We start from the raw sequence: 56017 nt of genomic DNA on the forward strand, positions 1-56017 counted from the left end.
CGCGCTTCGCCGGCGGGTAGTAGCCGGCGGCGTCGAGTTCCGCTTCCAGGCTCTCGAACAGCGAGATCAGGGCCCCCCGCGGCGCCGGTCCCGAGCGCATCTCCCCGGAGAACGGCAGCACGGCCTGTCCCGCCGCCCGCCGCCACTCGTAGCCCACGAGGAGCACGCTCTGGGCGAGATTGAGCGAGGCATGCTCCGGATCGACCGGGAAGGTGACGATGGCATCGGCCAGCGAGACCTCGTCGTTCGACAGCCCGACCCGCTCGCGCCCGAACAGGATACCGACCCGCTCCCCCGCCGCGAGCCGGCCGGCCGCCTCCGCCATCCCCGCGTCGGGCCCGAAGACCCGCTTCATCTGGCCCCGTTCCCGGGCCGTGGTGGCGAGCACGTAATGCAGGTCGGCCAGGGCCTCGGGAACCGTGGGAAAGACGGTCGTGCCGTCGAGGACGTGGGTGGCGCTCGAGGCCGTCTCGCGCACGCCCTTCATCGGCCAGCCGCCCTTCGGGTTGACGATGCGCAGGGCGTCGAGCCCGAAATTCCCCATCGCGCGGGCGGTCATGCCGATATTCTCCGCGAGCTGCGGCTCGACCAGGATGATGACGGGGCGGTTCGGCAAGGAAGCGGTCATGAAATGCGATCGGTCATGGACGTGATCGGACGGGAGGAGTTGCCGGCACATAAGGCCTTCCGCCCGGATCGCGAAGGGGCGTCGCGCCTGCCCGGGAACCCACCGGCCCCGATCCGTGTTGTTAGGGCGGACCTCCTTGCAGCCCCGGTGCCCCCGCGCCGGGGCTTTTTTCGTGACACCGGAGAAAAACCATTCCGTCCCGGCGCTTCCCCCTGTTTGTGCAGCGCGCTATGACCGCGCCACGGCCGGCCGCGTGCCTTACGCGGGCATGTGGGCGGCCCCCGGATCACGGAAGGCTGGATCAGACATGGCGAAGATCAAGGTGGCGAACCCCGTCGTCGAGCTCGACGGCGACGAGATGACCCGGATCATCTGGCAGTCCATCAAGGACAAGCTGATCCACCCCTACCTCGACGTTCCGCTGGAATACTACGACCTCGGGGTCGAGCACCGCGACGCCACCAACGATAAGGTGACGATCGAGGCCGCCGAGGCGATCAAGAAGCACGGCGTCGGCGTCAAGTGCGCCACCATCACCCCGGACGAGGCCCGGGTGAAGGAGTTCAACCTCAAGGAGATGTGGAAGTCGCCGAACGGCACGATCCGCAACATCCTCGGCGGCGTGATCTTCCGCGAGCCGATCATCTGCAAGAACGTGCCGCGCCTCGTGCCGGGCTGGACCCAGCCGATCGTGGTCGGCCGTCACGCCTATGGCGACCAGTACCGCGCCACCGACTTCAAGGTGCCGGGCAAGGGCCGCATGACGGTCAAGTTCGAGGGTGACGACGGCACCGTCATCGAGCGCGAGGTGTTCAAGTTCCCGGGCGCCGGCGTCGCCCTATCGATGTACAACCTCGACGAGTCGATTCGCGACTTCGCCCGCGCCTCGATGAACTATGGCCTGGCCCGCAAGTTCCCGGTCTACCTCTCGACCAAGAACACCATCCTGAAGGCCTATGACGGCCGGTTCAAGGACATCTTCGAGGAGGTGTACGAGGCCGAGTTCAAGTCGCGGTTCCAGTCGGCCGGCATCACCTACGAGCACCGCCTGATCGACGACATGGTCGCCTCGGCCCTGAAGTGGTCCGGCGGCTACGTCTGGGCGTGCAAGAACTACGACGGCGACGTGCAGTCGGACACCGTGGCGCAGGGCTTCGGCTCGCTCGGCCTGATGACCTCGGTGCTGCTCACCCCCGACGGCCAGACCGTCGAGGCCGAGGCCGCCCACGGCACGGTGACCCGCCACTACCGCGAGCACCAGAAGGGCAAGGAGACCTCGACCAACTCGATCGCGTCGATCTTCGCCTGGACCCGCGGCCTGTCGCACCGCGCCAAGCTCGACTCGAACGCCGATCTCGCCAAGTTCGCCGAGACCCTGGAGAAGGTCTGCGTCGACACCGTCGAGGCCGGCTTCATGACCAAGGACCTCGCGCTGCTCGTCGGCCCCGACCAGAAGTGGCTCTCGACCACCGGCTTCCTCGACAAGATCGACGAGAACCTGAAGACCGCGATGACGGCATAAGGCCCGAGGCGGCCGGGCTCCCGGCCGCCTTTCCATCTTCCAATCGAAGACGATGTCGCGTGTCTCCCGAGTGGGCGGGACAAGTGCGTCCGAGATGGCCTTGGGTCGATCTGCCCTGAACGCGAGTTCAGAGAGCGGCCTCTCCGACCAGGGAGGCCGCGCGATGAATGCCGTTCCGGCCATCTTCCGCGAGGTGCGCGCCCCCCATGCTCGCCATCCTCTTGCGACCATCCCGATGCTGGCGAGCCTGGATCTGACCGGCTGCGTCGTCACCGCCGATGCCCCACACCGCCACCCGGCGATGGCCCGCATCGTGCACCCCGTTGTGTCGTGTATCGTGTCGCACCGTGATCGGGTGCTGCTCTAACCCCCGGTCGTGCTCATGTGCCGCGGCACCGCGGGCTTGGCCGCGCGGGCGATGACGAAGTCGTGGCCCTTCGGCTTGCGGGTGATGGCTTCTCGGATGGCCTCGGCCACCACGGCGTCGTCGGGGGAGGCGCGGAGCGCCGCCCGCAGGTCGGCGGCGTCCTCCTGGCCGAGGCATAGGTAGAGCTGGCCGGTGCAGGTCAGGCGCACCCGGTTGCAGCTCTCGCAGAAATTGTGGGTGAGCGGCGTGATGAAGCCGAGCCGTCCGCCGGTCTCCTCCACCCGCACGTAGCGGGCCGGGCCCCCGGTGCGGTCGGGCAGCGGGGTGAGGGTAAGGCGCTCGGACAGCCGCTCGCGCACCACCGAGAGCGGCAGGAACTGGTCGACCCGGTCGGGCTCGATGTCGCCGAGCGGCATCACCTCGATCAGCGTCATCTCCATGCCGAGCCCATGGGCCCAGGCGAGCATGCCTGAAATCTCGTCCTCGTTGACGCCCTTCAGCGCCACGGCGTTGATCTTGACCTTCAGGCCGGCCTCGCGCGCCGCCGCGATGCCGTCGAGCACCGTGTCGAGGTCGCCGCGCCGCGTGATCGCCCGGAATTTCTGGGGGTCGAGGGTGTCGAGGGAGACGTTGATCCGGCGCATGCCGAGATCCGCCAGCTCGGCGGCGTGCTGGCGCAGGCGGGTGCCGTTGGTGGTGAGCGTCATCTCCTCCAGCGCCCCGGAGGCGAGATGGCGCGAGAGGTTGCGGAACAGCCGCATGATGTCCCGGCGCACCAGCGGCTCGCCGCCGGTGATGCGCAGCTTCCTCACGCCGCGCTCCACGAAGACCGAGCAGACCCGGTCCAGCTCCTCCAGCGTGAGCAGGTCGCGCTTGGGCAGGAAGGCCATGTCCTCGGACATGCAGTAGACGCAACGCAGGTCGCAGCGATCGGTCACCGAGACACGCAGGTAGGTGATCGCGCGCTGGAACGGATCGATCAGCGGCGCCGGCCGGGGCGGCACGGACACCGCCGGCATCGGATCGTCGGTACGGGGACCCCACATGCGCTTCAACTTCCTCGGCGGGACTCAAGGCTCTGGCGGCCGGGTGTCGGCCTGCATATGAGCGCTCGTGAGACCGCCGGCAAGTTGTGCCAGAGGCGTAAGGAGAGACGCAAGCCATGACCGACGAGGCTGACTGGCCGACCGAGATCCGGCTGTCGCGCGACAAGCGCACGCTTCATGTCGCTTACGCCAGCGGCGCGGCCTACGCCCTGCCGGCAGAGTACCTGCGGGTCGAGAGCCCCTCGGCCGAGGTCCAGGGCCATGCGCCCTCCGAGCGCCAGTGGATTCCCGGCAAGCGCGAGGTCCAGATCCTGGCGGTGGCACCGGTCGGCAACTACGCCGTCAAGCTCACCTTCGACGACATGCACGATACCGGGATCTACGCCTTCGACTTCCTGCGCCGCCTGGGCGAAGAGCAGGCGACGCGCTTTGCCCGCTACGAGGAGGAACTGGCGGCCCGTTCCTTGAGCCGCGAGCCGGCGCGGCGGCGGTGATCAGACCGCCGCCGGGGCCGGCCGCGACGCCGCCGCGACGGTGAGCGCCGCGACCGCCACCGCGAGCGGGCCGAACGACACCCACAGGACCACGTCCCAGCCGTAATGGGCCAGCAGCCCGCCGGAGGAGAACGAGCCGACCGCCATCGTGCCGAACACCACGAAGTCGTTGAGCGACTGCACCCGGGTGCGCTCCTCCGGCCGGTGGCAGTCGAGCACCATGGCGGAGGCGCCGACGAAGCCGAAATTCCAGCCGAGGCCAAGCAGGACCAGGAAGGCCCAGAAATGGGCGAGATCCAGGCCCGACAGCCCGACGACCGCCGCGGTCGCGGTGAGCGCGAGCCCGGCCGCCACCACGGCGGGAGCCCCGAACCGGGCGATCAGCCGCCCGGTGAAGAAGCTCGGCGCATACATGGCGATCACGTGCCATTGCAGGCCGAGATTGGCGTCGGCTTGCGTGAACCCGCACAGGTGCATCGCCAGCGGCGCGGCGGTCATCAGGAAGTTCATCAGAAGGTAGGACACCACCCCGCACAGGACCGCGGTGATGAAGCGCGGCTGGCGGGCGATCAGGCTGAGCGGGCGTCCGCCGGAGCGGTCGGCTTGCGTCGGCCCTGGCAGCCGCACGCCCATCAGCACCACGGCCGAGAGCGCCGCCACCGCGGCTTGCGCGAGGAACGTCGCGGCGAAGGCGTGGGCGGGCCACAGGTCCATCGTGTGGCTGACGAGCTGCGGCCCGATGATCCCGGCGAACACGCCGCCTGCCATGACGGCCGACAGCGCCCGCGGCCGACGCTCCGGCGCGACGCAATCGGCGGCGGCGAAGCGGAACGACAGCACCACCGCCGCGTAGGCGCCGCCGAAGAAGGTCGCCAGGCAGAAGATCCAGAACGACGACAGCACCAGGGCGAGCGCCGACAAGAGCCCGACGAGCACGCCGCACCCGGTTCCGGCCAGGAATGCCGCGCGGCGGCCATGGGCCCGGGCGATGCGCCCGGCCGGCAGGGTGCAGGCGGCCATGCCGACGACGAAGATCGAGATCGGCAGGGTGGCGAGCGCCGGATCGGGTGCCAGCCGGCTGCCGATGACGGCGCCGGTGGCGTAGACCACGACCGAGTTGGCGCCGGCCAGGGCCTGGGCGAGCGCGAGGCGCAGCACGTTGCCGGTGCCGGTCGCGGCGGGAAGGGGGAGCCCGGCGATCGGGGCGGCGGGGTTCGACATCGATGACTCTCCAGGATTCGAGATGGGCGAGCGGGCGCGCCAGGGCCGGCCCCGACCGGCCGTCGATCGCCAGCGACAGGACCACGACATGGCTGCGCTCGCGCTCGGTCCCGGCGCGCGCCACACAGGCGGCGGCTCGGGTGATGCGATCTTGCGCCGCCGCCGATTCCGCCCGCATCGCGTGCAGGCGCGCCCGAGCGGCGTAGGGGAGGGCGAAATCCGGATCGGCCGCGATCGCGGCGTCGAGCGCCTCGGCGGCGCCCGGCCAAGCGGCGAGCAGGAGATCGATGCCCGCGCGGTCATGCGCGGCGGCGGCGTCGGAGCGGGTCGTGACCGGCAGGCCGCGGCGATCATGGTGGGCCATGAGGGTCTTCTTCTCCGATTCCCGCCTGGAACAGCAAGAGTCTTCTCCTGCATGGCGGAGCACCGGCCGTCCGCATTTCGACGGGGTGCCAAGCTGTGGAGAATTTCCGCCGAACTGGAGCCCCGCATGCGGTGGGTGACGATCGAGACGCCGCATGGTGTGAGGTCGCCGCAGCCGCTCACGGTGCGGGCGCAGGGCATCCCGGCGTACCACGCCTTTCCTGAGCACGCGCATGACTGGCATCAGGTCGTCTACGCCATCTCCGGCGTGCTGACCGTGGCGGTGGCCGGCCGCTCCTTCGTGATCTCACCGGAACAGGCGGTGTGGCGACCGACCGGGCATCGGGTCGGCTCGCTGCTCGGGGCCGCGTTCCGCGGCCTGTGGATCGCCGACGCGGTCGGTGCGAGGCTGCCGGGGGAGCCGACGGTGTCCGGCGTCTCGGCCCTGCTCCAGGCCCTCATCGTCGAGGCGGCGGCGATCGACGGGCAGGACGACGCCGACGGCTATGCCGGGCGCGTCGCCGGCCTGATTCTCGACCAGCTCCGCCGCGCCACTCCCCTGCCGGGAGCCTTGCCCCGGCCGCGCGGAGGCCCGCTCGTGGGGCTCTGCGAAGCGCTCTACGCCGAGCCGGCCGATGCCCGGGCCCCCGAGGCGTGGGGCCGGGCGCTCGGCCTGTCGGACCGCACCCTCGCCCGCCGCTTCGAGGCCGAGCTCGGCATGAGCCTGCGCGACTGGCGCCGGTGCCTGCGGCTGTTCAAGGCGATCGAACCGATGGGCGGCGGGCTCGACGTGACGCGGACGGCGATGACGCCGGGCTACGGCTCGACCTCGGTCTTCGTCTACGGGTTCCGGCACGACCTGGGCTGCGCGCCGCAGGCCTCCATGCGGGGGAGGCCGGCGGGGCTGAGGCGGCGAGGGGGACTAAGCCGTTGGGAAGACTGGCGCTTTCCCCTCCCCCTTGTGGGGAGGGGTTAGGGGTGGGGGTGGTGCAGGATTAAGCGTCGAGCTCCACGCGGCACCATCCCCACTTCCGGCTCCCCCCAACCTGCAGCGATACCGGGCAAGCCCGGGATCGCCGGGGGGAGGAGAGGCGTGCTATTCTCAAATGGCGAAGCGCTCAGACCGAGATGTGTGAATGCGATAGCCTGCTCGGGAAAGAGGGCCCCACGCCATACAACCGAGAATATCAGACGCATGAACACGAAAAAGGCCGGCACGAGGCCGGCCTTTTTCCATCGATTGAACCCTGCGCGCCGATCAGCGCTGCACGATCACCTTCGTCCCCACCTTGGCGCGGGTATACAGGTCCATCACGTCGTCGTTGGTCATCCGGATGCAGCCGGAGGAGACGGCGGTGCCGATGGTCTCGGGCTCGTTCGAGCCGTGGATGCGGTAGAGCGAGCCGCCGAGATACATCGCGCGGGCGCCGAGCGGGTTCTCCGGGCCGCCCTTCATGTAGCGCGGCAGGTCGGGCCGGCGGCGGATCATCTGGGCCGGCGGGCGCCAATCGGGCCATTCGCGCTTCATCGAGATGGACTGCACGCCGTTCCAGGCGAAGCCCGGGCGGCCGACGCCGACGCCGTAGCGCAGGGCCTGGCCGTTGCCGAGGACGTAGTACAGGCGGCGCTCGGCGGTGGAGACCACGATGGTGCCGGCGCCGTAGGGGCCGGAATAGGCCACCGTCTCGCGCGGGATCGGGCTCAGCTTCGGCACCGAGGCGTCGAGGGGATCGGCAGCGGCCGCCGGAGCGGCGGAGCGCACCGTGACGGCGAGCGGCTGGTCGAGGGGCTGGCGGGTGAGCGGGTCGATCTCGTAGGCGGCGGCGGGCGCCGCCCAGGCGGTGACGGCGCAGACCAGCCCGGCCAGGGCGGGAACGAAGCGGCGCATGAAAGCCTCTTGGCAAGGACAGCTTGGACGGGGACGCGCGGAGCGAGGACGGTGCGAACGCGACCAGCACCGTACGGCGGAACCAATAGCCAAGCCGTAAACGCCCACGTCTCAAAGCCAAGCTTAAATCCGGCCAAGCTTCGCGGTTGCGAAGGCGGCGTTGTGCCCGCGCCACACCGTGGCGGCGCGGGCACGTTTCCGGTGTGTTACTGAAGCGCCGCGAGGGTGCGCCGCGCCCGCTCGGTGATGGCGGAGAAATTCCCGGCGCGAATCTCGGCCTCCGGCGCCAGCCACGAGCCGCCCACCGCCGCGACGTTCGGGAGCGCCAGCCAGGCCTTCGCATCGGCCTCGCCGATCCCGCCGGTCGGACAGAACCGGGCCTGCGGGAACGGGCCGCCGAGGGCCTTGAGCGCCGCCATGCCGCCCGCCGGCACGGCGGGGAAGAACTTCGCCACCGTGAAGCCGGCGGCGAGCACCTGCATCAGGTCGGAGGGCGTGGCGATGCCGGGCATGAACACCATGTCGCTGGCGGCCGCCGCCCGCAGGAGGTCCGGCGTCGCCCCGGGGCTGAGCGCGAAGCGGGCGCCGAGGGCATGGGCGGTCTCGAGGTCGGCCGGCGTGAGCACCGTGCCGAGGCCGACCACGGCCTCGGGCACCTCCGCCATGATCGCCTTCGCGGCGTCCCGCGCCACCGGGGTGCGCAGGGTGATCTCCAGCGTGGTGATGCCGCCGGCCACCAGGGCGCGGGCGAGCGGCACCGCATGGGCGAGTTCCGGTACGGTAATGACCGGGATCACCGGCGAGGCGGCGAGCAGCGCGTCGAGGCGCTGGCTGCGGGATTCGGTGGTCATGGACGTCCCTGTCCTTTCAAGCGAGCGGCAGGTCGGGCATCGCCGACCGGGGGATCACGGCGCCGCGATGGCCGATCACGGTGCCGGCGAGGCGGTGGCCGCACGCGGCGGCCTCGGCGGGAGCGCGACCGGCGAGCCGCGCCGCCATGTAGGCCGCCGCGAAGCTGTCGCCCGCCGCGGTGGTGTCGACGACCGCGTCCACGGCCAGGGCCGGAACCGTGACGTCCTCGGTTCCGCTCAGCACCCGCACGCTCGGCGGCGAGCCGCCGCCCTTCAGCACGATCTCGCAGCGGCCGTGATGGCGCAAAACCTCCTCCTCAGCGTCCGGCCCGTAGAGCCAGTCGAGGTCTTCCGCGGAGGCGAAGATCAGGTCGGCCGCCGCCATCGCCTCGCGGAAGGCGGCTTGCGCCTTCGCCTTGTCGGGCCAGCCGCGGGGCCGGTAATTGGTGTCGAAGGCCACCCGCCCGCCTCGGGCCTGCACGGCTCGGCAGGTCTCGGCAAGGGCCTCCCGCCCGGCCTCGCCGTAGAGCGACAGGCTGATGCCCGACACGTAGACGAGGTCGTAGCCCGCCAGGGCGGCACGCGTCTCGGCGGCACCGGGGCCGGAAAACAGGTCGCGGGCGGCGGCGCTGTCGCGCCAGTAATGGAAGCTGCGCTCGCCCGATGCGTCGGTGCGGATGATGTAGAGCCCCGGCATCCGCCCGGGCAGGCGCCGCACCTGGCCCGTGCCGACCCCTTCGGCGGCCCAGGCCGCCAGCATCTCCTCGCTCCACGGATCGTCGCCGAGCGCCGTCACGTAATCGACCGCGACGCCGAGGCGAGCGAGGTAGAGGGCGGTGTTGAGCGTATCGCCGCCGTAGCCGCGCAGCAGGCTGCCGTCGGGTCGCTCCGACAGCTCCATCATGCACTCGCCGATGCAGGCGACCCTGGTTGCCATCGTGTTCGTTCCTCTCCCGTCGTGCCGGCGGATCGACGCTCCGTCTCGAGATCAAGGCCGGGATCAAGGCATCGACGATGCGGGCGTCGTCCTCTCCCCGGCGATCCCGGGCCTGCCCGGTATCGCTGCAAGCTGCGGGATGGGGCCGTGCAACGCGCGAGCTTTCTCCGGCACCCCCCACCTCCGGCTCCTCCCCACAAGGCGGAGGAGAGGTGCCGTGTCAACGGCCTCTCCTCCGCCGCGCAACGTGCTGCCCTTGGGTGATATGTCCTGAGTTAACTCTTGAACGGTCCGGGGACGGGGTTAAAAGCGTTGACCCAGCGTCGCCTTTGGGCGAACGCAGCGAAGGAGCCCGCGACGGTCTGAACCCGCCGCGGAGGACGGTTCGACACCAAAAAAGGCAGCCGCCGATCACGTCAGACACCCGGGATCGCCAGACCCCCGCCGTCTTCCGGAGTTCGCTCGCCATGCCCCTCTATCGCCTGCTCTCCACCTCACGCGACCGAAGCGGGGCCCATCCGCTTCACGATCTGCCGATCGTGGCGCCGAGCGTGCGCCACGCCGCCGCCCGTGTGCTCGGACGGGCCGACGAGGTCTTCGGCGACCGGACCGGCGAGGCCTGGCTCGTGACCGAGGACGGCGCCCGGGTCTGGAGCCTGAGCCTCGAGGCCGAGGAGGCCGAGGGCGGGGCCCTGTCCTGACCCATTCGCCTTCTTGCGCCTTGCTGACGCCGCATGCGCCGCGCATCGGGACGGCCCCGAGACCCGTTCCGAGATCCCCGATTCGATGAGAATCCCGCTTCAGAGCGCTGCGTTACCGAAGCTCGTGTTCCTGGGCGCCGCGACCGGACTCGCCCTGGCCGCCACCCCGGCCGCCGCCGATTGGCGCTACTGTCTCGCCCGCGGGCCCTCCCGCACGGTCTACCTGTCGGCGCCGTTCTCGACCGTCGCCGCGATGCCGTCCCTCGACGCCGCTTTCGGGCGCATGCTCGACCGGACCCACCGCGCCCACGACCCCGTCCAGTGTCCCCGCGCCGAGGATGCCGCGTCCTTGCGGGCGATGCGGCACACCGCCCTGCGCTACAACCGCCAGGACGGCGTGACCGTGGTCGAGATCGACTGGACCCCCGACCGCGACGCCGCCGCCAAGCTTTAGCACGTCGCTCCCGTGCAGGGTCGCCCCTGCGCTTCCGCGCCGACAATCGACCACGCGCGTCCGCGCGGATGGCGACCACGCGCGTCCGCGCGCATGACCGATCACGCGCTTCCACGCGCATGGCCGTCCCGCGCCGGCCGCGCTTCCAGCCGAATCGTTAGCATCCTATCTATGAGGCCGATCAATCATCGGTTTGGCCGAACGCGACGGCGATGCGACGCGACCTTCTGCAATCCCTCACCCTCACCCTGCTCCAGGCCGGGCGCGTCTGGCGGCGGGCCGCCGACGAGGTCGTGACCGCCTACGGGCTGACCGAGGCGACGGCCCTGCCGCTCCTGCTGATCGGGCGGCTCGGCGGCGACCTGCGCCAGACCACGCTCGCCGACGCGCTGGGCGTCGAGGGCCCGAGCCTGGTGCGGCTCCTCGACCAGCTCTGCGAGGCCGGCCTCGTCACCCGCCGGGAGGACCCGACCGATCGCCGCGCCAAGGTCCTGCACCTGACGGAGGAGGGCCGCGCCCGCGCCGCCGCCATCGAGGCGCGGTTCGACACGTTGCGCGCGGCGGTCTTCACCCATGTCGGCGACGACGACCTGCGGGCGGCGTTGACGGTGTTGCGCGCGCTCCAGGCCGAGGGCCCGCGCGGGGCGAGCCTCGCCTGCGGCTCGGACGCCTCACCGCATCCGGTCACCGGAGGACGCCCGTGATCCTGCCCGGCTGGCGCCAATGGCTCTTCGCCCTCAAGGTCAGCGGGGCGGCGCTGCTTGCCCTCGGGATCGCCCTGTGGGTCGACCTGCCGCGGCCGTACTGGGCGATGGCGACCGTCTACATCACCATGCAGCCGCTCTCCGGCGCCACCCGCTCCAAGGCCCTCTACCGGGTCGTCGGCACGCTGATCGGCGTCTCGGCCGCGGTCGCGATGGTGCCGCCCCTCGTCAACGCCCCGGAGGTGCTGACCCTGGCGCTCGCCCTCTGGACCGCCGGCTGCCTCTATCTCTCGCTCCTCGACCGCACGCCGCGGGCCTACCTGTTCATGCTCGCCGGCTACACCGCCGCGCTGATCGGCTTCCCGGCGGTCACGAACCCCGAGACCATCTTCGACACCGCGGTGTCGCGGGCCGAGGAGATCACGCTCGGCATCCTCTGCGCCTCCCTGGTGGCGAGCCTCGTCGTCCCCGAGCCGGTCGGTCCGGTACTGGCGGCCCGGGTCGGGGCCTGGCTGGGGGAGGCCGGGCGCTGGACCGGCGACGTGCTCTCAGGCGTCGGCGAGGCGCCCGCCCTCCGGGCCCGGCGCCTGCGGCTGGCCGCGGAGGCCGCGGAGATCGACGCTCTCTCGACCCATCTCGCCTACGACACCTCGGCCCAGAGCCGAGCGGTGCCGCTGGTGCAGCTCCTGCGCGGCCGGATGCTGATGCTGCTGCCGGTCCTCTCCTCCCTCGCCGATCGGATCGCGGCGCTCAAGAGCCTGTCGGGCCTCACGCCGGAGCTGCGCCACCTGCTCGCCGATGTCGAGGCGTGGTCGGCGGAAGGAGCGCCGGCCGCCGGGGCGGACGCGCTCACGGCCCGCATCGAGGCCTCCGACCGCGCGCTCTCCACTCATCCATCCTGGAGCGCCCTGGTGCGGGCGAGCCTGATCGAGCGCCTGCGCGAGCTGGTGGCGATCGGCCGGGATTGCCGGGCGTTGCAGGACGGCGTTGCCCGCGGCGACGGTTCGTTGCGCGAGCCCCTGGCCTATGCGGGCGAGTTCGGCGGCCGGGCGCCGCGCCACCGCGACCACGGCATGGCGTTCCGCTCCGCCCTCGGGGCGTTCTTCGGCATCGTCGCCTGCGTGGTGGTGTGGATCGCCACCGCCTGGCCCGACGGCGCCACCGCGGCGATGATGGGCGCGGTGCTGTGCTGCATGTTCGCGACCCAGGACGATCCGGTCCCGGCGATCCTGAGCTTCGCCACCTGGACCGGGGTGGCCGCTCTGGCGATCGGCGTGCTGCTGTTCGGCGTGATGCCGCTGGTGCACGATTTCGTCAGCCTCGCCCTGGTGCTGGCGCCGCCCCTGATCCTGTGCGGCCTGCTGATGACGAATCCCAAAACCCTGCCGGTGGGGCTGGCGCTCGGCGTCAACGGCAACGCGCTGCTGGCGATCCAGGACCGCTACGCGTCGGAATTCGGAGCTTACGTCAATTCGGGCATCGCGCTGGTCGGCGGCATCTGGCTCGCCGCCCTGGTGACCCGGCTGGTGCGCTCGGTCGGGGCGGAGCACGGCGCCCGCCGGCTGGTCGCGGCGAGCCGCGCCGATCTCGCCCGGGCGGCGCGGCGGCGCGGGCACGGCGACCGCACCGCCTTCGCCCACCTGATGCTCGACCGCCTCGGCCTCCTGGTGCCGCGGCTGGCCGCCGCCGGGCCCGACAGCGACCTGTCCCGGATCGACACCCTGGCGGCCCTGCGGGTCGGCATGAACCTCGTCTCGCTGCGGCGCGCCCGCCACGGCCTGCCGCGCGAGGCCGTCGCCGCGCTCGATGCCGCCCTCGACGCGGTGGCCGGCCATTACGAGGGGCCGCGCGGGCCGGCCCCCGAAACCTTGCTCCGCCGCATCGACGCGGCGCTCGCGCGGATCGAGGCGGAACCCGTCGGCGCGTCGGGACACGACGCCCGGCGCGACGCGCTCCTCGGCCTCGTGGGCCTGCGCCGGGCGCTGTTTCCCGCGGCGGCGCCTCCCGGCGCCGCCCTGCTCGCGAGGGAGGCCGCCTGATGGCCGATATCGACCTCTACGGCGTCTTCGTGCCGGCCCTGCTGGTCTGGGCCCTCGCCGCCTTCCTGATCAACCTCGTGGTGCGCCGCCTGATCGGTGCCCTCGGGCTCTACCGGCTGGTCTGGCACCGGCCGCTCTTCGACCTCTGCCTCTACCTCGTGTGCCTCGGCGGCGTCGTCTCGCTCGCCGGCCGCCTGACCTGAAGAACCACCATGACCCGCGCGCTCGCCTTCCTCGGCCGCTTCGCCGTCACCGCCGCCATGCTGGCGCTCGCCGTCATCGTCGGGACGGCCCTCTGGGACTATTACCTCGAAGCTCCCTGGACCCGCGACGGACGGGTGCGGGCCGAGGTCATCGGTGTCGCCCCCGACGTGTCGGGGCTGGTGCGCGACGTCGAGGTGCGCGACAACCAGCGCGTCAAGCGCGGCGACGTGCTGTTCCGCATCGATCCGGACCGCTTCGGCCTCGCGCTTCGCCAGGCCGAGGCCGTGGTGGCCGGCCGCAAGGCGAACCTCGTCCAGGCCGAGGCCGATCTCGCCCGCTACCGCCAGCTCAGCGACAACGTCGTGTCGCAGCAGAAGCTCGAGGCGACGCTCGCCGCCGATCAGAGTGCCCGGGCCGCCTACGACCAGGCGGTCGCCGACCGCGACCTCGCCAGGCTCAACCTCGACCGCTCCGAGGTGCGCGCCTCGGTCAACGGCCGGATCAGCAACCTCGAACTGCGCCCCGGCGCCTATGTCGGGGTCGGCAAGGCCGTGATGGCGCTCGTCGACAGCGACACCCTGCACGTCCAGGGCTATTTCGAGGAGACGAAGCTCGACCGCATCCATCCCGGCGACCCGGTCACCGTGCGGCTGATGGGCGAGGACCGCGACGTCACCGGCACGGTCGAGAGCGTCGCCGCCGGCATCGAGGACCGGGAGCGCAGCGCCGGCGCGTCGCTCCTCGCCAACGTCAACCCGACCTTCGCCTGGGTGCGCCTCGCCCAGCGCGTCCCGGTGCGGATCGCCCTCGATCCCGCCATCGACCGCGACCGACTCACCGTCGGGCGCACCGCCACCGTGGTGGTGCACCCGCGCGGCGAGCGGCCGGAGATCCGTCCCTTCGACAATCTCAGGAATTTGGGTTTGCGCCATCTCGGCCTGCGCGACGGCTGGGAAGCGCTGAAGGCCGCACTGCCGGCGACCAAGGGCTAACGCCCGGCAGGTCACGCCTCGCTTGTGTGGTACCGATATCACTTCCGCCCCGCACGAGGCCGGATTAAGGAGCGCCGACAAGACGCAATATCCAGCGCGGCCGGGAGGAGGCCCCCATGGCAGACCAGAACAGGGCAGCCCAGAACAGGGCGGACCCGCAGCAGGACGCCCTCGGCGCCCGCACCATCGCGACGATCACCTGGCGGCTGATGCCGCTGCTCGGCCTGATGTACCTGATCGCCTACATCGACCGGCAGAACGTCTCCTATGCCAAGCTCCAGATGGTGGGCGATCTCGGCTTGAGCGAGGCGGCCTACGGCTTCGGCGCCTCGCTGTTCTTCCTCGCCTACTTCCTGTTCGAGGTCCCCTCGAACGTGATCCTGGAGCGGGTCGGCGCCCGGGTGTGGTTCACCCGCATCATGGCGACCTGGGGGATCATCACGATCCTGCTCGGCTTCTCGACCGGGCCGGTGATGTTCTACGTGCTGCGCTTCCTCCTCGGCGCGGCGGAGGCCGGGTTCTTCCCCGGCGTGCTCTACGCGCTGACCCTGTGGTTCCCGCAGGTCTTCCGCGGCCGGATGGTCGGCTGGTTCATGATCGCGAGCGCGGTGGCCAACGCCGTCGGCGCGGCGATCGGCGGCGCGCTCCTCGACCTCGACGGGGCGCTCGGCTACCGCGGCTGGCAATGGGTGTTCATCGCCACCGGCGTGCCGGCGGTGCTGCTCGCCTTCGTGGTGTTCTTCATCCTGCCCGACCGGCCCGAGAAGGCGCCCTGGCTGGGGGCCGACGAGAAGAGGTGGCTCGCCGACACCCTGGCGCGCGAGGCGGCGACCACCCCGCACACCGACCACAGCAACCCGTTCCGGGTGCTCGCCGACACCCGCGTCGTGCTGCTCGCGCTGCTCTACGTCGCCTTCCCGCTCGCGGCCTACGGCCTGAGCTACTGGCTGCCCACGGTGGTGAAGGGCTTCGGCGTCTCGAACACCATGAACGGCGTCATCAACATCATCCCGTGGATCTGCGTCGGCTTCGCCCTGTGGTGGGTGCCCCGGCACGCGGCGCGCACCGGAGAGACCACCTGGCACATCGCCGGCCCGGCCCTCGTCGGGGCGCTCGGCCTCGTCCTCAGCGTCGTGCTGCCCGGCGACGCGGTGAAGTTCGCCTGCCTGTGCGTGGCCGCCGCCGGCATCTTCTCGGGCCAGCCGGTCTTCTGGTCGCTGCCCCCGACCTTCCTGCGCGGCGCCACCGCGGCGGCCGGCATCGCGATGATCAACTCGGTCGGCAATCTCGGCGGCTTCATCGCCCAGAACGTCGTGCCGTGGATCGGCGACGTCAGCGGCAGCAAGCTCGTGCCGATGCTCTTCCTCGCCGCCTGCCTCGTCGTCGGCGCGGCGATGGTGTTCGTGGTCCAGGGCATCCTGAAGCGCCGCAACGCGGCCGAGGCCGCGGGGCTCGCGCCGGCGCGGCGCTGAGGACGGAATTATCCCTTTTCGGATCGGTTTCGGTCCGGAAAGGGATAACGTCTTTGATATCAATGGTCTGAGGGGGCGGAGCGGTGTAGGATCGGGCGACAGGCAGCCCGATCCGATCCGCGATGGCCGATTTCACCGACTGGACGCACGAGCAGGTTCGCCAGTTCGTCGATGCCGAGCAGGTCTTTTCCGCCTACCAGGCGGCGCGGACCGAACTGGGCCAGCGCTTCGCCGGCTCGATGGCCTGGAAGACGGTGCGCGGGCGCCAGTATCTCTACCGCAAGCGGAAGGCCGCATGGTCCTCCCTCGGGCTCCGCTGCCCCGAGACCGAGGCCGCCCATGCGGCGTTCCATGACGGCCGTGCGCGGGTGAAGCAGCGCCTCGCCGACCTCGCCCGGCGACTGGACGCGATGGCGCCGGTGAACCGCGCCCTCGGGCTCGGGCGGATGCCGGTCGTCGCGGCGCGAGCCCTGCGGGCGCTCGCGGCGGCGCGGCTCCTTGGCACCGGCATCCGGGTCGTCGGCACCCACGCGCTCTTCGCCTATGAACGCCTGGCCGGCCTGCGCATCGCCAGCGGCCACCTCGCCACCGGCGATATCGATCTCCTGTTCGACGCCCGTGCCCGCCTGAGCCTCGTCGCCGAGGCACTGCCGGGGGTCGACCTGGAGCGGGAAGGCCTGATCGGGCTCCTGCGCAGCGTCGACAGGTCGTTCGAGCCGATGGGGGCCGGAAGCTTCCGGGCGGTCAACCGGGACGGCTTCATGGTCGACCTGATCCAGCCGCTGCCGCCGGACCGGATGGCACGCAGTCCCCGCAGCCGGATCGGCACCTCGTCCGACGATCTCAGCGCCGTCGAGATCGAGGGTCTCGCCTGGCTCGTCAACAGCCCGAAGGTGAGCGCGGTCACGCTCGATGCCCGCGGCTACCCGGTCGGCCTGGTGGTGCCCGATCCGCGGGCCTTCGCGCTCCACAAGGCCTGGCTCGCCGCCCGCGACGACCGCGATCCGTTGAAGCGCGGGCGCGACGCGGGCCAGGCCCGACTCGTCGCCGGCCTCGTCGCGGAGCGCCTGCCGCACCTGTCCTTCGAGGATCCGGCCCTCGGGGCGATCCCACGCGCCTTGCGCGACCGCGCCGCCGAGATCCTGCCCGCGCCGGGCGTGGCCGACGAATCCATCGAGCCGGACTGGTGAAGGCTCACACCGCCAGCGCGATACCGGCGAGCCCCGCCGCCAGCCCCCACAGCAACCCGCAGGCCCGCCGGTACAGCACCAGCGCCCGGACGATGTCGGCACTCGTCGCCTCCGCCCGGCCCGACCCCATCCAGGCATCCTCGACCCGCGTCGCGCCGTAGACCCGCGGGCCGGCGAGCCGCAGGCCGAGCGCCCCGGCCATCGCGGCTTCCGGCCAGCCGGCATTGGGCGAGCGGTGGTGCCCGGCATCGCGCCGGATCGCCGCGAGCGCGTCCCGGGCCGAGGCCCCCGGGGTCAGGGCGGCGGCGGCCACGAGGAGCCCGGCGGTGAGGCGCGAGGCCGGCAGGTTGACGAGGTCGTCGAGGCGGGCGGCGGCCCAGCCGAAGGCCTCGTGCCGGGGCGTGCGGTGGCCGATCATGCTGTCGGCGGTGTTGATCGCCTTGTAGAGCGCGCCGCCTGCCAGGCCGCCGGCACCGAGCCAGACGGCCGGCGCCACGATGCCGTCGGAAAAATTCTCCGCCAGGCTCTCGATCGCGGCGCGGCAGAGCGCGGCCTCGTCGAGGGTCTCGGGGTTGCGCCCGACGATCATCGAGACCGCCCGGCGCCCGCCGGGAAGGCCGTCGCGGTCGAGGTCCTTCGCCACCCGGGCGACGTGGTCGTGCAGGCTGCGCTGCGCCGGCAGGCTCGCGGCGAGCACCGCGCAGAGGGCGATGCCGGGCAGGAGCCCGAGCGCCCCGCAGGCGAGCGCCAGGATCGACGCCGCGAGACCGGTCGCCGCGAGGACGACTCCTAAGGCCAGCACCCCGGCGAGGCGCCGCCGCCCCTCGGAATCGGTCTCCCGGTTGAGGCGCCGGTCGAGGGCGGCGATCAGGGCGCCGATCCAGGTGACAGGGTGGCCGGCCAGCCTGTAGAGGCGGTCCGGATAGCCGAGGGCGGCCTCGATCGCGAGGGCGAGGACGAGAACCGGGAGGCTGTCGGGCGGGTGCAGCAGGGCGGCCATGACACGTGAAATGGAGGCGGAGCCGATCCGGCACGGGGGCGACCTCGGCGAGGCCTGCCGGCTCTTCCCCTCGGCCCCCGAGCCCTGGATCGACCTGTCGACGGGGATCAACCCGATCCCCTATCCGTGGCCGGCCCCGGAGGCCAGCGCCTTCACGCGTCTGCCGGCCCCGGCCGACCTCGCCTCCCTCGAGCATGCGGCGGCGCATGCCTACGGCGCGCGGCCGGACCACGTCGTCGCCGCGCCGGGCACGCAGGCCCTGATCGACCTGATCCCGCGGCTGCGGCCGCCCGGCCGCGTCGCGGTCGTGGGTCCGACCTATGCCGAGCACGCCGCGTCCTGGGCCCGGGCCGGGCACGCCGTGTCCGACGCGGCGGACCTCGCCGCCGAGGCCGACGTGGTCGTGGTCGTCAACCCGAACAACCCGGACGGGCGGGTGGTGCCGACCCGCGACCTCGCGGCGGCGGCGGTGCGGCTCGCCGGGCGCGGCGGCTGGCTCGTGGTCGACGAGGCCTTCGCCGATCTCGAACCCGTCGAGAGCCTGTGCGGGGCGCCGCCCCCGGGCTGCCTGGTGCTGCGCTCCTTCGGCAAGACCTACGGCCTCGCGGGCCTGCGGCTCGGCTTCGCGGTGGCGGCGGAGCCCCTGATCGGCGGGGTGCGCCGCGGTATCGGACCCTGGGCGGTATCGGGACCGGCGATCGCGATCGGCCGCCGGGCGCTGGCGGATGTCTCCTGGCGGCGCGAGGCGGCCGCCGCGCGGCGCCTCGACGCGGCCCGGCTCGACGGCCTGCTCGCCGCCGCCGGCGGCCGGATCGTCGGCGGGACGGCGCTGTTTCGCACCGCCGACTTTTCCGACGGCCCGGGCCTGTTCGGGCGTCTCGGCCGCGCCGGGATCTTCGTGCGCCGGTTCGAGGCCGCGCCGGCGCGCCTGCGCTTCGGCCTGCCCTCCGACGAAGCGGCCTGGAGCCGCCTCGAAGCGGCTCTGGGCGACCGGTGAGGCGCCTTTAAAAAGGCCGAAAACCGAAGCATCGAAAAACCGAGATAACCGGACCCATGATCGGGTTTACGAGGGCGGCCGGCGCCGCGCGGGGAATCAGGCAGAATGGACGCGGACGAGGTCAAACGGCGCGACAGGCTCGGCAGCATGATCGCGTTCGCGCGGCGCACCGTGCCCGATCTGCGCCGCAACGCCGAGACGGTCGAGCCGATCTCTCCCGGGAGCCGGCTGCCGGCCCTGCTCAACCCGTTGCGCTGGACCCGCCTGCCGTTCCTGCCCCACGAGGGCACCCGGAACCGGGTCATGACCCGGCTCCTGCGCAATATCGCCCTCTTCGTGCTGCTGCCGACGGCGGTGGTCGGGATCTACCTGTTCGTCTTCGCCGCCGACCAGTACGTGGTCGAGGCCCGCTTCGCCGTCCGCGGCGAGGTCGAGCCGATGGGCAACGTCCAGCTCGGCGAATTCTCCTCGCTGATCCAGAAGAACAACAGCCAGGACAGCTACATCGTCCAGGAATACATCCAGAGCCAGCCGATGCTGGAGAGCGCCCAGAAGGAGCTCGACGTCGTCCGGATGTTCACCCGCGACGAGGCCGACTTCTGGACGCGCTATTCCGGCGACAAGCCGATCGAGCAGTTGCTGAAGTACTGGCGCAAGCACGTCCAGGTCCATATCGATCTCGTCTCGGGCGTGCTCACCCTGACGGTGCAGGCCTTCACCCCCGACGACGCCCTGGCGATCAGCCGCCACATCGTGGCCCGCGCCGAGGCGCTGATCAACGCGGTCTCCTCCCGCGCGCAGCAGGACATGCTCAAGCACAGCCAGGACGACCTGGCGGCGAGCGAGGAGCGGATGCGCAAGGCCCACCTGGCCTTACGCGAGTTCCGCAACCGCTGGGGCATCATCGATCCGGCGAAGTCGGCCGAGGCGACGATGACCAGCCTGGTCTCCCTGCGCAAGGACAAGATCAAGTCGGAGAACGACCTGCAGGTGCTGCGGAGCTCCGGCCTCGACGAGAAGTCGCGCTCGATCCAGACCATCGTGGCGAGCCTCACCGCCACCAACCAGCAGATCAAGCAGCTCGAGGATTCGCTGACCAGCGACGGGCTGGCCGTCGGCGGACGGCACGTCTCGGACGCGATCCTGGAATACGAGGGGCTGATGGTCGAGCGCACCATCGCCGAGAAGCTGAACGACTCCGCCACCACGATGCTCGACCGCGCCCGGGTGGCGGCGAACCGCCAGCACGTCTACCTCGCGGTCTTCGTGCCGCCGACCCGGCCCGAGCTCTCCACCGTGCCGATGCGCGGGCACGCCCTGTTCGTGGCCTTCTTCGCCTTCCTGGTGCTCTGGGGCTGCTCGAGCCTGCTCATCGCCGGCGTCAAGGACCACAACATGTGACGCCGGCAGGCCCGGGGGCTTCGATCCCGGCCCGGGCCGTGCGATGAAGCGGCCCGGGGCGCCGTACGGGCACCCGCGAGCCTGAAGGACGAGCAATACCCCGATGTCCGATTTCACGGACCTGGTCGCCCGGGCCGTCTCCCCGGCGATGACCCGCGAGGAGCGCGAGGCGGTCTACCAGGTGGTCAAGCAGGCGATGCGCCGGCTCCAGGAGCGCGAGAACCTCCAGCCCGACGATCCCCGCGCCCGGCTCCAGGAGCACCTCGTCGAGGAGACGATCCGCGACGTCGAGGCGCTGGTCACCCGCTATCTCGCCCGCCAGACCATCCTGGAGGCCGAGCGCGCCAACGCGGCGGCCAACGCCGCCGCGTCCGACGCCTGAGCGCGCTCACGCCTCCTCGGTCAGCCGCTTGAGCGAGGTCTGGAGCGCGTCGCCGCCGAGCAGCAGCGCCCGCGACAGGTCGGCCAGGGTGATCCAGCCGGTGACGCGCCCGCCGGCATCCCGCACCGGCAGGCGCCGGACATGGTGGGCGGCCATCAGGTCGAGGGCGGCGCGCAACGGGTCTGTCTCGGCGCAGGACACGACCGGGCGCGACAGCACCTCGCTCACCCGTGTCTCGCGCGGGTCGAGCCCCTGGGCGACGACCCGGTAGAGGATGTCCCGGTCGGTGATCACGCCGTCGAGGGCGTCCGGCGTGCCGACCGGCAGGGCGCCGACATCGAGTTCGCCCATCAGCACCGCGGCCTCCTGCACCGGGGCGTCGCCGGGAATGAACTCCACGTCCCTGCTCATCACGTCCGCGACCGTCGCGCCCATCGAAATCCCTCGTCACGCCTCGTGACTCCGGCAACCCGCGGCGGCGGCGGCGGCTCCGGACCGGGCCGCGATTCCCGCGCCGAAAATCACACCTATGAAATTTTGACGGCGCGCCGGGAGCTTGGGCGAGGGCCGGCGCGTTCAGCCCACAGTCAGGCTTCTCGCCTCCGGGATCGTCGAACGCCCCCATGAACATGGAACTCACGTCCAAGCCCGCCCCGGAAGCCCCGGCGGCCTCGCCTCTCGCCCGGCGCGCCACGCGCATCAGCGAGGGCCAGCCCTTCCCGTTGGGGGCCACCTGGGACGGCCTCGGCGTCAACTTCGCGCTGTTCTCCGCCCACGCCACCAAGGTCGAGCTGTGCCTTTTCGACGATTCCGGCGAGACCGAGATCGAGCGGATCGAGCTGCCCGAATACACCGACGAGGTCTGGCACGGTTATCTTCCGGATGCCCGCCCCGGCACGATCTACGGCTACCGGGTCCACGGCCCCTACGAGCCGGAGGCCGGCCACCGCTTCAACCCCAACAAGCTGCTGCTCGACCCCTACGCCAAGGCGCTGGTCGGTTCCATCACCTGGAACCCGGCGCTCTTCGGCTACGTGATGGAGAGCGGCGACGACACCACCTTCGACACCCGCGACAGTGCCCCCTTCACCCGAAAGTGCCGGGTGATCGACCCCGCCTTCACCTGGGGCCGCGACCAGAAGCCGAACGTGCCGTGGGACAAGACCGTCTTCTACGAGACCCACGTCAAGGGCTTCACCAAGCTGCACCCGGCGGTGCCCGAGCGCCTGCGCGGCACCTATGCGGGCCTCGGCACGCCTGAGGTGCTGGCCTATATCCGCAGCCTCGGCGTCACCTCGGTCGAGCTTCTGCCGATCCATTCCTTCGTCAACGACAGCTACCTGCTGGATAAGGACCTGGTGAATTACTGGGGGTACAACACCCTCTCGTTCTTCGCCCCCGCCCGCCGCTACGCCGCGGTGCCGGATTTCGCCTTCTCCGAGTTCAAGGAGATGGTGGCCCGCATGCACGGGGCCGGCCTCGAGGTGATCCTCGACGTGGTCTACAACCACACCGCCGAGGGCAACGAGAAGGGCCCGACCCTGTCCTTCAAGGGCATCGACAACGCCTCGTATTACCGCCTGCTGCCGGACCAGAAGCGCTACTACATCAACGACACCGGCACGGGGAACACCGTCAACCTCTCGCATCCGCGGGTGCTGCAGATGGTGACGGATTCGCTCCGTTACTGGGCGACCGAGATGCGGGTCGACGGGTTCCGCTTCGACCTCGCGACGATCCTCGGCCGCGAGCCCTACGGCTTCGACGAGGGCGGCGGCTTCCTCGATTCCTGCCGCCAGGACCCGGTCCTGTCCTCGGTCAAGCTGATCGCCGAGCCGTGGGATTGCGGTCCGGGCGGCTACCAGGTCGGCGGCTTCCCGCCCGGCTGGGCCGAGTGGAACGACCGCTTCCGGGACGAGGTGCGCGGCTACTGGAAGGGCGACGAGGGCCTGCTCCCGGCGCTCGCCTCCCGCCTCACCGGCTCGGCCGACAAGTTCAACAAGCGCGGCCGGCGCCCCTGGGCCTCGGTGAACTTCATCACCGCCCATGACGGCTTCACCCTCGCCGACACCGTCTCGTACAACGAGAAGCACAATACCGCGAACGGCGAGGACAACCGCGACGGCCACTCGCACAACCTGTCCTACAATTACGGCGCGGAAGGCCCGACCGACGATCCCGAGATCCGGGCGGTGCGGATGCGCCAGATGCGCAACCTGCTCGCGACGCTGCTCCTGTCGCGCGGGACCCCCATGCTGCTCGCCGGCGACGAGTTCGCCCGCACGCAGAAGGGCAACAACAACGCCTATTGCCAGGACAACGAGATCTCCTGGATCGACTGGGGCGCGATCGGCGAGGAGGAGCGGGATCTCGCCGAGTTCACCCAGCGCCTCCTGATCCTGCGCAAGTCGCTGCCGATGCTGAGCCGCGGGCGCTTCCTCACCGGCGCCTACGATGCCGATCTCGGCGTCAAGGACGTGAGCTGGCTCACCCCCGCCGGGACCGAGATGAATCCGGAGAACTGGAACGACGGCGGCGCCCGCTCGCTCGCGGTGGTCCTCGACGGACGGGCCCAGACGAGCGGCATCCACCGGCGCGGGGGCGAGGCGACCCTGATGCTGCTGTTCAACGCCTACCACGACGTGGTCGAGTTCACCCTGCCGGAGGTGGTGGGGGGCGATGCCTGGATGCGGGTGCTCGACACCAACCTGCCCGACACCCAGGACCTCGCCCGGTTCGCCGTCGGCGACACCTACGCGGTCACCGGCCGCTCGATGCTGATGTTCGTGCTGCGCCCGACCGACGTCGACCATGCGAGCGAGACCTGGCGCTCCTACCAGCACGTGATCCAGGCCTTCGAGCGGGCGGAATCCGAGAGCGTGGCGTTCGGGCTGACGCCGGAGGGGTGACATCCGGGCGGGCCTGCCCACTTTGCAGAGGGATCGGAAACGTTCGGGGCTCGGAAACATTTGCCCTGCCCGCGCGTCAGCGTGGGAGGGCCGTGAATGACGGTCCCATCGAACAGGCGAAGATTCCCCGGGGCGGCCGAGCCGGCCGCCCCGGGGATCGTGCGAGCGCGGAGTGCGGGCGGTGGCAAAGATCCTTCTCGTCGAGGACCATGAGGAAATCTGGGACTTCCTGTCCCGGCGGCTCAAGCGGCGGGGCTACGAGGTGGTGCTCGCCCATGACGGCGAGGAGGGCGTGATGAAGGCCCGCACCAGCCGGCCGGACATCATCCTGCTCGACATGAACCTGCCGGTCCTCGACGGCTGGTCGGCGGCCCGCGCGCTCAAGTCCGACGCCGAGACCGCCCGGATCCCGATCATCGCGCTCACCGCCCACGCCATGTCCGGCGACCGCGAGAAGGTGATCCAGGCCGGCTGCGACGATTACCACCCCAAGCCGGTCGACTTCTCGAAGCTCCTGACCCAGATCGGCGCCGCCCTCGGCACGCCGCCGTCGTCCTGACCGCGCAGGCGGGAGCGGATCGCCTTCGCGTCGTTTGATGCGAAGGCGTACCGATCTGTTCGATTCAGCCGGTGCCCTATCCCATTCGCGACCTCATCCTGAGGTGCGAACGGAGTGAGCCTCGAAGGAGGGTTCCAGAAGGCACTGCGATCCCCGGAGCCCTCCTTCGAGTCTCGCTTCGCTCGCACCTCAAGATGAGGTCGCGGATAGGAAAAATAGATGCCCGTCATGCCGCCCTTGCCGATCGAACAGGTTTCGAGAAGCCGATGATCGACGATCCCGTGACGGCGCGCCGCCTGCGCGACGCGATGCCGGTGTTCACGGCCCTGGCGACCTGCCTGCTGGTGCTGGCGATCGGCGCGATCCTGTCCCTCGGGCGGGACGTGCTGATGCCGATCACGCTCGCGGTGCTCCTCAGCTTCGTGCTGGCGCCTGCGGTGCGGGGCCTCCAGCGCCGGCGCCTGCCGCGCTCGCTGGCCGTGCTCGTCGTCGTTCTGGCGACCTTCGCGGGGATCGGGGGCCTGGGGATGCTGATCGCCAACGAGGCCTCGCAGCTCGCCTCGGACCTGCCGCGCTACACCGTGACGATGCGCGAGAAGATCGGGGCCCTGCGGGCCCAGGCCGGCGGCGGCGCCACCCTGGAGCGCCTGTTCCAGTCGGTGCAGGATCTGAGCCAGGACTTGCAGCCGCCCGAGCCCGCCAAGGCGCGGGGTCCTTCGGATCCCGAGAAGCCGATGCTGGTCGAGGTGCGCGAGCCGAAGGCCGGGCTCCTCTCGACCCTGGGCAGCGTCGTGGCGCCGGTGCTGCACCCGCTCGCAACGGTCGGCCTGATCCTGCTCTTCACCCTGTTCTTCCTCGCCCAGCGCGAGGACCTGCGCAACCGCGCCATCCGGCTCGCCGGCTCCGGAGACCTGCGCGCCACCACGGCGGCGATGGACGACGCGGTGGCCCGCCTCTCGCGCTTCTTCCTCGCGCAGGCCGGGCTCAACCTCGCCTTCGGGGTGGTGATCGCCATCGGCCTCTGGCTGATCGGCGTGCCGAGCCCGATCCTGTGGGGCGTGCTCGCGGCGATCCTGCGCTTCGTGCCCTATATCGGGGCGGTGATCGGCATGGCCTTCCCGCTCATGCTCGCCGCGGCGGTCGATCCGGGCTGGTCGATGCTGATCGCGACGGTGGTGCTGTTCGCGGTCGTCGAGCCGATCGCCGGCCACGTCGTCGAGCCGCTGCTCTACGGCCACTCGACCGGGCTCTCGCCGGTGGCGGTGATTCTCGCCGCGACGGTCTGGACCTTCCTGTGGGGGCCGGTCGGCCTCGTCCTCGCCACCCCGATCACCGTCTGCCTGGTGGTGCTCGGCCGCCATGTCGAGCGGCTGGCCTTCCTCGACGTGATGCTGGGCGACCGGCCGGCGTTGGCGCCCTCCGAGATCTTCTACCAGCGCATGCTGGCGGGCGACCCCCTGGAGGCGATCGACAAGGCGCGCCAGGTGCTGAAGGAGCGTGCGCTCGCCACCTATTACGACGAGATCGCGCTCGGCGGCCTGCGGCTCGCCCAGAACGACCGGGCGAGCGGCGCGCTCGCCGCCGACCGCCAGCAGGCGGTGGGGCAGGCGATCGAGAGCGTGGTGACGACCCTGGGCACCCTGCCGGTCCGAAAAGGGGCGTCGGCGGTCCGCAGCGCCGAGACCGAGGCGGCGGTGGCCGCGCTCGGGCCGGACCGGGCCTCGACCGCGATCGTGCGCCGCCCCGAGGATCTGGCGCCGGCCTGGCGCGGGCCCGCCCCGGTTCTCGTGGTGGCGGCCCGCGGCCCGTTCGATGCGGCGGCCGCCGGCATGCTGGCCCAGGTGCTCGGGGGCCACGGCTTGAACGCCCGCACCATCAGCCAGGACGCCCTCAACAAGGGCGAGCGGCCGGACACCGCGGGCGTCGCCCTGGTCTGTCTGTCCTATATCGAGCCGATCAGCACCTCCCACATCCGGCTCGCCGCCCGCCTCGCCCGGCGGGCGATCCCGGGCGTGCGGGTGATGGTGGCGATCTGGCGCGAGCGCGACCCGGCCGGCCGCGACCGCCTGCGCCGGGCGACCTCCGCCGACATCCTGGTCACCACGATCAGCGACGCCCTCGACGCCGCCCTGGCGCTCTCGGGTGTCGGCGAGACTCGGAAGGTGCCGCAGCGCGAGGCCGCCTGACCGGGACGGCGCCGCGGGCCGCCGTCAGGTCCGGCGGCGCCGTCGTCAGGTCCGCTCCGGCCGGTCGAGGATCGAAAAGCATAGATCCGGATCGGCCCCCGTTGTCGGCGCATATCCCGGCGCCCGCATCTCACACCCGGGATGTCGTGCCGGAATAGGACAGTCCATCCGCCCGATCGCGATGACGGAATCCAGTCGTGGCGGCCGCCCCCGGGCCGGGGTCACCGCTTGCCCGTCGATGGATGAGACGGTAACCTTGCGTCGGCAGGCCTGTCCAAGTCATGCCTGTTCAAGTCATGCCTATCCAGGTCTGGAGCGACGCCCGGTCGCGGTTGCCTTCTGGTAGCATCGACCATTGTGCAAGGGCGCTGGATGTAGGATCCCATGCGCCAAGGCGGGATTCGGCCAGCGGGCCACCGGAGCGACGATGAGTGTGAAGCGAACGCCGACCGAACTCGGGACCCGGCCGACCGTGGCGGACGTCCCCACCGACGTGTCGGACCACCACAGCGACATCTTCTTCGCCGCCGTCGAGATGACGCGGATGCCGATGATCGTCACCGATCCGCGCCAGCCGGACAATCCGATCATCTTCGCCAACCAGGCCTTCCGGGCGATGACCGGCTACGCACCCGAGGAGCTGGTCGGCCGCAACTGCCGCTTCCTGCAGGGACCCGAGACCGACCGCGAGACGGTGTCGGAGGTGCGCCGCGCCATCGCCGAGCGCAAGGAAATCGCGACCGAGATCCTGAACTACCGCAAGAACGGCTCGACCTTCTGGAACGCGCTGTTCATCTCGCCGGTCTACGATCCGACGGGCGAGCTGGTCTATTTCTTCGGCTCGCAGCTCGACGTGTCGCGCCGGCGCGACGCCGAGGAGGCCCTGCGCCAGTCGCAGAAGATGGAAGCCCTGGGGCAACTCACCGGCGGCATCGCCCACGACTTCAACAACCTGCTCCAGGTGGTGGTCGGCTACGTCGACATCCTGCAATCGGGGCTCGAGGACCCGGCGACCGATCCGCGCCGGATGACCCGGGCGGTCGACAACATCCGCAACGCCGCCGAGCGCGCCACCACCCTGACCCAGCAGCTCCTGGCCTTCGCCCGCAAGCAGCGCCTCGACGGGCGGGCGGTGAACCTCAACAACCTCGTCGAGGGCATGCGCGACCTCGCCGGCCGCACCCTCGGCGACCGGATCGCAGTCGAGACCGACCTGCCCGAGGGCCTGTGGAACGCCCGCCTCGACCCGACCCAGACCGAGGTGGCTTTGCTCAACGTGCTGCTCAACGCCCGCGACGCGATGCCGGGCGGCGGCACCGTGACGATCAAGACCGAGAACCACGTCTTCGACGTCGACGAATTGCCCTCCGGCCTGCCCCAGACCGGGCGCTACGTCTCGGTCTCGGTGGCGGATACCGGGCTGGGCATGCCACCGGAGATCCTGGCCCGGGTGATGGAGCCGTTCTTCACCACCAAGGAGGAGGGGCGCGGCACGGGCTTAGGCCTCGCCATGGTGTACGGCTTCGCCAAGCAGTCCGGCGGCACCGTTGTGATCGAATCGCGGGCCGGCCACGGCACCACCGTGCGGCTCTACTTCCCGATGAGCGACAGCGACGAGCGTCCGGCCCCCGGCCCGGGCCATCGCGGGCTCCAGCGCGAGGGCACCGAGACGATCCTGATCGTCGACGACCGCCGCGACGTCGCCGAGCTCGCCCGGGCGATCCTGCGCGATTTCGGCTACACGACGCTGCTCGCCACCGACGGGCGCCAGGCCCTCGAATTGCTGGACAGCGGCGACCGGGTCGACCTGCTGTTCTCGGACCTGATCATGCCCGGCGGCATGAACGGCGTGATGCTCGCCCGCGAGGCGCGCCGCCGCCAGCCCCGCCTCAAGGTGCTGCTCACCACCGGCTACGCCGAGGCGTCGCTGGAGCGCACCGATGCCGGCGGCAGCGAGTTCGAGATCATCAACAAGCCCTATCGCCGGATGGAGCTGGCGCGCCGGGTGCGGGCGGTGCTGGACGGGCCGAACGGGGTGAGCTGAGACACGCCGGCGGGCGCCGGGAGGAGGATTCTTCGATGTCGCATCGCCCGACCCGCCGCGTGATGCTCGGCACCCTCGCGGCCGGCCTCCTGGCGCCCCGGCCGGCGCAGGCGACCTGTCTCCTGACCCCGCAGGCGGTGGAGGGCCCGTTCTACCTCGATCCCCGCCTGCTGCGCTCCGACATCCGGGAGGACCGGGACGGCACGCCGCTCGGGGTGACCTTGCAGGTCGTGACCTTGCGCGACTGCGTCGCCCTGCCGGCGGCCCGCGTCGATCTCTGGCATGCGGACGCGCAGGGGCGCTACTCGGGCTATCCCGACCAGGGCGATCGGGCTGCGTCCACGGTCGGCCGGACCTTCCTGCGCGGCACGCAGGTCGCCGACGCGACCGGCCGGGTGGCGTTCCGGACGATCTATCCGGGCTGGTATCCGGGCCGCACGCCCCACCTGCACGTGAAGGTGATCCTCGGCGGCCGGACGGCGCTCACGGGCCAGATCTACTTCCCCGACGCGGTGAGCGAGGCAGTCCATGCCGGACCCGCCTATGCGGGCCGCCCCCGGCGCGGCCGGATCGGCAATGCCCGCGACATCCTCCTGCGCCAGGACGACCCCGAGGGCCGGGGCATCGCGGAGGTGCGCCGGGAGGGCGGGGGGTATCAGGCGGCGCTGACGCTGGTGGTGAAGGGGGCGTGATAAATTCCGACAACGCCACGTAGTGCGTGCTGCGCTCGAGCGTGCCGCCGATCCCCCGCTCCGCCTCGATCCGGCCCGGCGCCGTCAGGCCCGGGAAGTCCGGCGCGCCCTCGGGCACGGGAATGACACTGGCGCGACGCCACTCCCGTCGCCCGTGTCCTTGGTCGTGACGCTCGCTGAAGGGTGGGTGCCCGTCGGCCTGCCGAAGGCGCGCTCGGTGAAGGCCCGCGGCGAGCCATGGTCGCCCTTGATGCACAAGGCATATCCGCCCCACTGGCTTGCACGATGCGGGCCATCGCCGGGTGGCCGTGCAGGGCATCGGCGGTGACGACGCAGCCGGTCAGGTCCAGGCTCGTCGGCATCGGGATGGTCGCAAGAGGATGGCGAGCATTGGGACGCGGGGGGCGCGCGCCTCGCGGAAGATGGCCGGAACGGCACTCACCGCGCGGCCTCCCCGGGCCGAGAGACCGCTCTTTGAAGTCGCATTCAGGGCAGATCGACCCACAGCCATCTCTTGTGCGATTGCCCTGCGCAAAGGGGGGGAGGGTTCATGCGCGGACGTCGTCGCTCCCGCACCCGCGCAGCCTCCCGTGTCGTGGGCTGTGGAGACCCTCAGATTCGGAACCCCATCCTGAGCGCCCCCCAATGCCGCCCATGGACGCGGATGGGGCTCGCGACCTCGCGCAGGGGCTGGCGGCCGGCCTCGTCCTGCGGGCAGGCCTGGACCAGGAAGGGCCGGGTCGAGCGGGCGGCAGAGAGGGCGGTGCGGTCGTCGTAGAGCCGGCGCTGGCGGGCGTGCAGGGCGTTCCAGGCCGGGTCGCCGGTCCGCGGCGCTTGCGACTGGGCGCGGTTGTACACCGGGGCGTAGCCGTTGCGGTCGACCACGATGCAGAAGGCCGTGCGCGGATCGGCCAGCAGCAGCGGCTCGAGGATCGGCGGCAGGAGGTCTTCCAGGGCCGGCACCGCGGCGGTGAGGTAGTGCGGCGGCTCGATCCCGACGACCGGGCGGTAGGTGGTGTCGAACAGGGCGTGCGGGGCGAGCCGGCCTGCGGCGAGCGCCTGTTCGAGGGTCGTGGCGACCGAAGCGGCGCCGCCTTGCGCGGCGGCGATCAGCGGCCGGTTCTCCTCCTCGACCGCCACCAGGGCGTCGCGCAGCCGCGCCTCGGACACGGCCTCGGTGACGGCGCAATGCAGGCCGCGGACGCTCACCCCCACCACCTGCACCTGCATCCGGCCGATGCCGCGCAGATCGAGGGCGAGCCGCGCGCCGACGGCGCCGCCGCAGCCCTCCGGCGGGACCAGGAGCAGCCCGCCCCGGCTCAGGTCGAGCACCCGCCCGAGGCCCCAATTGCCGACCCGCGCGGCGAGATCGACCGGATAGCGGTCATGGACCCGCCGGTCGCCGATCTCCGCCTGGCGCAGGGACGCGACGGCCCGTCCGGCGAGCCCTCCGGCAAGGCCGGCGAGACCCACCCCGGCGGAGCGGGCGGCCTCCATGCGCCTTGCCGCCTCGTCGGCGGCGGCCGCCGCCGCGGAAGCGTCCCCGACGAGATCGCCGGTCGATTCGGCGAGATCCTGCGCCGCGTCCGAGAGGCGCCAGGCGGAGGCGGCCTGCGCCTCGGCGGCCGCCGCCGTGGTGGCGAAGGCCGGGCGCAGGCAGGCGAGCGAGGTCGCCAGGCCCCCCATCGCCGCCGCCCCGGGGCCGGAGAGGCGACGGCTCAGGGACCGCACCTCCTCCACCGCCCGGGCGGCATCGGCCGCGAGCAGCCTGAATTCCTCGGCCGCCTGCCAGAACGGCGCGCCGCCCGCCCCGGCCCGCGCGGCCTCGACGGTGGCGTTGAGGGCGAGGCGGTTGGCCTGCCGCGCCAGGGTCGCCACCGCCTCGACGACGCGGGCGGAATCCTGCGCGGCGTTCATCATCTCGGCCTGGAGCACGCGGCTCTCGGCATCGGTGCGCTCGAGATGGCGGCCGGCCTGGACCAGCACGCCGGCGAGCCCCTCGGTCTCGGCCGCGAGGGTCTCGGCGGAGGCGCCGAGCGCCCGGCCGTGGATGCCCGCCTCGTCGGCCCGGACTCCCAACGCATCGAGCCCGCGGGCGAGGGCGGCGGCGGCGGCCGCCGCAGCTCCGGTCTCGGTGCAGCCGTCCCGGGCGGCGACCCCGACGGCGCGGGCGGCCCGGACCAGTTCGGCCTCGACCCGGTCGACGGCGTCGCGCCCGGCCCGGCCCGCCATGCGCTCCGGCCCGTCGACCGCCGGCGCCGGTGCGGCGAGCGGCGGCAGGATCTCGACCGCGTCGGCGGGGTCGCGGGGCGGATGGGGCGGGCGGAAGCTCAAACGCATGGCCGCATCACAGCGCGCCGCGCTTAAAGGCCGGTTAACCCTGACGATGCGTCACTGCGGCCGGCCCGGATCCGGGTGCCGGCCCGACGCGCGAGTTGCGCCGGCGGGCGTGGCCGTGGCAGGGTCCGCCCCCATTTCCGGGGTTTCGCCCCCTTCCATGAGAGACCGCCGCCGGATGAGCCGCCTGCTCTCCCGCCTCCTGCTCCTGACGCTGCTGGCCGCCCCGCCAGCCCTCGCCGAGGATGCGCCCTCCCCTGCCGCCGCCCCGCCGCCCTCGCCCGTGCGGATCGCCACCGAAGGCGGCCGCCCGCCGTTCAACTACGTCGAGGACGGCAAGCCGGCGGGGTTCGAGGTCGCCCTGGCCCAGGCCCTGTGCACGGAGGCCAAGCTCACCTGCACGATCGTGCTCCACCAGTGGGACGGCATCATCAAGGGCCTGGAGGCGGGCGAGTACGACGCCATCATGGCGGCGATGGCGATCACCCCGAAGCGGGCCGCCCGCATCGCCTTCACCAGGCCCTACATGCGGATTCCCTTCGCCTACGTGGCGCGGCAGGACACCTCGCTGCCGAACCCGACGCCGGCGACGTTGCGGGGCCGCACGATCGGCGTGGCGGCGCACGGGCCGCAGGTCGCCTATCTGGAGCAGCGGGTGCCGGGCGCCGAGATCCGTACCTTCGACAGCCTCGCCGACGCGACCCTCGACCTGCGGGCCGGCCGGGTCGACGTCGTGCTGGGCGACAAGCTCGAACTCGCCAATTTCCTCGCGCGGCCCGAGGGCGAGGCCTGCTGCCGCCTCGTCGGCGAGGTGCCGGCGGGCGAGCCGCTGCTCGGCGAGGGCGCCGGGATCGGCCTGCGCAAGGGCGACACCGCCTTGCGCGAGACCTTCGAGCGGGCGCTCGCCGCGCTGATCGCGGATGGGCGCTACGACCGCCTTCGGGCGAAGTACATCCCGTTCGACACGAAGTGACGGCAACCTGGTGAGGACACGCGTTTGACGGGCGTAGGCGCGGCTCACTACACCGGGGGCCGACCGCCGGGATAACGGCGTGGGAGGAGCGAGCGCATGGCAAAGGTCGCGTTTCTGGGTCTCGGCGTGATGGGGGGGCCGATGGCCCGTCACCTCGCCGCCAAGGGCCATGACGTCACGGTCTACAACCGCACCAAGGCCAAGGCCGACGATTGGGTGAAGGCCCATGGCGGGAAGGCCGCGGCGACGCCGCGCGAGGCGGCGGAAGGCCAGGAGATCGTCTTCGCCTGCGTCGGCAACGACGACGACCTGCGCCAGGTCACGACCGGGCCGGACGGCGCCTTCGCGGCGATGGGCAAGGGTGCGGTCTTCGTCGATCACACCACCGCCTCGGCTGAGGTGGCCCGCGAGCTGGCGTCAGCCGCCGGGAAGGCCGGGTTCGGCTTCATCGACGCCCCGGTCTCCGGCGGCCAGGCCGGCGCCGAGAACGGCGTGCTGACGGTGATGTGCGGCGGCGATGCCGACACGTTCGCCCGGGTCGAGCCGGTGATCGGGTCGTATGCCCGCGCCTGCCGCCTGCTGGGGCCGGTCGGCGCCGGCCAGCTCGCCAAGATGATGAACCAGATCTGCATCGCCGGCCTCGTCCAGGGCCTGTCGGAGGCGGTGCATTTCGGCAAGCAGGCCGGGCTCGACATCGAGGCGGTGCTCGACGTGATCTCCAAGGGGGCCGCCGGCTCCTGGCAGATGGAGAATCGCGGCAAGACCATGAACCAGGGCAAGTTCGATTTCGGCTTCGCCGTCGACTGGATGCGCAAGGACCTGTCGATCGTGCTCGCCGAGGCCCGCCGCAACAAGGCGAAGCTGCCGGTGACGGCTTTGGTCGACCAGTTCTACGCCGAGGTGCAGAGCATGGGCGGCGGGCGCTGGGACACGTCGAGCCTGATCGCTCGGCTGGAGAAGTAAAGGCGCGCCAACCGCCTTTCGTCTCACCCTACGCGTCATTCCGGGGCCGCGCAGCGGAGCCCGGAATCCAGAACCGCAGGTTGTTCAGGATAGAGCGGAACGCATCTCGCTTGTTTCTGCACCCTCCGCGGTTCTGGATCCCGGGCTCTCGCCTTCGGCGAGCCCCGGGATGACCCTGCGAGGGGGAAATCTGGCGCGAAAAAGCGTGCCTCTACTTCCCCACCAGGCAGCTCACCGCCTTGCGCCACCCCGCCAGCCGGCGCTCGCGCAAGCTCGGCTCCATCGCCGGAGTGAAGCGGCGCTCCAGGCGCCAATGGTCGGCGAAGTGCTCGGGCTCCGGGTAGAGGCCGCAGGCGAGGCCGGCGAGATAGGCCGCGCCCAACGCCGTCGTCTCCTTGACCTCGGGCCGGTCGACGGGGGCGGCGAGGAGGTCGGCGAGGCGCTGCATCGTCCAGTCGGAGGCGACCATGCCGCCATCGACCCGCAGCACCGTGGCGCTCCCCTCCCCGTCCGACCAGTCGGCCCGCATGGCGGCCAGAAGATCGGCGGTCTGGTAGCAGACGCTCTCCAAAGCCGCCCGGGCGAGCTCGGCCGGTCCGGTGCCGCGGGTCAGGCCGAACAGGGCGCCGCGGGCATCGGGCTCCCAATGGGGCGCGCCGAGGCCGACGAAAGCCGGCACCAGGTAGACGTCCTGCGCCGGATCGGCCCGCTCGGCGAGCGCCCCGGTCTCGGCGGCCGATTCGATGATTCCGAGCCCGTCGCGCAGCCACTGCACCGCCGCACCGGCGACGAAGATCGAGCCCTCCAGCGCGTAGGTGCGCCGGCCGTTCAGCTGATACGCGATGGTGGTGAGGAGCTTGTTCTTCGAGGCGACCGGCTGCGACCCGGTATTGAGGAGGGCGAAGCACCCGGTGCCGTAGGTCGACTTGACCATGCCGGGCCGGAAGCAGGCCTGTCCCACCGTCGCCGCCTGCTGGTCGCCGGCGACGCCCCGGATCGGGATCGCGGCGCCGAACAGCTCCGGGTCGGTCTCACCGAAATCGCCGGAGGAATCGCGCACCTCCGGCAGCATCGAGGCCGGCACGCCCAAGAGCGCCATCAGCTCGTCGTCCCAGGCACCGCGATGGATGTCGAAGAGCAGGGTGCGCGAGGCATTGGTGGCGTCGGTGACGTGGAGCCGGCCGCCGGTGAGGCGCCACAGGAGATACGAATCGACGGTGCCGAAGGCGAGTTCCCCCGCCTCGGCCCGGGCGCGGGCGCCCGGCACGTTGTCGAGGATCCAGGCGATCTTGGTGCCGGAGAAATAGGGGTCGAGGATCAGGCCGGTCTTCGCCGTCACCATTGGCTCGTGGCCCGCCTCCTTGAGGCGGGCGCAGATCCCGGCCGAGCGCCGGTCCTGCCAGACGATGGCGCGGTGCACCGCCTCGCCGGTGCGCTTGTCCCAGACGAGCGTCGTCTCGCGCTGGTTGGTGATGCCGATCGCCGCCACGTCCCGGGCCGTCACCCCGGCCTGCTTCATCGCCGCCCGGCAGGTCTCGAGGGTGGTGCGCCAGAGATCCTCCGGCTCGTGCTCGACCCAGCCCGAGGCCGGGAAATGCTGCGGGAACTCGGCCTGGGCGAGACCCGCGATCGAGGTATCGGGCCGGAACAAAAGGGCGCGCGAGGAGGTGGTGCCCTGGTCGATGGCGAGGATGAGGGAGGACATCGGGAGGCTCTTTCGCGCGGTGCGTTAGAGGGGTGGCGGCTCCAGGGTGGCGAGGCCGATCGCGTCGGCCGCCCGGCGAAGCCGCGTGTCGAAGGTGGCGAAGGACAGGCCGGTGACCTGGAGCAGCGCGAGGTGCAGGGCGTCGGGGCCGCGCACGCCGAGGGCGGCGTCCTCGACGATGGTGCGGGCGAGGGCGAACATCTGGCGGGTGATGGTCAGCGGGCGGCCACGGGCCTCGCGCCAAGAAGTGAACAGTCCAACGACCTCGCGGGCTTCCTCGGCTTTCGCTTTGCGCTCACGCACCAACCGGGAGAGTGTCGCTGAGAATTCCAGAACGACGAGATCGGAGAAGACAGGCTGGACCGCCGGATCGAGCAGCCAAGCCTCGATTCTTGAGCTTTCGGCCTCCTTGACGAAAGCTGGAAGCAGGACGTTAGTATCGCAATAGATACGGCTCACAGCCCCTCGTCCCGCATCTGACGGACAACGGCAGTGATATCGACTGGCTTGGAAAGAGTTACCCGCCGTTCGCGAAGCCGATCCATCTCCTCCTTCGTTACCGGCCGCGGCTCAGTCGGAATGAGCTGAATCAAATCCTCGTCCAGACGTGTGATGATCACCTCCTCACCCGCACTCGCCTTGGCGAGGAGTTCGGGCAAGCGGGTGATGGCGTCTTCCATCCTGTAATAGGCCATGACAACCTCCGTGGCGGCATCGGCCGCCAGGATACGGAATCCGGCCGTCCGCGAAAAGGAGAGCCGGGGCTGATGCGCCCCGGCTCCTTTAGCGTCAACCGCGCTTCGGCGGCGAGGCCGGCCAGCTCTTGATGAGCGTGTCGTAGTCGATCGTCTCACCCTTCGGCTTCTCGTCGGCGAGCTTGCGCTGGGGGGCCAGCGTGCCGTCCTTCTTGGCCTGCTCGTACCAGTGCTCGGCCGAGGTCTTGGGGTTCAGCTTCGGGCCACACTCGCCCTGGACCTTGGAGCGCTCCAGGCGCGCCATCACGTCGTCCTGGGCGTTGGCGAGGGCGTCCATCGCCGCCTGCGGGGTCTTGGCGCCCGAGGAGGCATCGCCGATGTTCTGCCACCACAGCTGGGCGAGCTTGGGGTAGTCCGGCACGTTCACGCCGGTCGGGGTCCACTGGGTGCGGGCCGGCGACCGGTAGAACTCGACCAGGCCGCCGAGCTTCGGCGCCCGCTCGGTGAAGGACTTGTCCCAGATGTCGCTCTCACGGATGAAGGTGAGGCCGACATGGCTCTTCTTCAGGCTGACCGATTTCGAGACGATGAACTGCTGGTAGAGCCAGGCCGCCTTGCGGCGCTCGAGCGGGGTCGACTTCAGCAGGGTGAGCGAGCCGGCATCCTGGTAGCCGAGCTTCATGCCCTCCTTCCAGTACGGCCCGTGCGGCGAGGGCGCCATGCGCCACTTCGGCGTGCCGTCCTGGTTCATCACCGGCAGACCCGGCTTGACCATGTCGGCGGTGAAGGCGGTGTACCAGAAGATCTGCTGGGCGACGTTGCCCTGCGACGGCACCGGGCCGGACTCCGAGAAGGTCATACCGGCGGCCTGGGGCGGGGCGTACTTCTTCAGCCAGTCGACATACTTGGTGACGGCGTAGACCGCGGCCGGGCCGTTGGTGTCGCCGCCGCGCTCGATCGAGGAGCCGACCGGACGGCAGCCCTCGATGCGGATGCCCCACTCGTCGACCGGCTTGCCGTTCGGGATGCCCTTGTCGCCGTTGCCGGCCATCGACAGCCACGCATCGGTGAAGCGCCAGCCGAGGGACGGGTCCTTCTTGCCGTAGTCCATGTGGCCATAGACCTTGACGCCGTCGATCTCCTTCACGTCGTTGCTGAAGAAGTCGGCGATGTCCTCATAGGCCGACCAGTTGACCGGCACGCCGAGCTCGTAGCCGTACTTGGCCTTGAACTTCTGCTTGAGGTCGGCACGGGTGAACCAGTCGTAGCGGAACCAGTACAGGTTGGCGAATTGCTGGTCGGGCAGCTGGTAGAGTTTGCCGTCCGGGCCGGTGCCGAAGGACTTGCCGATGAAGTCCTCGAGATCGAGGGTCGGCGAGGTGACGTCCTTGCCCTCGCCCTTCATGAAGTCCGACAGGGCGACGGTCTGGCCGTAGCGGAAATGGGTGCCGACGAGGTCGGAATCGTTGATCCAGCCGTCGTAGATGTTCTTGCCCGACTGCATCTGGGTCTGGATCTTTTCCACCACGTCGCCCTCCTGCAGGAGGTCGTGGCGCACCTTGATCCCGGTGATCTCGGTGAAGGCCTTCGCCAGGGTGCGGGCCTCGTATTCGTGCGTGGTCAGCGTCTCGGAGACGAAGTTGATCTCCATGCCGGCGAAGGGCTTCGCCGCATCGACGAACCACTGCATCTCCTTGAGCTGCTCGTCCTTCGACAGGGTCGAGGGCTGGAACTCGGTATCGACCCAGCGCTTGGCTTCCTCCATGCCGGCAAAGGCGTGGCCGGCGGCGAGGCTGAGCGCGAGCGCGCTCGCGGCCGTGAGCAGAGAATGGCGTTTCATATGGTAGTCCTCCCTCTGGTGGTACTCGACCCGCCTGATGCCGGCTGGCTGCCGGACGTGGCGACGGGTTTTCTCAAGCGAAGCGGAACATCACCGCCCCGTAAACGAGCGAGAGCGCGAGCGCCCATTCCAGGCTCGGGCCGACGAGGCCGAGCCAGGCGAGATTGATGAAGGCGGTGCCGACCAGCGTCAGGAACAGCCGGTCGCCCCGGGTGGTGGGGATGCGCAGGATCCCGACCTTCTCGGTCTCCGGGCGCCACAAAGCCAAAGCGGTCATCAGGGCGAGCAGGCCGGCGATGACCGCGAAGAAGGTCGCGGTCTGCCAGGTCCAGGCCATCCAGGCGAAATCGAGCATCGGACTGGCTCTCCCCGATCACACCCGCCCGAGGGCGAAGCCCTTGGCGATGTAGTTGCGCACGAACCAGATCACGAGGGCGCCCGGTACGATGGTGAGCACGCCGGCCGCTGCGAGCAGGCCCCAATCCATGCCGGCGGCCGAGACCGTGCGGGTCATGGTGGCGGCGATGGGCTTGGCGTCGACCGAGGTCAGGGTACGCGCCAGCAGCAGCTCGACCCAGGAGAACATGAAGCAGAAGAAGGCGGCGACGCCGATGCCCGACGCGATCAGCGGCATGAAGATTTTTACGAAGAACCGCGGGAAGGAATAGCCGTCGATCGCCGCGGTCTCGTCGATCTCGCGCGGCACGCCGGACATGAAGCCTTCGAGAATCCACACCGCCAGCGGCACGTTGAACAGGCAATGGGCGAGCGCCACCGCCCAGGGCGTGTCGAACAGGCCGACCGCCGAGTAGAGGTTGAAGAACGGCAGCGCGAACACCGCCGGGGGCGCCATCCGGTTCGACAGCAGCCAGAAGAACAGGTGCTTGTCGCCGATGAAGCTGTAGCGCGAGAAGGCGTAGGCCGCCGGCAAAGCGAGCCCGATCGACAGGACGGTGTTGATCGCCACGTAGGACAGCGAGTTCAGGTAGCCGCCGTACCAGCTCGGATCGGTGAAGATCCGGACGTAATTGTCGAACGTGATGGCATGCGGCCAGAGCGTCATGCCGGAATTGATCTCCTGGTTGGTCTTCAGGCTCATGTTCACGAGCCAGTAGATCGGGACCATCAGGAACAGGAGGTAGAGCGTCATCACGACGTGGCGCGGGCGCATCAGGCGGCCCTCCGGTCGAGCGGGATGGTGGTGGCGGGGGCCAAGCTGCCGGAGGCGGCCGCATCGGCCGGGTCGTCGGCCAGCACCGTGCGGTTGCCGGCGTCGACATTGGTCATCACGGTGTAGAACACCCAGCAGACGCTCAGGATGATGAGGTTGTAGACCAGCGACATCGCCGCCGCCCGGCCGAGATCGAACTGTCCCAAAGCCAGCTTGACGAGGTCGATCGACAGGAAGGTCGTGGCGTTGCCGGGCCCGCCGCCGGTGAGCACGAAGGGCTCGGTGTAGATCATGAACGAGTCCATGAAGCGCAGCAGCACGGCGATCAGCAGGACGCGGCGCATCTTCGGCAGCTGGATGGTGCGGAAGATCGCCCACTGGCTCGCCCCGTCGATGCGGGCAGCCTGGTAATAGGCGTCGGGGATCGACTTGAGACCTGCGTAGCACAGCAGCGCGACGAGGCTGGTCCAGTGCCAGACATCCATGGTCACGATGGTGACCCAGGCGGCGAGCGCCGAGCCGGCGTAGTTGTAGTCGATGCCGAGGCTGTTGAGGGTCGCGCCGAGGAGCCCGATATCGGTGCGGGCGAAGACCTGCCAGATCGTGCCGACGACGTTCCACGGGATGAGGAGCGGCAGGGCCATCAGCACGAGGCAGAAGGCGACCGAGCGGCCCTCCCGCGGCATCGACAGGGCGACCGCAATGCCGAGCGGCACCTCGATCGCCAGGATGATCGCGGAGAACAGGAGGTTGCGCCACAGCGAATCGAAGAAGCGCTCGCCGAACTGGGTCGAGGGATCGAGCAGTTCCTGGAACCAGCCGAGGCCGTTCCAGAAGAACTGGTTGTTCCCGAACGTGTCCTGGAACGAGTAATTGACCACCGTCATCAGCGGCAGCACCGCCGAGAAGGCGACGACGGCGAAGACCGGCAGGACGAGGAGCCAGGCCTTCTGGTTGACGGTCTTGGTCATGCGGCCTCTCCCGGCACCAGGGCGCCGTCGGCGTAGATGTGGATCTGGCGCGGATCGAGGGTCAGCGCCGCTTCCGCTCCGTCGAGGCTCTGGCCCTCCGCCACCGTGGCGACGAGGGGCCGGCCGCCGAGTTCGACCCGGGCGAGGCGCTGGCGGCCGATATCGTCGATGCGCTTGACCTGCACCGGCAAAGTGAATCCCTTGCCGAGGCCCTTCGGCGCCAGATGCACGTATTCGGGCCGCACACCGAGCTCGATGCGCTTGCCCTGGGGCAGGCCGGAATAGTGCCGGGCGAGCGGGATGGCGTGGCCCTCGATCGTCGCGGTCGCGCCCTGCACAATCGCCGGCAGCAGGTTCATGCCCGGCGAGCCGATGAAGTGGCCGACGAAGGTGTGGGCCGGGCGCTCGAAGAGTTCGTCCGGCGTGCCGGTCTGCACCACCGCGCCGTCATGCATCACCACCACCGTATCGGCGAAGGTCAGCGCCTCGGTCTGGTCGTGGGTGACGTAGATCATCGTCAGGTCGAGCTTGCGGTGAAGCTCCTTGAGGGTCGAACGCAGCTGCCATTTCAGATGCGGGTCGATGACGGTGAGCGGCTCGTCGAACAGGATCGCCGCCACGTCCGGGCGCACGAGGCCCCGGCCGAGCGAGATTTTTTGCTTCATATCCGCCGTCAGGTTGTTGGCGCGGCGGTCGAGCACCCGGGTGAGGTCGAGGAGACCGGCGATCTCCTCCACCCGCGACCGGATGGTGGCCGGCGCCACGCGGCGGTTCTTCAACGGAAAGGCCAGGTTCTCCCGCACCGTCATGGTGTCGTAGACGACCGGGAACTGGAACACCTGAGCGATGTTGCGCCCCTCGGTCGGCACCGTGGTGACGTCGCGGTCGTCGAACAGGATGCGGCCGCGGGTCGGGACCACGAGGCCCGAGATGATGTTGAGCAACGTGGACTTGCCGCAGCCGGAAGGGCCGAGCAGCGCGTAGGCCCCGCCCTGGCGCCAAACGTGGTCGATTTCCTTGAGCGCGTAATCCTGCGGCCCCTGCGGGTTCGGGCCGTAGGCGTGGGCGAGATGATCGAGGGTGATGCGGGCCATGGATCCCCTCTTGCGTCAGGCCGCCACGGGCAGGTCGAGGGCGGCCGTGCGGCCGCTTGCGTCGAACACCAGGGCATGGCGGGGGTCGAGAGTGGCGGTCACCGCCGTGCCGGGCTCCAGCCGGCGCACGCCGGCCACCAGCGCGATCAGGCGGCTCTCGCCGGCATCGACGTGGACGTAGCTCTCCGAGCCGGTGATCTCGGCGACCGAGACGGTGGCCGGCAGCGCGATCGCCTCCCCCGGCAGGGGATCGAGGGCGAGGTGATGGGCGCGAAAGCCGATCGTGTAGGCGCCGTCCGGCACACTGGCGAGCGGGCCGGTCGCCCGGACCTGGCCGCCGGTGGGAAGCAGGATCCGGCCGCCGGTCTTCGTCACGGGAAGCGTGTTGAGCGGCGGATCGGAGAAGACCTTGGCGGTGACGAGGTCCTGGGGCCGGCGGTAGACGTCCGGCGTCGGGCCGACCTGCGTGACGCGGCCCTGGTGCAGGGTGGCGGTGCGCCCGCCGAGCATCAGGGCCTCGGCCGGCTCGGTGGTGGCGTAGACGAAGATCGCGCCGGTGGCGGCGAAGATGCGCGGCAATTCCTCGCGCAGTTCCTCGCGCAGCTTGTAGTCAAGGTTCGCCAGCGGCTCGTCCATCAGCACGAGGTCGGCGCGCTTGCACAAGGCCCGGGCGATGGCGGTACGCTGCTGCTGGCCGCCCGAGAGTTCGAGCGGCTTGCGCTTGAGGTAGGGCGTCAGCCGCAGCAACCCCGCCGCCTCCTGCACCCGCGCCTCGATCTCCCCCTTCGCCACGCCCGCAACCCGCATCGGCGAGGCGATGTTCTCGTAGACCGAGAGCGAGGGGTAGTTGATGAATTGCTGGTAGACCATCGCGACGTTGCGGCGTTGCACCGGCAGCCCGGTCACGTCCTTGCCGTCGGCGATGATCCGTCCTTCGCTCGGCGCCTCGAGCCCGGCCATCAGGCGCATCAGGGTAGTCTTGCCGGCGAGCGTCTGGCCGAGCAGCACGTTGAGCGAGCCCTTGGGCAGGGCGAGGCTCACGTCGCGGATATGCGTCTCGGGGCCGACCCGCTTGGTGACGTTCTCCAGGATCAGGGTCATGGCGCCCTCCCGTCTCTTCTTGGTTAGGCCGCGTCGGACGTGGCAGCGGCGCGGCGCATGTAGTCGTCGAGGGCGGCGGCCTCGGCGGGGGTGACCCTAAGGCCGAGCTTCGAGCGGCGCCAGAGCACGTCCTCGGCGCTCACCGCCCATTCGCGGCGCATCAGGTGGCACACCTCACGCTCGGTGAGGTCGGCACCGAAGAGCCGGCCGAGATCGGCCAAGGACCGCGCCCCGCTCAGGATCTCGCGGGCATCGGTGCCGTAGGCCCGCACCAGCCGGGCGATCAGCGTCTCGGGGATTCCCGGATGCTGGCGCGCGAGCCCGGCCACCACGTCGTCGTAGCTCTCCTTCGGGAAGTTGCCACCTGGCAAGACCGCGCCAGCGGTCCACGGCGCCTTGGCGGCCGCCGGCAGGTGGTCCTTCAGCCGGTCGAGGGCCGATTCGGCCAGCCGCCGATAGGTGGTGATCTTGCCGCCGAAGACCGAGAGCATCGCCGGCTGGCCCTCCGGCGCGTCGAGGGTCAGCACGTAGTCGCGGGTGGCTTCCTGGGCCTTCGAGGCGCCGTCGTCGTAGAGCGGGCGCACGCCGGAATAGGTCCACACCACCTCGTCGCGGGTGACCGGCTCGCGAAAATATTCGCTCGCCGCGGCGCAGAGATAGGCGATCTCCTCCTCGCTCGCCTTCACGTCGGCGGGGTCGCCCGTGTAGTCGCGGTCGGTGGTGCCGATCAGCGTGAAGTCGCGCTCGTAGGGGATCGCGAAGATGATGCGCTGGTCGGCATTCTGGAAGATGTAGGCGCGGTCGTGCTGGAACAGGCGGCGCACCACGATGTGGCTGCCCTGGACGAGACGCACGCCCTCGGTGGAGTTGGCCCTCGCCACGCCGGTGAGCACGTTCGCCACCCACGGACCGGCGGCATTGACGAGGGTGCGGGCCCGCACGGTATCGCGGGCGCCGGTCTGGCGGTCCTCGACCGTCAGTTCCCACAGCCCCCCGGCGCGGGCGGCGGTGACGACCCGGGTGCGGGTGCGGATCATCGCGCCGCGCTCGGCGGCGTCGCGGGCGTTCAGCACCACGAGGCGCGAATCCTCGACCCAGCAATCCGAATATTCGAACGCGCGGCGAAAGCCGGGTTTCAGCGGCTCGCCGGCGGGATCCCGGGTGAGGTCGAGGGTGCGGGTGCCGGGCAGGCGCTTGCGGCCGCCGAGGTTGTCGTAGAGCAGGAGGCCGAGGCGCAGGAGCCAGCCGGGCCGCAAGCCCGAATGGTGCGGCAGCACGAAGCGCAGGGGCCAGACGATGTGGGGCGCCATGCCCCACAGCACCTCGCGCTCCATCAGGGCCTCGCGGACCAGGCGGAACTCGTAGTGTTCGAGGTAGCGCAGGCCGCCATGGATCAGCTTGGTCGAGGTCGAGGAGGTGCCGCTCGCCAGGTCGTTCTGCTCGAACAGCGCCACCGAGGCGCCGCGGCCGACCGCGTCGCGGGCGATGCCGCAGCCATTGATGCCGCCGCCGATCACCGCGAGGTCGAACACCCCGCGCTCGTCGCCGGGCTGCTGCCTGGGGGCCAAAGCCACCTCCCTGTCGGAGCCATTCGGCTCTTTCGTTTGCATCCTGACGCGAATCTAGCCGCAGCCGGATGCAGGCGCAAGCGAAACCGAAAGGAAGAAGGCGCGAACGAAAGTCCGATGCTTTCGGTTCGGGTGTCTTGCGGTTTCGGCTATTCCGCGGCGTCGGAGGTCTCGTGCGCGCTCAAACCCGCCTCGACCAGTTCGACGCGGTGCGCGGCGCACATCTCCCTCAGGGCCGCGGAGGGCAGCGCGTCGGTGACGAAGGAGTCGAGCTCGCGCAGGTGGCCGACCCGGATCGGCGCCGAGCGCTCCAGCTTCAGCTTGTCGGCGACCAGGATCACCCGGCGGGCATTCTCGATGATGGCGCGGGCGACCCTGACCTCGCGATAGTCGAAATCGAGGAGCGTGCCGTCCTCGTCGATCGCCGAGACGCCGATCACCGCGTAATCGACCTTGAACTGGTTGATGAAATCGACCGCCGCCGAGCCGATCACCGCCCCGTCGGCCCGCCGCACCGGCCCGCCGGCGACGATCAGGCTCATCTTCGGGTGGCGGTAGAGCAGGGTCGCGACGTTGAGGTTGTTGGTGATGACCAGCAGGTCCTCATGGTCGCCGAGCGCGCGCGCCACCTCCTCGGTGGTGGTGCCGATGTTGATGAACAGGGAGGCGTTGTTGGGGATGAGCCGGGCCGCCGCCTCGCCGATCGCCCGCTTCTCGCCATGGGCGACGAGGCGGCGGGCCTCGTAGGAGACGTTCTCGACGCCCGAGGCCACCACGGCGCCGCCATGGATGCGCGACAGCAGCCGGCTGTCGCACAATTCGTTCAGGTCCTTGCGGATCGTCTGCGGCGTCACCTCGAACCGCGCCGCCAGATCCTCGACGCTGACCCGCCCGTGCAGGCGGGCGAGGGCGAGGATGTCCTGCTGGCGCTGGGAAACCTGGTCGATCACGACGCGCATGCCTTGTTCTTGCCCGCGGGGAGCCGCGGGGGCGGGCATTGTCGGGGCAAGCGGGGGCGGGCGCAATCGGGTGGGATCGATCGTCCGGGGGCTGTGCCGTCTGCTACGATCGCAGGCGGAGGTGGATCATGACACGGACCCTGACGATCACGCTCGACGACGATCTCGTCGCGTTCATCGACCGTCGGATCGCCAGCGGCCGCTCTGCCTCGGCCGGGGAGGTCATCGAGGCGGGTTTGCGCTTGCTCGAAGCGCACGACACCGCGCGCGACGGGCTGCGGGCAGCGGGCAGCGGGCAGCGGGCAGCGTTGATCGAGGGCGAGGCCAGCCGTGGGTTCGAAGATTTCGATGCCGACAGGTTTCTGGCATCGATGCGACGACCCGCTTTGTCATAGGTCCTGTCTAATTTTCTTCGACAATATTGACACCCACCGCGTCATTCCGGGGCCGCGTAGCGGATCCCGGAATCCAGAACCGCAGCTGTTTCAGAAAAAGGCGAATCGCAACCCACTCCATCCTACTCCACCTGCGGCTCTGGATTCCGGGCTCCGCTTACGCGGCCCCGGAATGACTCGGCGGGTGTCATACGCTTTCCGATTGATCGCTTCGCGATGCGGAACGCGGCTTCGCTCAGGCGCCGCGCGGACTGATGATACGGAATCCTGTACCTGATGTGTGGCCGTAGGCTGCTACGGCGAGGGCATCCGGCGGTCTCACGGTTTCCCGGTCTGCGTCCCCTGTCGCTCAACGGCGACGGCCGCACGATCGCCTTCCGGCCTGATCCCGGATGTCCTGATGGCTGCTCCGGACAGTCGATCGGGCCCTGCCTCGTGCAGGCGCCCGCGTACAGGACAGGATCACCCATGTCACACAGCGCCACCATCCCCACCGTGGCCGGCATCGATGTCGGCAAGCACTTCCTCGATCTCGGCTTCTTCCCGGCGGCCAAGCCGGTGCGTCAGGACAATACGGAGACCGGCATCGCCAAGCTGATCTCGACGCTCAAGCAGCGCGGGATCCGCACGGTCGCCCTGGAGGCGATCGGCCCCTACGCCTATCCCCTCATCGCCGCCCTGCGTAAAGCTGAGCTCGATGTCGCCCTGGCCGACCCGCGCCAGGTCAAGGCGTTCCGCTCCGCCGAAGGGCTGATCGCCAAGACAGACCGGCTGGACGCCGCCCTCATCGCCCGCTTTGCTCAGCGCATGAGCGAGCACCTGCGCCCCGCCCCGACCCCCGACCAGATCACCCTCAAGGCTCTCTCGACCCGGCGCCGCCAGCTCACCGAGCTGATCGCCATGGAGAAGACCCGCCTGGCCCAGGCCCTCGACCCGGCCATCGCCGACAGCCACAGGGCGGTGATCAAGGCCCTGACGGCTGCCTGCACCGAGGTCGAGGCCGCTCTCGAGGCACGCATCGCCGCCGAGCCTGGCCTGGCGCGCAAGCGCGCGATCCTGACCTCGATCCCCGGGATCGGTTCGCGCATCGCCAGCGTGGTGATCACCGACATGCCCGAACTCGGCACGCTCGACCGCAAGGCGGCGGCCAGTCTGGCCGGGATGGCGCCTCATCCGACCCAGAGCGGGGCTCACCCGGGCCGCCACGCGATTGCCGGTGGGCGTCCCTGCCTGCGCACGGCCTTCTACATGGCCGGGATGGTGGCGGCGCGCAGCTGTCCGGCCTTCCGCGAGCCGTACCGGGCGATGCGAACGGCGGGTAAGCCGGCCAAGGTGGCGATCGTGGCGTCGGGCCGACGCCTGGTGGTGCTGGCCAACGCCCTGGTGCGCGACGACACGACGTTCGAGGCGAGCAAGTTGCAGCAGGGAGAGGCCGGTCGGGGGGAGGAGAACGCCGCGTCCCCTGCGGGATCCGATCCGTGACGAGCGAGAGGAGCGATGTCTTCATCGCTCCTCTCGCCGAGCTTGGCGTTCGCCGGTGGGAGCGGGTCAAGGCCTTGTCGCGCGAAGCGCGAGGGCGCGCAGCGCCCGCCTTGACGCGCTCGCGCCGGTGAACGATCTGACCCCCATAAGGCTAAAACCAAGCGCGGCACTGCCGATTGGCCCTTGACCGGCAATACAGTCGCCGGAAGTGATCTTCCGGATTCCGTATCAAATCGTCAGATGCAAACAATAAATCTCTTCAAACGATCCCCCACGCCCGATACCGCCGCCGCTCCGTCAATTCCCGCGGCCGCGCCGATCCCAGCTCCGCCAGCATCGCCTCCACCGCCTGCGGCGTGACCGACAGCGCCCGGGCGGCGCTCGCCACCGTGACGAGGGGTGTGCCGACGAACAGGTCGACGAGGTGCGGCAGGCGCGAGGTCCGGCGCTTGCCGGTGCAGGCGCGCAGCATCACCTCGCGGGCGAGCGCCAGGCGGTCGAGGTCGCGCCCGAGGAGGCGGGCGGAGGCCTCGACCGCGCCGAGGAGGCCGACGAGGCGATCGGTGAGCGGCAGCGCCCGCGACCAGCGCACCCGGCTCTCGCGCAGGCCCAGCGCCAGGGCCGGCAGGTGGGCACCGGCCTTGCCCCGGGCCCGCAGCAGGGCGGCCGCGGCGAGGGGTCCGCGATGGCCCGCGCGCGGAGCGGGATCGAGCACCAGCCAGGCATCGAGGGCGATCGCCGCCGCCAGCACGGCCGGGAGGTCGCGGGCCTCGTCGAGGATGTTTTGCCAGGCGGTCCCGGGATCGTCGGGTGCGGAGCGCCGGGCCGGTGCGCCCGCCGCGTGATCCGCCAGGGTGCGGCGGGTACGGGCGAGCAACTGGTCGATGGCGGCGAAGTCCGCCTCCGCCATCGCGTCCGGGTCGGGCTCGTCGTCCTCGTCCTCCGGCACGGTTCCAGCCGTCAGCGCCCAGCCGGCGCCCGGGAAAGCCCGGCCCGGAGCCGCAGCGGCGAGGCGGCGGCGCTCGGCCAGTACCGCGACGGCGCGCCCGAGGGCGAGCGTCGGCCGGCGCACGTCCATCGCCGCCTCGTGCAGCACCAGATCCTCGAGTGCGACGAGCTCGCCGTCGAGATGCAGGGCGGCCTGGGCGTCGAGCAGGTGCGCCCGCGCCCGGGCGCCGTCGGCGAGCACCGGTTCGGCCCGGGCGAGGCGCTCGTCGACCCGCACCAGAGCGTCGGAGGCCGTCTCCAGGGACCCGGTCAGGCGCCGCCACGTGGCAGGACGGTGTATGGTGTCGAAATCGTAAACCATTGCGGCGTCACGATAGGGAATCCCTTACCCAAACGAAACCGGCTTTCGCTTGGTCGACTGTCGATAGGCCGGCCGATGCCGGCACGGATTCCATGCCAGTCGATCCGCTTGACGTGGGTATTTTTCCCACATATCCATCAGCCGGCCGCCGCAATTTCGCTGCCGCGGCGGCGTATTGACCCGCCCGGCCCGGCAGCCCTACGGCGACGAGGTCACCGATGATCCATCCCGACGCCGCGCCGGTTGCGGGCGTGCTCCAGCCCTTCGCCGAGACGATCCTGCCTTCCGCCCCCTCGCCCGTCGCCATCGGCATCACCGTGTTCCGCCCGGATGCGGCGCAGGTCGCGGCCCTGCGCGCCCGTATCGAGGCGGAATCGCGCCTGACCATCGTGTTCGACAATGGCGGCCTGCCCGCGGACGACGCGGCCTATCTCGCCGGGTGCGGCGCCCGGGTGCTGTCGGCGGGGGAGAATATCGGAATCGGCGGCGCCCTCGACGCCATCGCCCGGGCGGCGATCGAGGCCGGCGCGACCCAGGTGCTCCTCCTCGACCAGGATGCGGTCTTCACGCCCGGGCAGGTCTCGGAGCTGGAAGCCGCGCTGGCGCGGCTGCGGAGTTTGAGCCTGCCGCCGGCCGTGGTCGGCCCGCGTCCCGAAGCGGCACCCGGCCGCAAGGCGCCGGCTTATCCGCGTCGGCCGGAATTCCCGGATTACGGCTCCCTCGTGCCGGTCGAGTTCCTGGCGACCTCCGGCTCGCTCGTCGATCTCGCGGCCTATGCGCGGATCGGCCCGTTCCGGGACGACTTCTTCATCGACGGCGTCGACCTCGAATGGTGCTTCCGCGCCTGGAGCCTCGGCTATGGCTGCTGGATGGAGACGGGCACCGCCCTGCCCCACCGGGTCGGCGCCGGGGTGATCCGCTCCCGGCTTCTCGGCATCGAGATGCCGCGCCAGCCGCTGTTCCGGATGGGGGCCTACCTGCGCAACAGCGTCTATGCCTGGCGGCTGCCGCACGTGCCCCGGCGCTGGAAGACGCGGCAGGCCGCCTACCTGCCGCTCCAGGCCCTGCTCTACTGGGCCGATTCCGGCTACCGCCCCGGCGTGCTCGCCCATCTCTGCGGCGCGGCGCTCGACGGCCTGCGCGGCCGGCTCGGGCGGCCGCCGGGACTGCCGCAAGCATTGCCGAAAGACCCGTCATGACCGAGACCGCTCCGGACGCCGCCCTCGACGTGGTGATCGTCAACTGGAACGGCGGCGCCCTGCTGCGAGCCTGCCTCGCCAGCCTGGCGGCGGCGGAAAGCCACCTCGGAAACACCCTCTCCTTGCGGGTCGTCGTCGTCGACAACGCCTCGCGCGACGGCTCGCTCGAGGACCTGCCGTCCTTGCGACACGGCCCGGCGGTGATCGCCAATCCCGACAACCAGGGCTTCGGCCGGGCCTGCAATGCCGGGGCGGCGCGGGGGCAGGCGCCCGCGATCCTGTTCCTCAACCCCGATGCGCGGGTCACGGGCGAGAGCCTCGCCGGGGCGCATGCGGCCCTGATGGCGGAGCCGGGCACCGGCATCGTCGGCGCGCAGCTCCTCGACGAGGCGGGCCGCGTGCAGCGTTCCTGCGCGAGGCGGCCGAGCGCCGTCTCGCTGGTCGGCCAGGCGCTCCTCCTCGACCGGGCGCGGCTGGTGCCCTCCCATTTCATGACCGAGTGGGATCATGGCGAGGACCGGGCGGTGGATCAGGTGATGGGCGCCTTCCTAATGATCCGGCGCTCGCTCTTCACGGCGCTCGGCGGCTTCGACGAGCGGTTCTTCGTCTATTACGAGGATGTCGATCTCTGCGCCCGGGCCTGGGATGCGGGCCTTGCCGTACGCCACCTCGCCGGCATCACCGTGCGGCACGAGGGCCAGGGCACTACCCGGGCGGCCAAGGCCCATCGGCTGGCCTGCTTCCTCGAGAGCCAGATCCGCTACGCCGCCAAGCACCACGGCCGGGCGACGGCGCTGGCGCTCGTGGCGACGGCCTTCGGCGCGCAGGTGCCGCTGCGCCTCGTCCAGGCGCTGGCGCGGCGCTCGCGGGAAGAGGCCGGCGAGATCGTGCGCGGGGCGGGCCTGCTCGCCCGGGCGCTGCCCGGCCTGATGCGGGCGATCGGCACCCGATGAGCGATTGCCGGTGAGACCTCGCCGATGAGCCCCCTGCCCTACGGTTTTCCGGCAACAGCCCGCGGACAATCGCGCGCAGGCCCAGTCGTCGCCCTGGCAACCCGGCGCGGGACTGCCTAGAGCTTCAGGCGATGGCGGGAAGACCGCCGCGCCGGAGACGAAGCGGTAACAGTGACCTGAGAGCATCCCCGCCGGGTACGGCTCTCGCGGCAAGTTCGGACCTCTCCATGCTTCACGGTAAGAAGATCGCCGTCGTCCTGCCGGCCTACAATGCCGCGGCGACCTTGCGGCGCACCTATGCCGAAATCCCCCTCGACATCGTCGACGACGTCATCCTGGTCGACGATGCCAGCCGCGACGACACCGTGGCGGTGGCCGGCGAGCTCGGCCTGACGGTCGTGCGCCATCCGCGGAATTGCGGCTACGGCGGCAACCAGAAGACCTGCTACCGCACGGCGCTCGCCCGCGGCGCCGACATCGTGGTGATGCTCCACCCCGATTACCAATATGCCCCGCGCCTCGTCACCGCGATGGCCTCGATGATCGTCTCGGGCGAGTACGACGCGGTGCTGGCCTCGCGCATCCTCGGCAAGGGGGCGCTCGTCGGCGGCATGCCGCTCTACAAGTACGTCGCCAATCGCGGCCTCACCTTCGTGCAGAACATCCTGATGGGGCAGAAGCTGTCGGAGTACCACAGCGGCTACCGCGCCTGGAGCCGCCCGGTGCTGGAGGCACTGCCCCTCGACCGCTGCTCGGACGATTTCGTCTTCGACAACCAGATGCTGGCCCAGGCGATGGACGCCGAATTCCGCATCGGCGAAATCTCCTGCCCGACGCGCTACTTCGCCGAGGCCTCCTCGATCAACTTCCGCCGCAGCGTCGTCTACGGCCTCGGCGTGCTGAAGACCTCGCTCGTCTACCGGCTGCACCGCTGGGGCCTCAGGGCCGATCCGCTCTTCGGGCCCGCTGCCCCCAAGCCCGTGCAGGCGCGGCCGTGACGCGCCGCACCCTGGCCTCCGCGGGCATTCTGGCCGGCCTCGCCACCCTGGCGTTCCTGCCCCTCGGGCTCGGCCTGGTGGCGCCCGGCACGCCGGGGGACATGGTGGCCTGGCTCTCGGCCCTGTGCGAGCGCCAGGGCGCCGCCGGGCCGATGGTGCTGGTCGCGGCCCAGGCCCTGATCGCGGCGAGCGGCGTGCTGCCGGCCTCGCTGCTCGGCATCGCCGCCGGCACGCTGCTCGGCCTCGGTGCGGGCTTCGCCGCGGCGGCGGCCGGCACGATGGCGGGAGCGCTGCTGAGCTTCTGGATCGGCCGGGGGCTGCTGCGCGGGCGCCGGCCCGGCTTCCTCACCGGCGGGCGCTGGGTCGCCGCCCTCGACCGCTCGGTGGCGGCGGAGGGCTGGCGCCTCGTCTGCCTGATGCGGCTCTCCCCGGTGATGCCGTTCGCGCCGACGAGCTACGCGCTCAGCCTGAGCAGCGTGCGGCTCGCCGATTACCTGCTCGGCACCCTGGCGGCGCTGCCGGCGCTCCTCGTCTACGTGATGCTGGGCGCGCTCGGGCGTACCGCGCTCGCCGGCGAGGCGGAGTGGCTGCGCGGCGGCATCCTCGTCCTCGGGTTGGGCGCCACCGTGCTGCTGGTGCGCAAGCTCAAGCGCCTCGCCGGGCGCCTCGCGGGCGAGCAGCCGTGACGGGTCCCATCGACTGGACGGGGCCACGGGTCTGGTGCGCGGCCTTCGCCCTCCTCGGCCTGCCGCTCTGCCTGCTGCTCGCCGTCCTCGTGCCCCTCGGCGAGGTGGCGGACGAATCGGCCCACCTGCTGCGGGCGGTGGCCCTCCTCGACGGCCAGGTCGTCGGCCACCGGGAGACCGTGACCTATTCCGACGGCGTCAGTCGCCCGGCCGTCGGCGTCACCGTCGATCCGGCCTGGGAGGTCCTGAGCCGCAGCCGGGCGCTCGCGCCCGACAAGATTCCGGAGCCCGAGCCGATGCCGGCGCCCGGCCGCCCGGCCTTCCTGCCGCTCTACACCATCGGCACCTACTTCCCGGTCTTCTACGTCCCGGCCGCCCTCGGGATCGGCCTCGGGCAGGCGCTCGGGCTCACGCCGGCCAAGGCGGCCCTCCTCGGGCGGCTCGCCAATGGGGCGGCCTACGGTGCCCTCGGGCTCGCGGCTCTGGCGCTGGCCCGGCGCGGCCGTCCCCTCCTCTTCGGGGTCCTGGTCCTGCCGATGAGCCTGTCGCTCGCCGCGTCCCCCAACCAGGACGCCCTGATGATCGCCGCCTGCGCGCTCGCCGCCGCGCTGCTGACCGGGGAGGAATCGTGGCGCCGAGGCGTGGCCGCCCTCCTGATCGCCCTGGTGGTGCTGGCCAAGCCGCCCTATGCGGCGATCGCCGCGATGCTGCTGGTGCCGCTGCCGCCGCGTTTCTGGGTGAATCCGGTCTTCTGGCGCCGGGTCGGAATCGCCGTGCTGGCGGTGCTGCCGGGCATCGCCTGGACCCTCCTCGTCACGACCCGCATCGCGACGCCGGTGCCGCGTCTGGCTTACGAGGCCGGCCCGCTCTGGCCCGGCCCGCGCCCGGCGCCTTTCCTCGGCACCGACACGGGGGCGCAGGCCCGGATCCTGCTCGATCATCCCGGCCTGCTCCTCACCCTGCCGGCACAGTGCCTGTTCGCGGTCAAGCGCGCCCTGACGCTCGCCGCCGGCGCGATCGGCCTCTTCGGCTGGGCCGACAAGCCGTTGCCGGCCGTCGTGTACGCGGCCTGGGGCGCCGGTCTCGCCGGGCTCGCGGTCCTGTGCGGGCGAAGCATCCGGCTGCGCGGGATCGACCTGGCGCTGCTCGTGACCGCGGCCCTCGTCACCGCCTGGCTCGTCGCCATCTCGCAGTACCTGTCCTGGACGAATGTCGGCGAGGTGCGGATCGACGGGCCGCAGGGGCGCTATTTCCTGCCGCTGATCCCGATGCTCGTCCTCGCCGCCGCACCGCGTCCCGCCGGGGTCTCCGGGTTGCGCTGGGCCTTCGTCATCGCTACCGCGGTGGCGGCCCTCGACCTCGTCGCGGTGCCGCTCGCGACCGCGCGGATGTTCTGAGGGCGGAGCGGGCCGATCGAATTCACGCGCCGGATCGTGCGGGTTTCCCCCTCTCCCCGCGGGCGGGGAGAGGCCTTCGCACCCCTTGCCGGGTGCGAAGGGAGCCCGCGCAGCGAACCACAGGTTCGCCGCGAGGGTGAGGGGGTGATGCCGGATGAGGCTCCTCCGGAACCGCCCCCTCACCCTCGCTTCGGCTACGCCTCCGCTTGCCGTGTCTCCTGGACGTCGACACGGCCCTCTTCCCGCAACGAAGTCGGGCTTGTCCGGCTTCGTTCTTCGCATGCAGATTCCGGGCAAGCCCGGGATCTGTCGGGGAGAGGAGAGAACCCGCGCCAGCTGGATGCGAGCGGCGCCCGACAGGACCGCATGACCCCCTCCCCTCCCCTCTCGAATCCCGCCCCATGCGCGCATTGATCGATCTCCTCCGCGCCATGACCCCGCGCGAGCGCCGCCGTGCCGGGCTGATCGGAGCCGGGCTGGCGCTGGCGGCCCTGCTCGAAGTGGTCGGCGTCGCCTCGGTGATACCGTTCCTGACCCTGGTCGGCGATCCCGGGGCGGCGGCGCGCATTCCGGCGCTCGCCACCCTCCGCGACGGGCTCGGGCTGACCGACGACCGCAGCTTCCTGATCGTGGTCGGGCTGGCGGCGCTTCTCGCCATCCTCACCACCTCCTGCGTCAATGCCGGGCTCACCTACGCCCAGCTGCGCTTCAGCCACAGCGTCGGCTACGGCTTTGCCCGCCGGCTGCTGTTTCGCACCATCGATCGCGAGCGGCTGTTCTTCACGACCGCCAACAGCGCCGAGCTCGCCAAGACGATCCTCAGCGAGACCGACCGCCTCGTCGTCGGCGTGCTGACGCCGGCCACCGTCATCGCCTCGCGGGCGACCTCGGCACTCGCGGTCATCGCCTTCCTGCTCGTGGTCTCGCCGCGCCTGGCGCTGATCCTCGGGGCCGGCTTCGGCGGGCTCTATGTCGGCATCTTCCTGGTGGTGCGGGCGCGGCTCGCCCGCATCGGCGCCCGGGCCGTGGCCGGCAATGCGGGCCGGTTCCAGGTGGTGCACGAGACCTTGGGCGGCCTCACCGAACTGAAGCTCTACGGCCGGGCGCAGGCCTTCGCGAGCCGGTTCGAGGCCCCCGCCCGCACCTATGCGCAAGCGAGCGCCGAGAGCCTGCTCACCGGGCAGCTGCCGCGCTTCGTCATCGAGGCGCTCGCCTTCGGCGGCGTGATCGTGGTGGTGCTGTTCGCGCTCTCGCAGGGGCTCGACACCGCCGGCATCCTGCCGCTGCTCGGCCTCTTCGCCTTCGCGGGCTACCGGATGCTGCCGGCCTTCCAGAACGTGTTCAACGCGCTGGCGCTCCTGCGCTTCACCCTGCCGGCGGTGCGGCTGGTGGTCGACGGGCTCACAGGCGAGCGCCCGTCGATCCCCCGGACCTCCGAGCGCCTGCCGTTCCGGGAGGCGATCCGCCTTGATCGCCTTGGATTCGACTACGAGCCCGGCCGCCCGGCGCTCTCAGGTGTCACTCTGACGATTCCGGCCCACACCACGGTCGGCCTCGTCGGCCGCACCGGCTCGGGCAAGTCGACGCTGATCGGCCTGATCCTCGGCTTCCTGCATCCGACCACCGGCCGCATCGCCGTCGATGGCGTGACGCTCGATGCCGCCACCCTGCCGGCCTGGCAGAACCGCATCGGCTACGTCCCGCAGGACATCTTCCTGATCGACGGCACCATCGCGGAGAACATCGCCTTCGGCCTCGACACGATCGACCCGGCGGCGGTGGAACGGGCGGCCAGGCTCGCCGGCGCGCACGACTTCGTCGCCGCCCTGCCGGAGGCCTACGCCACCCGCGTCGGCGAGCGCGGCGCCCGGCTCTCCGGCGGCCAGCGCCAGCGCATCGGCATCGCCCGGGCGCTCTACCACGACCCCGACGTGATCGTGTTCGACGAGGCGACCTCCGCCCTCGACAGCGAGACCGAGGGGGTGGTGATGCGGGCGGTTCAGGGGCTTGCCGGCACCCGCACGCTCATCATGATCGCCCACCGCCTCACCAGCCTCGCGGGCGCCGATACCGTGCACGTGCTGGAGGGCGGATGGATCGTCGCCTCGGGCCCGCCGGAGCAGGTGCTGCCGCAGGTGCGGGCGGGGGAGCAGGCGTGATCGTGGCGGGGCCGCGACGGATCACGGCTCCAGCGCACCGTAATCGTGGGTATAGGCCCCCTCCTCGAACTGGTCGAAGCCCTGGCTCCAGCTTCGGCCGGGCCAGAGGTAATCGACGCGGCCCGCCTCCGGCCGGTACAGGGCGGTGTAGGCCGTGGTGAAGCTGAGCTTGCGCGAGTAGAGCGGCGCCTCGAAGAAGCGCGCGGCCAGCGTCGCGAGGGTCGTCGACGGATCGGCCAGGGCCTCCTCCAGCACCCGCTGGCGTAGCGCCGAGCCGGCGGCCGGCGACACCCGCTCCTGGTGGTTGGTGCAGGTGCGCTGGCGCGTCACCGCAGGCTCGCGCCGGGGGCCGAGGAAGACCGTGGCGTGGTCGCCCGTCCGGTCGAGGAGCGTGACGTTGTGGAGCTGCACCGCCGGGAGGCGGCGGAGCGCGGCCACCCCCTCGCGGACCGACCCGCAGGTCTCCAGCACGTAGCGCAGCATCTGGATGATGGCGAAGCCCTCGCCGCGCCGGGCGAGGCCGCCCAGCGTGCAGCTGGCCACCAGCCCGTCCTCGTTCATCCCGTCGAGGCAGCCGCCCCAGGGCCGCTGCACCATCCCGATCACCCGGCGTCCCGCCCAGGCGGTCATCTCGATGCGGCCGGTGATGACGGTCAGGGGATAATCGTAGTTGCGGATCAGGGCCGGGCCGTCGGCGCCGAGCCAGACCGCCTGGCTGCATCCCTGCCGGTGCGGGGCCGGGCGGTAATGGCTGAGGATGCGGTGGGCCAGGTCGTCGTCGCCGACCATCGCGCACAGGTCGTCGTAAGGGGCCACGAA

52 protein-coding genes (2 of these 52 running past the window's edge) are annotated in these 56017 nt (G+C 71.1%); 30 read left to right on the forward strand and 22 right to left on the reverse strand.

Annotated features, from left to right (window positions below; all coding sequences use genetic code 11):
• Positions 1-628 carry the 5' portion of an RNA methyltransferase gene (locus tag HBB12_RS11930; RefSeq protein ID WP_236989535.1) on the reverse strand. 119 nt of this gene lie to the left of the window's left edge, so the window shows 628 of its 747 coding nt (coding positions 1-628); it begins with the start codon at positions 626-628; its stop codon lies off the left edge, out of view.
• 307 nt (positions 629-935) lie between these two features.
• Here HBB12_RS11930 and HBB12_RS11935 point away from each other — a divergent pair, with 307 nt between their 5' ends.
• Together HBB12_RS11935 and HBB12_RS11940 are read left to right on the forward strand one after the other, a co-directional pair.
• Positions 936-2150: an NADP-dependent isocitrate dehydrogenase gene (locus HBB12_RS11935; RefSeq protein WP_048433085.1), complete on the forward strand. Its 1215-nt coding sequence runs from the start codon at positions 936-938 to the stop codon at positions 2148-2150.
• 163 nt (positions 2151-2313) lie between these two features.
• Entirely contained in the window at positions 2314-2517 is a 204-nt protein-coding gene (locus HBB12_RS11940; protein ID WP_236989536.1) for a hypothetical protein, read from the forward strand.
• Here the strand turns inward: HBB12_RS11940 and moaA are convergent.
• On the reverse strand, positions 2514-3563 hold the full coding sequence (gene moaA / locus HBB12_RS11945) for a GTP 3',8-cyclase MoaA (protein ID WP_236989537.1): 1050 nt from the start codon (positions 3561-3563) through the stop codon (positions 2514-2516). The genes HBB12_RS11940 and moaA overlap by 4 nt on opposite strands.
• Before the next feature lie 116 nt (positions 3564-3679).
• Here moaA and HBB12_RS11950 point away from each other — a divergent pair, with 116 nt between their 5' ends.
• Positions 3680-4057: a gamma-butyrobetaine hydroxylase family protein gene (locus HBB12_RS11950; protein WP_236989538.1), complete on the forward strand. Its 378-nt coding sequence runs from the start codon at positions 3680-3682 to the stop codon at positions 4055-4057.
• Here HBB12_RS11950 and HBB12_RS11955 read toward each other — a convergent pair whose 3' ends face one another.
• Complete coding sequence (locus tag HBB12_RS11955; RefSeq protein WP_236989539.1) at positions 4058-5278, reverse strand: MFS transporter; 1221 nt, start codon at positions 5276-5278, stop codon at positions 4058-4060.
• 490 nt (positions 5279-5768) lie between these two features.
• On the opposite strand from HBB12_RS11955, the gene HBB12_RS11960 reads away from it, so the two are divergent.
• On the forward strand, positions 5769-6617 hold the full coding sequence (locus HBB12_RS11960; protein WP_236989540.1) for an AraC family transcriptional regulator: 849 nt from the start codon (positions 5769-5771) through the stop codon (positions 6615-6617).
• A gap of 282 nt (positions 6618-6899) precedes the next feature.
• On the opposite strand, the gene HBB12_RS11965 is transcribed toward HBB12_RS11960, so the two are convergent.
• The 3 genes from HBB12_RS11965 to HBB12_RS11975 form a co-directional block, all read right to left on the reverse strand.
• The gene (locus HBB12_RS11965; protein ID WP_236989541.1) at positions 6900-7529 is read right to left on the reverse strand and encodes a L,D-transpeptidase; all 630 of its coding nucleotides are present in this window, start codon (positions 7527-7529) and stop codon (positions 6900-6902) included.
• Between the two features lie 206 nt (positions 7530-7735).
• A complete protein-coding gene (locus tag HBB12_RS11970) occupies positions 7736-8380 on the reverse strand; it encodes a bifunctional 4-hydroxy-2-oxoglutarate aldolase/2-dehydro-3-deoxy-phosphogluconate aldolase (protein ID WP_236989542.1) in 645 nt (214 codons plus the stop codon).
• Positions 8381-8396: 16 nt separating this feature from the next.
• A complete protein-coding gene (locus HBB12_RS11975) occupies positions 8397-9317 on the reverse strand; it encodes a sugar kinase (RefSeq protein WP_236989543.1) in 921 nt (306 codons plus the stop codon).
• A gap of 467 nt (positions 9318-9784) precedes the next feature.
• Here HBB12_RS11975 and HBB12_RS11980 point away from each other — a divergent pair, with 467 nt between their 5' ends.
• The 8 genes from HBB12_RS11980 (at position 9785) to HBB12_RS12015 (ending at position 17073) form a co-directional block, all read left to right on the forward strand.
• A complete protein-coding gene (locus HBB12_RS11980) occupies positions 9785-10018 on the forward strand; it encodes a hypothetical protein (protein ID WP_236989544.1) in 234 nt (77 codons plus the stop codon).
• An 85-nt stretch (positions 10019-10103) separates the two neighbouring features.
• The gene (locus tag HBB12_RS11985) at positions 10104-10472 is read left to right on the forward strand and encodes a hypothetical protein (protein ID WP_236989545.1); all 369 of its coding nucleotides are present in this window, start codon (positions 10104-10106) and stop codon (positions 10470-10472) included.
• Positions 10473-10684: 212 nt separating this feature from the next.
• On the forward strand, positions 10685-11176 hold the full coding sequence (locus HBB12_RS11990) for a MarR family winged helix-turn-helix transcriptional regulator (protein WP_236989546.1): 492 nt from the start codon (positions 10685-10687) through the stop codon (positions 11174-11176).
• Positions 11173-13215, forward strand: coding sequence for an FUSC family protein (locus HBB12_RS11995; protein ID WP_236989547.1), 2043 nt, complete (start codon positions 11173-11175; stop codon positions 13213-13215). Before HBB12_RS11990 ends, HBB12_RS11995 begins: the two co-directional genes overlap by 4 nt.
• Positions 13215-13418: a DUF1656 domain-containing protein gene (locus HBB12_RS12000; protein WP_236989548.1), complete on the forward strand. Its 204-nt coding sequence runs from the start codon at positions 13215-13217 to the stop codon at positions 13416-13418. Before HBB12_RS11995 ends, HBB12_RS12000 begins: the two co-directional genes overlap by 1 nt.
• Before the next feature lie 9 nt (positions 13419-13427).
• Entirely contained in the window at positions 13428-14411 is a 984-nt protein-coding gene (locus tag HBB12_RS12005) for an efflux RND transporter periplasmic adaptor subunit (RefSeq protein WP_236989549.1), read from the forward strand.
• A 116-nt stretch (positions 14412-14527) separates the two neighbouring features.
• Entirely contained in the window at positions 14528-15883 is a 1356-nt protein-coding gene (locus tag HBB12_RS12010; RefSeq protein ID WP_442919253.1) for an MFS transporter, read from the forward strand.
• A 122-nt stretch (positions 15884-16005) separates the two neighbouring features.
• Positions 16006-17073 (forward strand): GSU2403 family nucleotidyltransferase fold protein, encoded by a 1068-nt coding sequence (locus HBB12_RS12015; RefSeq protein WP_236989550.1) that lies wholly within the window; start codon positions 16006-16008, stop codon positions 17071-17073.
• A 4-nt stretch (positions 17074-17077) separates the two neighbouring features.
• On the opposite strand, the gene cbiB is transcribed toward HBB12_RS12015, so the two are convergent.
• Positions 17078-18073 carry an adenosylcobinamide-phosphate synthase CbiB gene (gene cbiB / locus HBB12_RS12020; RefSeq protein ID WP_236989551.1) on the reverse strand — a complete coding sequence of 332 codons (996 nt, stop codon included), beginning with the start codon at positions 18071-18073 and terminating at the stop codon, positions 17078-17080.
• Here cbiB and cobD point away from each other — a divergent pair.
• The 3 genes from cobD (at position 18072) to HBB12_RS12035 (ending at position 20853) form a co-directional block, all read left to right on the forward strand.
• A complete protein-coding gene (gene cobD / locus HBB12_RS12025; RefSeq protein WP_236989552.1) occupies positions 18072-19070 on the forward strand; it encodes a threonine-phosphate decarboxylase CobD in 999 nt (332 codons plus the stop codon). The genes cbiB and cobD overlap by 2 nt on opposite strands.
• A gap of 105 nt (positions 19071-19175) precedes the next feature.
• Positions 19176-20471, forward strand: coding sequence for a KpsE/RkpR family capsule polysaccharide export protein (locus HBB12_RS12030; protein WP_236989553.1), 1296 nt, complete (start codon positions 19176-19178; stop codon positions 20469-20471).
• Between the two features lie 103 nt (positions 20472-20574).
• Positions 20575-20853, forward strand: coding sequence for a hypothetical protein (locus tag HBB12_RS12035; RefSeq protein ID WP_203157448.1), 279 nt, complete (start codon positions 20575-20577; stop codon positions 20851-20853).
• Positions 20854-20859: 6 nt separating this feature from the next.
• On the opposite strand, the gene HBB12_RS12040 is transcribed toward HBB12_RS12035, so the two are convergent.
• On the reverse strand, positions 20860-21288 hold the full coding sequence (locus HBB12_RS12040; protein ID WP_236989554.1) for a CBS domain-containing protein: 429 nt from the start codon (positions 21286-21288) through the stop codon (positions 20860-20862).
• Between the two features lie 194 nt (positions 21289-21482).
• On the opposite strand from HBB12_RS12040, the gene glgX reads away from it, so the two are divergent.
• The 5 genes from glgX to HBB12_RS12065 all read left to right on the forward strand — a co-directional run bounded on the left by glgX (position 21483) and on the right by HBB12_RS12065 (position 29243).
• Positions 21483-23762 (forward strand): glycogen debranching protein GlgX, encoded by a 2280-nt coding sequence (gene glgX, locus HBB12_RS12045; protein WP_236992753.1) that lies wholly within the window; start codon positions 21483-21485, stop codon positions 23760-23762.
• A 181-nt stretch (positions 23763-23943) separates the two neighbouring features.
• Positions 23944-24321, forward strand: coding sequence for a response regulator (locus tag HBB12_RS12050; RefSeq protein WP_236989555.1), 378 nt, complete (start codon positions 23944-23946; stop codon positions 24319-24321).
• A 266-nt stretch (positions 24322-24587) separates the two neighbouring features.
• Positions 24588-26507, forward strand: a complete 1920-nt coding sequence (locus HBB12_RS12055) for an AI-2E family transporter (RefSeq protein ID WP_236989556.1) — start codon at positions 24588-24590, stop codon at positions 26505-26507.
• 427 nt (positions 26508-26934) lie between these two features.
• Positions 26935-28551 (forward strand): hybrid sensor histidine kinase/response regulator, encoded by a 1617-nt coding sequence (locus HBB12_RS12060; protein ID WP_236989557.1) that lies wholly within the window; start codon positions 26935-26937, stop codon positions 28549-28551.
• A gap of 35 nt (positions 28552-28586) precedes the next feature.
• Positions 28587-29243 carry an intradiol ring-cleavage dioxygenase gene (locus tag HBB12_RS12065; protein ID WP_236989558.1) on the forward strand — a complete coding sequence of 219 codons (657 nt, stop codon included), beginning with the start codon at positions 28587-28589 and terminating at the stop codon, positions 29241-29243.
• Positions 29244-29855: 612 nt separating this feature from the next.
• On the opposite strand, the gene HBB12_RS12070 is transcribed toward HBB12_RS12065, so the two are convergent.
• Positions 29856-31583, reverse strand: a complete 1728-nt coding sequence (locus tag HBB12_RS12070) for a PilZ domain-containing protein (RefSeq protein WP_236989559.1) — start codon at positions 31581-31583, stop codon at positions 29856-29858.
• 175 nt (positions 31584-31758) lie between these two features.
• Here HBB12_RS12070 and HBB12_RS12075 point away from each other — a divergent pair, with 175 nt between their 5' ends.
• Both HBB12_RS12075 and HBB12_RS12080 read left to right on the forward strand, forming a co-directional pair.
• A complete protein-coding gene (locus HBB12_RS12075) occupies positions 31759-32553 on the forward strand; it encodes an ABC transporter substrate-binding protein (protein WP_236989560.1) in 795 nt (264 codons plus the stop codon).
• Between the two features lie 96 nt (positions 32554-32649).
• Positions 32650-33516: an NAD(P)-dependent oxidoreductase gene (locus HBB12_RS12080; protein WP_236989561.1), complete on the forward strand. Its 867-nt coding sequence runs from the start codon at positions 32650-32652 to the stop codon at positions 33514-33516.
• A 211-nt stretch (positions 33517-33727) separates the two neighbouring features.
• Here HBB12_RS12080 and glpK read toward each other — a convergent pair whose 3' ends face one another.
• From glpK to HBB12_RS12135, 11 genes are all read right to left on the reverse strand, one after another.
• The gene (gene glpK, locus HBB12_RS12085) at positions 33728-35221 is read right to left on the reverse strand and encodes a glycerol kinase GlpK (protein WP_236989562.1); all 1494 of its coding nucleotides are present in this window, start codon (positions 35219-35221) and stop codon (positions 33728-33730) included.
• A gap of 24 nt (positions 35222-35245) precedes the next feature.
• Positions 35246-35680: a type II toxin-antitoxin system VapC family toxin gene (locus HBB12_RS12090; RefSeq protein ID WP_236989563.1), complete on the reverse strand. Its 435-nt coding sequence runs from the start codon at positions 35678-35680 to the stop codon at positions 35246-35248.
• Complete coding sequence (locus HBB12_RS12095) at positions 35677-35916, reverse strand: type II toxin-antitoxin system Phd/YefM family antitoxin (protein ID WP_203157428.1); 240 nt, start codon at positions 35914-35916, stop codon at positions 35677-35679. The genes HBB12_RS12090 and HBB12_RS12095 overlap by 4 nt, the downstream gene beginning before the upstream one ends.
• Before the next feature lie 94 nt (positions 35917-36010).
• On the reverse strand, positions 36011-37756 hold the full coding sequence (locus HBB12_RS12100; protein ID WP_236989564.1) for an ABC transporter substrate-binding protein: 1746 nt from the start codon (positions 37754-37756) through the stop codon (positions 36011-36013).
• A gap of 73 nt (positions 37757-37829) precedes the next feature.
• Positions 37830-38111, reverse strand: a complete 282-nt coding sequence (locus HBB12_RS12105; RefSeq protein WP_236989565.1) for a DUF2160 domain-containing protein — start codon at positions 38109-38111, stop codon at positions 37830-37832.
• 18 nt (positions 38112-38129) lie between these two features.
• Positions 38130-38927, reverse strand: coding sequence for a carbohydrate ABC transporter permease (locus tag HBB12_RS12110; RefSeq protein WP_236989566.1), 798 nt, complete (start codon positions 38925-38927; stop codon positions 38130-38132).
• Complete coding sequence (locus tag HBB12_RS12115) at positions 38927-39898, reverse strand: carbohydrate ABC transporter permease (RefSeq protein WP_236989567.1); 972 nt, start codon at positions 39896-39898, stop codon at positions 38927-38929. Before HBB12_RS12115 ends, HBB12_RS12110 begins: the two co-directional genes overlap by 1 nt.
• A complete protein-coding gene (locus HBB12_RS12120; protein WP_236989568.1) occupies positions 39895-40992 on the reverse strand; it encodes an ABC transporter ATP-binding protein in 1098 nt (365 codons plus the stop codon). The genes HBB12_RS12115 and HBB12_RS12120 overlap by 4 nt, the downstream gene beginning before the upstream one ends.
• Positions 40993-41007: 15 nt before the next feature.
• A complete protein-coding gene (locus tag HBB12_RS12125) occupies positions 41008-42093 on the reverse strand; it encodes an ABC transporter ATP-binding protein (RefSeq protein WP_236989569.1) in 1086 nt (361 codons plus the stop codon).
• 23 nt (positions 42094-42116) lie between these two features.
• Complete coding sequence (gene glpD / locus HBB12_RS12130; RefSeq protein WP_442919254.1) at positions 42117-43661, reverse strand: glycerol-3-phosphate dehydrogenase; 1545 nt, start codon at positions 43659-43661, stop codon at positions 42117-42119.
• Between the two features lie 149 nt (positions 43662-43810).
• Positions 43811-44620, reverse strand: coding sequence for a DeoR/GlpR family DNA-binding transcription regulator (locus HBB12_RS12135; RefSeq protein ID WP_236989571.1), 810 nt, complete (start codon positions 44618-44620; stop codon positions 43811-43813).
• A 128-nt stretch (positions 44621-44748) separates the two neighbouring features.
• Here HBB12_RS12135 and HBB12_RS12140 point away from each other — a divergent pair, with 128 nt between their 5' ends.
• Together HBB12_RS12140 and HBB12_RS12145 are read left to right on the forward strand one after the other, a co-directional pair.
• Complete coding sequence (locus tag HBB12_RS12140; RefSeq protein ID WP_236989572.1) at positions 44749-45015, forward strand: type II toxin-antitoxin system ParD family antitoxin; 267 nt, start codon at positions 44749-44751, stop codon at positions 45013-45015.
• Between the two features lie 468 nt (positions 45016-45483).
• Positions 45484-46497, forward strand: coding sequence for an IS110 family RNA-guided transposase (locus HBB12_RS12145; protein ID WP_236988020.1), 1014 nt, complete (start codon positions 45484-45486; stop codon positions 46495-46497).
• 259 nt (positions 46498-46756) lie between these two features.
• Here the strand turns inward: HBB12_RS12145 and HBB12_RS12150 are convergent, their stop codons facing one another.
• Positions 46757-47806 carry an RHE_PE00001 family protein gene (locus HBB12_RS12150; protein ID WP_236989573.1) on the reverse strand — a complete coding sequence of 350 codons (1050 nt, stop codon included), beginning with the start codon at positions 47804-47806 and terminating at the stop codon, positions 46757-46759.
• A gap of 218 nt (positions 47807-48024) precedes the next feature.
• Between HBB12_RS12150 and HBB12_RS12155 the strand changes: the two genes are divergently transcribed.
• The 6 genes from HBB12_RS12155 (at position 48025) to HBB12_RS12180 (ending at position 55198) form a co-directional block, all read left to right on the forward strand.
• Positions 48025-49005, forward strand: a complete 981-nt coding sequence (locus HBB12_RS12155; protein WP_236989574.1) for a glycosyltransferase family protein — start codon at positions 48025-48027, stop codon at positions 49003-49005.
• Positions 49002-49958 (forward strand): glycosyltransferase family 2 protein, encoded by a 957-nt coding sequence (locus tag HBB12_RS12160; protein WP_236989575.1) that lies wholly within the window; start codon positions 49002-49004, stop codon positions 49956-49958. The genes HBB12_RS12155 and HBB12_RS12160 overlap by 4 nt, the downstream gene beginning before the upstream one ends.
• A 227-nt stretch (positions 49959-50185) precedes the next feature.
• Entirely contained in the window at positions 50186-50956 is a 771-nt protein-coding gene (locus HBB12_RS12165; protein ID WP_236989576.1) for a glycosyltransferase family 2 protein, read from the forward strand.
• Positions 50953-51642 carry a TVP38/TMEM64 family protein gene (locus HBB12_RS12170; RefSeq protein WP_236989577.1) on the forward strand — a complete coding sequence of 230 codons (690 nt, stop codon included), beginning with the start codon at positions 50953-50955 and terminating at the stop codon, positions 51640-51642. Before HBB12_RS12165 ends, HBB12_RS12170 begins: the two co-directional genes overlap by 4 nt.
• A complete protein-coding gene (locus HBB12_RS12175; protein ID WP_236989578.1) occupies positions 51639-53039 on the forward strand; it encodes a DUF2142 domain-containing protein in 1401 nt (466 codons plus the stop codon). The genes HBB12_RS12170 and HBB12_RS12175 overlap by 4 nt, the downstream gene beginning before the upstream one ends.
• Positions 53040-53440: 401 nt before the next feature.
• Positions 53441-55198 (forward strand): ABC transporter ATP-binding protein, encoded by a 1758-nt coding sequence (locus HBB12_RS12180; RefSeq protein ID WP_236989579.1) that lies wholly within the window; start codon positions 53441-53443, stop codon positions 55196-55198.
• 21 nt (positions 55199-55219) lie between these two features.
• On the opposite strand, the gene HBB12_RS12185 is transcribed toward HBB12_RS12180, so the two are convergent.
• Positions 55220-56017: the 3' portion of a C45 family autoproteolytic acyltransferase/hydrolase gene (locus tag HBB12_RS12185; RefSeq protein WP_236989580.1), read on the reverse strand. 168 nt of this gene lie beyond the right edge of the window; 798 of the gene's 966 nt are visible here — the last part of the coding sequence; the start codon falls outside the window, past its right edge — the gene reads right to left on this strand; the stop codon is at positions 55220-55222.

The sequence above is a fragment of the Methylobacterium sp. SyP6R genome, assembly GCF_019216885.1.
In the GTDB taxonomy this organism is placed as follows: domain Bacteria; phylum Pseudomonadota; class Alphaproteobacteria; order Rhizobiales; family Beijerinckiaceae; genus Methylobacterium.

Bases quoted from the DNA above. Each gene is read 5' to 3' on its own strand.
- HBB12_RS12105 (WP_236989565.1), bottom strand. From the start codon at position 38,111: ATGCTCGATTTCGCCTGGATGGCCTGGACCTGGCAGACCGCGACCTTC.
- HBB12_RS12095 (WP_203157428.1), bottom strand. From the start codon at position 35,916: ATGGCCTATTACAGGATGGAAGACGCCATCACCCGCTTGCCCGAACTC.
- HBB12_RS12000 (WP_236989548.1), top strand. From the start codon at position 13,215: ATGGCCGATATCGACCTCTACGGCGTCTTCGTGCCGGCCCTGCTGGTC.
- HBB12_RS12065 (WP_236989558.1), top strand. From the start codon at position 28,587: ATGTCGCATCGCCCGACCCGCCGCGTGATGCTCGGCACCCTCGCGGCC.
- HBB12_RS12070 (WP_236989559.1), bottom strand. From the start codon at position 31,583: ATGCGTTTGAGCTTCCGCCCGCCCCATCCGCCCCGCGACCCCGCCGAC.
- HBB12_RS12125 (WP_236989569.1), bottom strand. From the start codon at position 42,093: ATGACCCTGATCCTGGAGAACGTCACCAAGCGGGTCGGCCCCGAGACG.
- glpK (WP_236989562.1), bottom strand. From the start codon at position 35,221: ATGTCCTCCCTCATCCTCGCCATCGACCAGGGCACCACCTCCTCGCGC.
- HBB12_RS12110 (WP_236989566.1), bottom strand. From the start codon at position 38,927: ATGCGCCCGCGCCACGTCGTGATGACGCTCTACCTCCTGTTCCTGATG.
- HBB12_RS12005 (WP_236989549.1), top strand. From the start codon at position 13,428: ATGACCCGCGCGCTCGCCTTCCTCGGCCGCTTCGCCGTCACCGCCGCC.
- HBB12_RS12030 (WP_236989553.1), top strand. From the start codon at position 19,176: ATGGACGCGGACGAGGTCAAACGGCGCGACAGGCTCGGCAGCATGATC.
- HBB12_RS12060 (WP_236989557.1), top strand. From the start codon at position 26,935: ATGAGTGTGAAGCGAACGCCGACCGAACTCGGGACCCGGCCGACCGTG.
- HBB12_RS12075 (WP_236989560.1), top strand. From the start codon at position 31,759: ATGAGCCGCCTGCTCTCCCGCCTCCTGCTCCTGACGCTGCTGGCCGCC.
- HBB12_RS12115 (WP_236989567.1), bottom strand. From the start codon at position 39,898: ATGACCAAGACCGTCAACCAGAAGGCCTGGCTCCTCGTCCTGCCGGTC.
- HBB12_RS11955 (WP_236989539.1), bottom strand. From the start codon at position 5,278: ATGTCGAACCCCGCCGCCCCGATCGCCGGGCTCCCCCTTCCCGCCGCG.
- HBB12_RS12145 (WP_236988020.1), top strand. From the start codon at position 45,484: ATGTCACACAGCGCCACCATCCCCACCGTGGCCGGCATCGATGTCGGC.
- HBB12_RS12015 (WP_236989550.1), top strand. From the start codon at position 16,006: ATGGCCGATTTCACCGACTGGACGCACGAGCAGGTTCGCCAGTTCGTC.
- HBB12_RS12120 (WP_236989568.1), bottom strand. From the start codon at position 40,992: ATGGCCCGCATCACCCTCGATCATCTCGCCCACGCCTACGGCCCGAAC.
- HBB12_RS12135 (WP_236989571.1), bottom strand. From the start codon at position 44,620: ATGCGCGTCGTGATCGACCAGGTTTCCCAGCGCCAGCAGGACATCCTC.
- HBB12_RS12080 (WP_236989561.1), top strand. From the start codon at position 32,650: ATGGCAAAGGTCGCGTTTCTGGGTCTCGGCGTGATGGGGGGGCCGATG.
- HBB12_RS11940 (WP_236989536.1), top strand. From the start codon at position 2,314: ATGAATGCCGTTCCGGCCATCTTCCGCGAGGTGCGCGCCCCCCATGCT.
- HBB12_RS12160 (WP_236989575.1), top strand. From the start codon at position 49,002: ATGACCGAGACCGCTCCGGACGCCGCCCTCGACGTGGTGATCGTCAAC.
- HBB12_RS11935 (WP_048433085.1), top strand. From the start codon at position 936: ATGGCGAAGATCAAGGTGGCGAACCCCGTCGTCGAGCTCGACGGCGAC.
- HBB12_RS11980 (WP_236989544.1), top strand. From the start codon at position 9,785: ATGCCCCTCTATCGCCTGCTCTCCACCTCACGCGACCGAAGCGGGGCC.
- HBB12_RS12010 (WP_442919253.1), top strand. From the start codon at position 14,528: ATGGCAGACCAGAACAGGGCAGCCCAGAACAGGGCGGACCCGCAGCAG.
- HBB12_RS11990 (WP_236989546.1), top strand. From the start codon at position 10,685: ATGCGACGCGACCTTCTGCAATCCCTCACCCTCACCCTGCTCCAGGCC.
- HBB12_RS12055 (WP_236989556.1), top strand. From the start codon at position 24,588: ATGATCGACGATCCCGTGACGGCGCGCCGCCTGCGCGACGCGATGCCG.
- HBB12_RS11965 (WP_236989541.1), bottom strand. From the start codon at position 7,529: ATGCGCCGCTTCGTTCCCGCCCTGGCCGGGCTGGTCTGCGCCGTCACC.
- HBB12_RS12035 (WP_203157448.1), top strand. From the start codon at position 20,575: ATGTCCGATTTCACGGACCTGGTCGCCCGGGCCGTCTCCCCGGCGATG.
- HBB12_RS12100 (WP_236989564.1), bottom strand. From the start codon at position 37,756: ATGAAACGCCATTCTCTGCTCACGGCCGCGAGCGCGCTCGCGCTCAGC.
- moaA (WP_236989537.1), bottom strand. From the start codon at position 3,563: ATGTGGGGTCCCCGTACCGACGATCCGATGCCGGCGGTGTCCGTGCCG.
- HBB12_RS12140 (WP_236989572.1), top strand. From the start codon at position 44,749: ATGACACGGACCCTGACGATCACGCTCGACGACGATCTCGTCGCGTTC.
- HBB12_RS11960 (WP_236989540.1), top strand. From the start codon at position 5,769: ATGCGGTGGGTGACGATCGAGACGCCGCATGGTGTGAGGTCGCCGCAG.
- HBB12_RS11970 (WP_236989542.1), bottom strand. From the start codon at position 8,380: ATGACCACCGAATCCCGCAGCCAGCGCCTCGACGCGCTGCTCGCCGCC.
- HBB12_RS11950 (WP_236989538.1), top strand. From the start codon at position 3,680: ATGACCGACGAGGCTGACTGGCCGACCGAGATCCGGCTGTCGCGCGAC.
- HBB12_RS11975 (WP_236989543.1), bottom strand. From the start codon at position 9,317: ATGGCAACCAGGGTCGCCTGCATCGGCGAGTGCATGATGGAGCTGTCG.
- cbiB (WP_236989551.1), bottom strand. From the start codon at position 18,073: ATGGCCGCCCTGCTGCACCCGCCCGACAGCCTCCCGGTTCTCGTCCTC.
- HBB12_RS12150 (WP_236989573.1), bottom strand. From the start codon at position 47,806: ATGGTTTACGATTTCGACACCATACACCGTCCTGCCACGTGGCGGCGC.
- cobD (WP_236989552.1), top strand. From the start codon at position 18,072: ATGACACGTGAAATGGAGGCGGAGCCGATCCGGCACGGGGGCGACCTC.
- HBB12_RS12155 (WP_236989574.1), top strand. From the start codon at position 48,025: ATGATCCATCCCGACGCCGCGCCGGTTGCGGGCGTGCTCCAGCCCTTC.
- HBB12_RS12180 (WP_236989579.1), top strand. From the start codon at position 53,441: ATGCGCGCATTGATCGATCTCCTCCGCGCCATGACCCCGCGCGAGCGC.
- HBB12_RS11985 (WP_236989545.1), top strand. From the start codon at position 10,104: ATGAGAATCCCGCTTCAGAGCGCTGCGTTACCGAAGCTCGTGTTCCTG.
- HBB12_RS12040 (WP_236989554.1), bottom strand. From the start codon at position 21,288: ATGGGCGCGACGGTCGCGGACGTGATGAGCAGGGACGTGGAGTTCATT.
- HBB12_RS12165 (WP_236989576.1), top strand. From the start codon at position 50,186: ATGCTTCACGGTAAGAAGATCGCCGTCGTCCTGCCGGCCTACAATGCC.
- glgX (WP_236992753.1), top strand. From the start codon at position 21,483: ATGGAACTCACGTCCAAGCCCGCCCCGGAAGCCCCGGCGGCCTCGCCT.